At 57.2% G+C, this 57,671-nt stretch carries 45 protein-coding genes; 19 read left to right on the forward strand and 26 right to left on the reverse strand.

Annotated features, from left to right (window positions below):
• The coding region (locus tag VBE63_RS07670; RefSeq protein WP_323682426.1) for a pyridoxal-dependent decarboxylase, exosortase A system-associated at positions 1–1,225 on the reverse strand (1,225 nt) is incomplete at its 3' end.
• 16 nt (positions 1,226–1,241) lie between these two features.
• On the reverse strand, positions 1,242–2,429 hold the full coding sequence (locus VBE63_RS07675) for a hypothetical protein (protein WP_323682427.1): 1,188 nt from the start codon (positions 2,427–2,429) through the stop codon (positions 1,242–1,244).
• A gap of 189 nt (positions 2,430–2,618) precedes the next feature.
• Here VBE63_RS07675 and VBE63_RS07680 point away from each other — a divergent pair, with 189 nt between their 5' ends.
• From VBE63_RS07680 to VBE63_RS07690, 3 genes are read left to right on the forward strand one after another with little or no spacing between them, the layout of a single operon-like run.
• Positions 2,619–3,614 carry a polysaccharide deacetylase gene (locus VBE63_RS07680; RefSeq protein ID WP_323682428.1) on the forward strand — a complete coding sequence of 332 codons (996 nt, stop codon included), beginning with the start codon at positions 2,619–2,621 and terminating at the stop codon, positions 3,612–3,614.
• A gap of 27 nt (positions 3,615–3,641) precedes the next feature.
• Positions 3,642–4,451: a PHP domain-containing protein gene (locus tag VBE63_RS07685; protein ID WP_323682429.1), complete on the forward strand. Its 810-nt coding sequence runs from the start codon at positions 3,642–3,644 to the stop codon at positions 4,449–4,451.
• Positions 4,452–4,457: 6 nt separating this feature from the next.
• On the forward strand, positions 4,458–5,732 hold the full coding sequence (locus VBE63_RS07690) for a hypothetical protein (RefSeq protein ID WP_323682430.1): 1,275 nt from the start codon (positions 4,458–4,460) through the stop codon (positions 5,730–5,732).
• A 9-nt stretch (positions 5,733–5,741) separates the two neighbouring features.
• Here VBE63_RS07690 and wecB read toward each other — a convergent pair whose 3' ends face one another.
• The 3 genes from wecB to VBE63_RS07705 form a co-directional block, all read right to left on the reverse strand.
• The gene (wecB, locus tag VBE63_RS07695) at positions 5,742–6,836 is read right to left on the reverse strand and encodes a non-hydrolyzing UDP-N-acetylglucosamine 2-epimerase (RefSeq protein ID WP_416274517.1); all 1,095 of its coding nucleotides are present in this window, start codon (positions 6,834–6,836) and stop codon (positions 5,742–5,744) included.
• An 84-nt stretch (positions 6,837–6,920) separates the two neighbouring features.
• The gene (locus VBE63_RS07700; RefSeq protein ID WP_323682432.1) at positions 6,921–7,316 is read right to left on the reverse strand and encodes a hypothetical protein; all 396 of its coding nucleotides are present in this window, start codon (positions 7,314–7,316) and stop codon (positions 6,921–6,923) included.
• 97 nt (positions 7,317–7,413) lie between these two features.
• Positions 7,414–9,009 carry an acyl-CoA ligase (AMP-forming), exosortase A system-associated gene (locus VBE63_RS07705; protein ID WP_323682433.1) on the reverse strand — a complete coding sequence of 532 codons (1,596 nt, stop codon included), beginning with the start codon at positions 9,007–9,009 and terminating at the stop codon, positions 7,414–7,416.
• Between the two features lie 56 nt (positions 9,010–9,065).
• On the opposite strand from VBE63_RS07705, the gene VBE63_RS07710 reads away from it, so the two are divergent.
• From VBE63_RS07710 to VBE63_RS07745, 9 genes are all read left to right on the forward strand, one after another.
• Complete coding sequence (locus VBE63_RS07710) at positions 9,066–9,833, forward strand: tetratricopeptide repeat protein (protein WP_323682434.1); 768 nt, start codon at positions 9,066–9,068, stop codon at positions 9,831–9,833.
• A gap of 38 nt (positions 9,834–9,871) precedes the next feature.
• Positions 9,872–11,317, forward strand: a complete 1,446-nt coding sequence (locus VBE63_RS07715) for a putative O-glycosylation ligase, exosortase A system-associated (RefSeq protein ID WP_323682435.1) — start codon at positions 9,872–9,874, stop codon at positions 11,315–11,317.
• A 122-nt stretch (positions 11,318–11,439) separates the two neighbouring features.
• A complete protein-coding gene (locus VBE63_RS07720; protein WP_323682436.1) occupies positions 11,440–13,143 on the forward strand; it encodes a hypothetical protein in 1,704 nt (567 codons plus the stop codon).
• A gap of 36 nt (positions 13,144–13,179) precedes the next feature.
• The gene (locus VBE63_RS07725; RefSeq protein WP_323682437.1) at positions 13,180–14,175 is read left to right on the forward strand and encodes a glycosyltransferase family 2 protein; all 996 of its coding nucleotides are present in this window, start codon (positions 13,180–13,182) and stop codon (positions 14,173–14,175) included.
• Positions 14,172–15,701 carry an asparagine synthase C-terminal domain-containing protein gene (locus VBE63_RS07730; protein ID WP_323682438.1) on the forward strand — a complete coding sequence of 510 codons (1,530 nt, stop codon included), beginning with the start codon at positions 14,172–14,174 and terminating at the stop codon, positions 15,699–15,701. The genes VBE63_RS07725 and VBE63_RS07730 overlap by 4 nt, the downstream gene beginning before the upstream one ends.
• A complete protein-coding gene (locus VBE63_RS07735) occupies positions 15,688–16,935 on the forward strand; it encodes a glycosyltransferase (protein ID WP_323682439.1) in 1,248 nt (415 codons plus the stop codon). The genes VBE63_RS07730 and VBE63_RS07735 overlap by 14 nt, the downstream gene beginning before the upstream one ends.
• A gap of 489 nt (positions 16,936–17,424) precedes the next feature.
• On the forward strand, positions 17,425–17,721 hold the full coding sequence (locus tag VBE63_RS31330) for a sulfotransferase family 2 domain-containing protein (RefSeq protein ID WP_416274518.1): 297 nt from the start codon (positions 17,425–17,427) through the stop codon (positions 17,719–17,721).
• Between the two features lie 400 nt (positions 17,722–18,121).
• Positions 18,122–19,111 (forward strand): glycosyltransferase family A protein, encoded by a 990-nt coding sequence (locus tag VBE63_RS07740; RefSeq protein WP_323682440.1) that lies wholly within the window; start codon positions 18,122–18,124, stop codon positions 19,109–19,111.
• Positions 19,112–19,135: 24 nt separating this feature from the next.
• Complete coding sequence (locus VBE63_RS07745) at positions 19,136–20,152, forward strand: glycosyltransferase (RefSeq protein ID WP_323682441.1); 1,017 nt, start codon at positions 19,136–19,138, stop codon at positions 20,150–20,152.
• A 94-nt stretch (positions 20,153–20,246) separates the two neighbouring features.
• Here the strand turns inward: VBE63_RS07745 and VBE63_RS07750 are convergent, their stop codons facing one another.
• Complete coding sequence (locus VBE63_RS07750) at positions 20,247–21,023, reverse strand: class I SAM-dependent methyltransferase (protein ID WP_323682442.1); 777 nt, start codon at positions 21,021–21,023, stop codon at positions 20,247–20,249.
• Positions 21,024–21,645: 622 nt separating this feature from the next.
• Between VBE63_RS07750 and VBE63_RS07755 the strand changes: the two genes are divergently transcribed.
• The 4 genes from VBE63_RS07755 to VBE63_RS07770 all read left to right on the forward strand — a co-directional run bounded on the left by VBE63_RS07755 (position 21,646) and on the right by VBE63_RS07770 (position 29,554).
• Positions 21,646–22,509 carry a hypothetical protein gene (locus VBE63_RS07755; RefSeq protein ID WP_323682443.1) on the forward strand — a complete coding sequence of 288 codons (864 nt, stop codon included), beginning with the start codon at positions 21,646–21,648 and terminating at the stop codon, positions 22,507–22,509.
• Positions 22,510–23,227: 718 nt separating this feature from the next.
• Positions 23,228–24,529 (forward strand): sugar-transfer associated ATP-grasp domain-containing protein, encoded by a 1,302-nt coding sequence (locus VBE63_RS07760; protein WP_323682444.1) that lies wholly within the window; start codon positions 23,228–23,230, stop codon positions 24,527–24,529.
• Positions 24,530–24,686: 157 nt separating this feature from the next.
• Positions 24,687–26,627: an aminoacyl-tRNA hydrolase gene (gene pth, locus VBE63_RS07765; protein ID WP_323682445.1), complete on the forward strand. Its 1,941-nt coding sequence runs from the start codon at positions 24,687–24,689 to the stop codon at positions 26,625–26,627.
• 743 nt (positions 26,628–27,370) lie between these two features.
• Entirely contained in the window at positions 27,371–29,554 is a 2,184-nt protein-coding gene (locus VBE63_RS07770) for a hypothetical protein (protein ID WP_323682446.1), read from the forward strand.
• Between the two features lie 218 nt (positions 29,555–29,772).
• Here the strand turns inward: VBE63_RS07770 and VBE63_RS07775 are convergent, their stop codons facing one another.
• Both VBE63_RS07775 and VBE63_RS07780 read right to left on the reverse strand, forming a co-directional pair.
• Positions 29,773–31,578, reverse strand: coding sequence for an ABC transporter ATP-binding protein (locus VBE63_RS07775; protein ID WP_323682447.1), 1,806 nt, complete (start codon positions 31,576–31,578; stop codon positions 29,773–29,775).
• Positions 31,579–31,589: 11 nt separating this feature from the next.
• Positions 31,590–32,594 carry a glycosyltransferase gene (locus tag VBE63_RS07780; protein WP_323682448.1) on the reverse strand — a complete coding sequence of 335 codons (1,005 nt, stop codon included), beginning with the start codon at positions 32,592–32,594 and terminating at the stop codon, positions 31,590–31,592.
• A 101-nt stretch (positions 32,595–32,695) separates the two neighbouring features.
• Here VBE63_RS07780 and VBE63_RS07785 point away from each other — a divergent pair, with 101 nt between their 5' ends.
• The gene (locus VBE63_RS07785) at positions 32,696–33,952 is read left to right on the forward strand and encodes a right-handed parallel beta-helix repeat-containing protein (protein WP_323682449.1); all 1,257 of its coding nucleotides are present in this window, start codon (positions 32,696–32,698) and stop codon (positions 33,950–33,952) included.
• 153 nt (positions 33,953–34,105) lie between these two features.
• Here the strand turns inward: VBE63_RS07785 and VBE63_RS07790 are convergent, their stop codons facing one another.
• The 8 genes from VBE63_RS07790 to VBE63_RS07825 form a co-directional block, all read right to left on the reverse strand.
• Positions 34,106–34,990, reverse strand: a complete 885-nt coding sequence (locus VBE63_RS07790; protein WP_323682450.1) for a DUF2887 domain-containing protein — start codon at positions 34,988–34,990, stop codon at positions 34,106–34,108.
• Between the two features lie 54 nt (positions 34,991–35,044).
• On the reverse strand, positions 35,045–35,275 hold the full coding sequence (locus VBE63_RS07795) for a transcriptional regulator, XRE family protein (RefSeq protein ID WP_323682451.1): 231 nt from the start codon (positions 35,273–35,275) through the stop codon (positions 35,045–35,047).
• 133 nt (positions 35,276–35,408) lie between these two features.
• The gene (locus VBE63_RS07800) at positions 35,409–35,672 is read right to left on the reverse strand and encodes a hypothetical protein (protein WP_323682452.1); all 264 of its coding nucleotides are present in this window, start codon (positions 35,670–35,672) and stop codon (positions 35,409–35,411) included.
• A gap of 276 nt (positions 35,673–35,948) precedes the next feature.
• Entirely contained in the window at positions 35,949–38,603 is a 2,655-nt protein-coding gene (locus VBE63_RS07805; RefSeq protein WP_323682453.1) for a VanZ family protein, read from the reverse strand.
• Between the two features lie 26 nt (positions 38,604–38,629).
• Entirely contained in the window at positions 38,630–39,856 is a 1,227-nt protein-coding gene (locus VBE63_RS07810; RefSeq protein ID WP_323682454.1) for a nucleotidyltransferase family protein, read from the reverse strand.
• Positions 39,857–39,923: 67 nt separating this feature from the next.
• Positions 39,924–40,919 (reverse strand): HprK-related kinase A, encoded by a 996-nt coding sequence (locus VBE63_RS07815; protein ID WP_323682455.1) that lies wholly within the window; start codon positions 40,917–40,919, stop codon positions 39,924–39,926.
• Positions 40,916–41,170: a hypothetical protein gene (locus VBE63_RS07820; protein WP_323682456.1), complete on the reverse strand. Its 255-nt coding sequence runs from the start codon at positions 41,168–41,170 to the stop codon at positions 40,916–40,918. The genes VBE63_RS07815 and VBE63_RS07820 overlap by 4 nt, the downstream gene beginning before the upstream one ends.
• Before the next feature lie 50 nt (positions 41,171–41,220).
• Positions 41,221–41,673 carry a hypothetical protein gene (locus VBE63_RS07825; protein WP_323682457.1) on the reverse strand — a complete coding sequence of 151 codons (453 nt, stop codon included), beginning with the start codon at positions 41,671–41,673 and terminating at the stop codon, positions 41,221–41,223.
• 236 nt (positions 41,674–41,909) lie between these two features.
• Here VBE63_RS07825 and VBE63_RS07830 point away from each other — a divergent pair, with 236 nt between their 5' ends.
• Positions 41,910–42,719, forward strand: coding sequence for a serine protease (locus VBE63_RS07830; RefSeq protein WP_323682458.1), 810 nt, complete (start codon positions 41,910–41,912; stop codon positions 42,717–42,719).
• Between the two features lie 184 nt (positions 42,720–42,903).
• A complete protein-coding gene (locus VBE63_RS07835; RefSeq protein WP_323682459.1) occupies positions 42,904–43,506 on the forward strand; it encodes a PilZ domain-containing protein in 603 nt (200 codons plus the stop codon).
• Between the two features lie 67 nt (positions 43,507–43,573).
• Here VBE63_RS07835 and prsR read toward each other — a convergent pair whose 3' ends face one another.
• From prsR to VBE63_RS07885, 10 genes are all read right to left on the reverse strand, one after another.
• On the reverse strand, positions 43,574–44,950 hold the full coding sequence (prsR, locus tag VBE63_RS07840) for a PEP-CTERM-box response regulator transcription factor (protein WP_323682460.1): 1,377 nt from the start codon (positions 44,948–44,950) through the stop codon (positions 43,574–43,576).
• Positions 44,907–47,045: an XrtA/PEP-CTERM system histidine kinase PrsK gene (gene prsK, locus VBE63_RS07845; protein ID WP_323682461.1), complete on the reverse strand. Its 2,139-nt coding sequence runs from the start codon at positions 47,043–47,045 to the stop codon at positions 44,907–44,909. The genes prsR and prsK overlap by 44 nt, the downstream gene beginning before the upstream one ends.
• A gap of 21 nt (positions 47,046–47,066) precedes the next feature.
• A complete protein-coding gene (locus VBE63_RS07850) occupies positions 47,067–48,458 on the reverse strand; it encodes a TIGR03013 family XrtA/PEP-CTERM system glycosyltransferase (RefSeq protein WP_323682462.1) in 1,392 nt (463 codons plus the stop codon).
• 102 nt (positions 48,459–48,560) lie between these two features.
• Entirely contained in the window at positions 48,561–49,991 is a 1,431-nt protein-coding gene (lpdA, locus tag VBE63_RS07855) for a dihydrolipoyl dehydrogenase (protein ID WP_323682463.1), read from the reverse strand.
• 33 nt (positions 49,992–50,024) lie between these two features.
• Positions 50,025–50,246: a hypothetical protein gene (locus VBE63_RS07860; RefSeq protein ID WP_323682464.1), complete on the reverse strand. Its 222-nt coding sequence runs from the start codon at positions 50,244–50,246 to the stop codon at positions 50,025–50,027.
• A 27-nt stretch (positions 50,247–50,273) separates the two neighbouring features.
• Positions 50,274–50,744, reverse strand: coding sequence for a DUF29 domain-containing protein (locus VBE63_RS07865; protein ID WP_323682465.1), 471 nt, complete (start codon positions 50,742–50,744; stop codon positions 50,274–50,276).
• Between the two features lie 85 nt (positions 50,745–50,829).
• The gene (aceF, locus tag VBE63_RS07870; protein WP_323682466.1) at positions 50,830–52,533 is read right to left on the reverse strand and encodes a dihydrolipoyllysine-residue acetyltransferase; all 1,704 of its coding nucleotides are present in this window, start codon (positions 52,531–52,533) and stop codon (positions 50,830–50,832) included.
• 93 nt (positions 52,534–52,626) lie between these two features.
• Entirely contained in the window at positions 52,627–53,571 is a 945-nt protein-coding gene (locus VBE63_RS07875; protein ID WP_323682467.1) for a DUF368 domain-containing protein, read from the reverse strand.
• On the reverse strand, positions 53,568–56,294 hold the full coding sequence (gene aceE / locus VBE63_RS07880; RefSeq protein WP_323682468.1) for a pyruvate dehydrogenase (acetyl-transferring), homodimeric type: 2,727 nt from the start codon (positions 56,292–56,294) through the stop codon (positions 53,568–53,570). Before aceE ends, VBE63_RS07875 begins: the two co-directional genes overlap by 4 nt.
• A gap of 344 nt (positions 56,295–56,638) precedes the next feature.
• A complete protein-coding gene (locus VBE63_RS07885; RefSeq protein WP_323682469.1) occupies positions 56,639–57,385 on the reverse strand; it encodes a hypothetical protein in 747 nt (248 codons plus the stop codon).
• Between the last annotated feature and the right edge of the window lie 286 nt (positions 57,386–57,671).

Raw genomic sequence — 57,671 nt, forward strand, 5'->3', positions numbered from 1 at the left:
TCTCAACCGCTTCTGGATGCCCAAGGAACCGCGTCGGGCTGGCGGTATAGCCATAGGCTCCGGACTGGAAGACGACGATCAGATCGCCGATCTCGGCGCGGGCTAGCTCCATTTGCTGCGCCAGCACATCCAGTGGCGTGCAGAGCGGGCCAACCACATTGACCAACTCGCGCTCAGTGCCCTGGACCCGGTTGCCGACCACCACCGGGTAGTTCTTGCGAATCACCTGCCCGAAATTGCCCGAGGCAGCCAAATGGTGATGTAGACCACCATCGGTGATCAAGAAGATCTGCCCACGGGATTCCTTGCGATCCAGCACTTCGGCGACATAGACGCCGGCCTCGCCGACCAGATAGCGGCCTAGCTCGAGGATGATCTCGGTGTCCGGAAGATGCTCGCGTACCTCGGGCAGGCGTTGCGCCAGGTGCTCGCCGATCGAGGCCAGATCCAGCGGCTGTTCGCCGGGGAAGTAGGGGATACCGAAACCGCCGCCGATGTTCAGCATCTCCAGGGGTGATGGCGCCTGCTCGGCCAGCCGCAGCGCGAGATCAAACGTCTGTTGTTGCGCCTCGATTAGCGTTTCCGGGCGCAGGTTCTGCGACCCGGAAAAGATATGCAGGCCGCGGAAATGCAGCCCCAGCTCGCCGATGTGCGCCAGCATCGCCGGCACCCGCTCGGCATCGACGCCGAACGCCTTGGGGCCGCCGCTCATCTTCATGCCCGAGCTTTTCAGCTCGAAATCCGGATTCACGCGCACGGCGACATGAGCGGTGCGACCGCTGCGCTCGGCAATCGCTGCCACCCGCGCCAGCTCGGTCTCGGATTCGAGGTTGATGGTGATGCCCGCCGCGACCGCCGCCTCCAGCTCCCAAGGCGCCTTGCCGGGGCCGGCGAAGCTGATCTCGGTGGCGGGCATGCCGGCATCCAGCGCCACCCGTAGCTCGCCCGCTGAGGCCACATCTAGGCCATCGACCAGACCGGCCATGTGCTGCACCAAAGCTGGCATCGGGTTGGCCTTGATCGCGTAATGGATCGACAGCTCGGCCGGCAGGGCCGCGCGCAGTTGTTGCACGCGCGCCGTCAGTTGGGCGCGATCATAGGCATAAAACGGGGTCTGGCCAACGCGCGCGGCGAGTTCGGTCAGCGCCAGGCCGCCGATCTGCAGGCAGTCGTCGACCACCGGAAACTGGACCATCGGGGCATGGCTGGGGCGGCTGCTGGTCATAAGACGTTCTGTTCCCTCACTTTCGATAGACGATGTTCGATAGACGGTGAATGACGCGTTGCAGACTGCGCTGAATGAGCCTCAGCGTACCAAACAAAGACGGCACTGGATCATGGCGATTCCAATAGGCGAATCGAGGTCGCCAAGGGTCCGTGGCGGTCTCGCCGCGCCCAAAGCGCAGGCGCAGATAACTGCCGGGGCCGCGCTCGGTGTCGAACCAGATCATCCCCTGCGTTTGCGTCGGTTGACCAACCGGCAGCCTGCTTTGTGCCTGATGCTCAATCAGCGGCAAATTGACCCCGTTCGCCACGCAGCAGTCGAGCCAGTAATCGGTACGGCCAAGGGTGGGCTCGATGATCCAGGGCTGACCATCGGCATCGAGCTTCGCCTCCAGCGACACCGGCCCTGAGAGTTCCAGCGGCGCGAAGAAGCGCTCAGCGAGCGCGAGCATGGCCGCATGCGGAAAGGATTCCGCGACGATGGTCTGCCCGAGAGCCGCCGGCTTCGAGGCCAGCTTACGGCCGCCGAAGCTGGCCAGGATGCGTCCCCGATCCAGATAAAACGCATAGAACAGGATGCGGCGATCTTCGCCAGGCACCCAATGCTGCAGCAGAAAAGGCAGCGCCTGCGAACGCTCGCGCGCAAGCTGCTCCAGCGCCTGGTGGTCATCAAGCAGGCGCACCTTGAACCCCGACAGCGGCCGTGCAGGTTTGACGATCAAAGGAAAATCTAGCCCTTCGGCGCTGAGGGCGGGCAGGGCATCAAGATCTGGCAAAATCCAGGTCTTTGGATAGGGCAGGTCATGGCGCTGACAATGCGCCTCGAGTGCGCTCTTATCCAGCAGCCTCAGCACCGTCTCGCGGCAATCCGACCAGCTCAATCGGTACAGGGCTTGCAGCCGCTCCCAATGGCTCGCGAGCACCCGCACCATATTGTCGTTGCTGGGATAGAGCACAGGGACAGGCTCGGGCGGTAAGCTTTGCCGCAGTGCGATCAGCCCATCGATCAGCCCAGTCCCGTTGATGTCAGCCGTCCAATGGACCTCCGCCATCCGGGTGTGGGCGCCAGGTAAGGCGCGGTTGGCCTCCAGTGCCAGCACGCGCACCCCGCCTTCGTGCAAGGCGCGCACCAACGCAAGGCCATGCACACAGAGCCCAATGACGATCGCTGGCGCGCTTGCATGAGCGGTTATGGAGGAGGTCAACGCGCGGTTCACGCCACCACCTCGCGGCGATCCATGCCAGCTTCTCCGATCCGCTCAGGGGCATGAGTCACGAAGAATGTGGAGTGTTTCATATTGATGGTGACACTGGATTCGTCTAGCTTGAGGACCCGAGTCGTTCGCTCGAGTCGTTCGCATCGTCACTTTACACCAACCGCCGAGAAGTCCGAGATGTCCACCCGCGTTCATATCACGGTCGATACCGAGTTCAGCATTGCGGGTGCCTTTCAAGACCCGCACCGCCATCAACCCGTCGGCCCGCCCGCGGTGTACTGTCCGCTAGAAGGAAAGTCCGGCGGCCTAGGTTACCTGCTCGAGACCCTCGCGCGATTTCGCCTGCCGGCGACCTTCTTCGTCGAGACACTCAACACCTGCTATTTCGGGGATGAGCCGATGGGCGGCATTGCTCGCGAGATTGCCGCCGCCGGCCACTCGGTGCAACTACACCTACACCCCTGCTGGACTTATTTCGAGCGGTCCAACTGGGCCGACAGTCTGCAATCCGATCCGCCCAACGATGACATCACCCGTCGTTCCGTCTATGAGATCGAGCGCCTGATCCAGCTCGGACAGGCCACCTTCAAGCGCTGGGGCTTAGACACCCCGGAGGTACTGCGCACCGGCGGCTTGCGGGTCAACACCAAAGTCTATGAGGCCATGGGGCGCCGCGGCATCAGCACCGCCTCCAATATTGGCCTCGCAGTCTACCGCCCCGCAGAGCCGGCGCTGCAACGCTTGAGTGGCTGTCACCAGATTCAGGGTATCCGCGAGCTTCCAGTCACCACCTTCGCCGACTTACAATGGCGACAGAAAAAGCATCTCAAGACGCTCACGATCACCGGCACCTCATGGCCCGAGATGCGCACACTCCTGAAACAGGCGCGCGCGCGCGGATTGTCTGATGTGGTGGTGTTGACGCATGCCTTCGAATACATCAAGCATCGCGATATTACCTACCAAAGCCTCTATCCTGACCGCATCAATCGAGGGCGACTAGAAAAACTCTGCGCATTCCTGGCGGAGGAGCCGGGCTTCGAGGTCGCAACACTGAGCGACACAAGCGACTGTGAGACCGCTGAGCAAGACCTCCTGCTCAGCGTTCAACCCTGGCAGGCGGCCGGGAGAATGCTGGTCAATCGCCTCAATCACGCCATCATGCGGCTCTAAACCAGCCGTCGAGAGGAGACGTTGAAGATGCCTTCCAGCGACAGTCCGATGCCTCGTCTACAAGGGACGGTGCACTGCCACAGCCAGCACTCATTCGATGCTCAGCTATCCTATGCCGAGCTGAAGGCTTTTTTCAGTGCGCGCGGGCTCAGTTTCGTCTGTATCACCGAGCATATCGAGTATCTCAATCAGGACAACGTCGATGCGATCCTCGCCGATTGCGAGGCGAATTCCGATGAGCAGTTCCTGTTCATCCCCGGCATCGAGATGGACTACTTCAAGATCTACTTCCTCGGCGTTTCACCCACCAACGTCGACTTCAGCGACCATCGCAGCATCTTCGACAGCCTCTACCCTAATGCCGAGCTGTGCATTTTTTCCCACCCCATCAAGGCCCGCTACCAGTATCCCCAGTGGCTGATTGAGCGCTGCGATGGCGTCGAGATCCTCAATACCAAGCACGACGGGCGCCACTACTTTCGCCCTCAGAGCGAGCGACTGCTCCACCAGGTGCGAAAGCAACGCCCGGCCGCGGTTGGTGTCGCCGGCATGGATTTCCACTCACCCAAGCAATACTCGGCGACCCACCTGGTGCTCAGCCAGGGCATCCCCCTGACCAGAGCCTCAGTCATCGATGCCATTCGGCAAGGGCAGTTCGAGATCCAGATGCAGGGCAAGACGCTCACTGATTACTCCCAGATCAAGCGCAACCTGCTGCGAGCAAAGATCCATGCCATGGATCTTGCCCACAAGATCAACAAAGGCCTCGCCGATTCCGGCATTCAGGTGCCTCGTCCGCTCAAACGACTCTTCCGCAAAAGCATGGAAGGGGCCTAGAACGAGATGGCACGCACCGCCGCGCCCAAAGAAAGCCTCCCCGGGGTCATCGTCCTCGGCATTGATTCCCAGATCGGGCTCAGCATCCTTCGCGATCTTGGCCGCGCTGGTGTACCGCTATTTGGCATCGGGCGCTCCACGAGCGCGGTCGGTCTGCATTCCCGCTATCTGAGCAAGGGATATGTGCATCAGAACCGCGATGAGGCCTTGGTGGCACTGCTTAACCGCATCGCGGAGGAGCAGGGCGCACGCTTTGTGATCACCGTCTCCGAGGGCGACATCCTCTTTCTCAATCAGCAACGGGCCGCCCTGTCAGCACTGAAATTGTTGATTCCGTCGCTGGAGAACATCAAGACGGTGATCGATAAGGCAGCGGTCTATGCGCTGGCCGAACCCTTAGGCATCGCGATCCCCCGTCAGTTTGCCGTTGCAGCCGATGGCAGGATGCCAGTGACGCCTGCCGCGCCCGATTTTCCCGTGGTGCTCAAATGGGCTGATCCGGCAGAGGTTCAGCCAGCGCTCAGGGCTCATAAGCTGCCTTTCAAGAAGGCCGAATACTGCCATGATCAAGCCGAACTCGAGGCCGCGCTGACCCGCTATCGCCCGATCGGCCAATACCCGATGGTGCAGGCCTACTGCCCTGGGCATGGCCTAGGCCAGATGATCTATCTAGAACAGGGCCAGCCGCTGCTGTGCTTCCAGCATCAACGTCTGCATGAATGGCCCCCCGAAGGTGGTTACTCCACACTCTGTAAAAGCCTCCCGCCCGACCAGCACCAAGCCTTGATGGACAAGTCAGTGCAACTGTTGCGCGCCATTGGCTGGGAAGGGTCTGCAATGGTGGAGTACCGGTTCGATCCCAACACACAGCAGGCCGCGCTCATGGAGGTCAACGGACGCTTTTGGGGCAGTCTGCCACTCGCTTACCATGCCGAGGCACGGTTCCCCTGGCTGCTCTATCAGCGCATGGGGCTCGGGCAAACCGTGGCGCCATCCATTAGCGCGTATCGGCCTGGGGTGCGCTGCAAGTTCTTGCTACCTGATCTCAAGCGGCTGCTTCGCATCCTCTTTCAGCAAGGCCAGATTCAAGACAAGACGCTTCGCTTTAACCGTGTGCGAGAACTGTTCGCGTTCATCGCCTTTTTCTTCAATCCGCGCCATCGTTACTATGTGATGTCGCTCGTTGATCCAGGCCCATGGGTTGCCGATGCTGGGGTCTTGATCCGGCGCGGTTTGCGGATCTCGACCTCGAAAAAACGAAAAACGAAAAAACGGCGTTAAGGGGCTGATTCAGGACATCAACAGGCTTTCCAACGCGGTGACGATGCGCTCGCCCGTGTGCCCGTCCCAGCGCTCCGGTACGGTTCCAGTCTGCCAGTCACCGGCGAACAAGCGCTCCAATGCCGGCGCAAGCTTTGCGGGATCAGTGCCAATCAACGCATTGGTCCCCTGGCTCACCGTCTCTGGCCGCTCGGTGCTATCGCGCAGCGTCATGCAGGGGACGCCAAGCACCGTGGTCTCTTCGGTGATGCCGCCGGAATCGGTGATCACGGCCTTGGCGTGTCGGACCAGATAGTTGAATTCAAGATAAGGCTGTGGCTCCACGAGATGCAAGCTTGTCGGCAGATCAGCAAGCTCGGCGAGGCTCTTGGCGGTGCGCGGATGCACCGGGAACAAGACCGGCAGCCCGCGCGTGCCGGTCTCGATCGCGGCCAGTAGGGCGCGGAGCTTAGGCGCGTGATCCACATTGGCTGGGCGATGCAGTGTCATCACAAAGTAGCCGCCGGGTTTCAGGCTGAGATCATCCCAAAACGCGGGCGGCCTGAGCCGGTCTAGATTCGCCAGCAGCGTGTCAATCATGGTGTTGCCGACGAAGTGGATGCGCGCGTCCTCGACCCCTGCCTTGCGCAGGTTCGCGTTGGCGTACTCACTGGTGGTGAAGAACCAGTTGCTGATTGCGTCGGTGACCATGCGGTTGATCTCCTCCGGCATACTCCAGTCGCCGGAGCGGATGCCACCCTCGACATGGGCCACCGGGATACAGAGTTTCTGCGCGCTGATGGCGCAGGCCATGGTTGAGGTGACATCGCCGACCACGAGGCAGAGGCTGGACCGAGCCTCCAGCAGCAAGGCCTCGTAGCGGGTCATGATCGCCGCCGTCTGCTCGGCCTGGGTGCCGGAGCCCACCTCCAGGTTGACATCCGGCTGCGGAATGCCAAGCTGCTCAAAAAAGGCCCCTGAGAGTTTTGGGTCATAATGCTGACCAGTATGCACCAGCCGGTAACGCAAGGGTCCACCCGCAGCCTCGCGCTCCTGCAGGGCGCGGATGATGGGCGCGATCTTCATGAAGTTGGGGCGCGCGCCGGCGATGATGTCGATGAGGATTGGATCCATGGATGTCTATGGCTTTTTTGGCAAGAGGATTGGTGACCACGAACATTTGCATCGGGGCTTGCTGGTCCAGCGAATCTAGAGAAACCGCAACGCGGCAATGACCAAGCCCACGCCGGTGGCGATGAACCCGAGCAGCCAGAAAAATTGCTGGTCGTGGCGCTTGAGCATCTCATCAAAGCGTTTGTCGACTTGCTCGAAGCGCTTGTCGATCTGTTCGAAGCGCTTGTCGACCTGTTCGAAGCGCTTTTCGACCTGTTCGAAGCGCTTGTCGACCTGTTCGAAGCGTCTATCAACCTGTTCAAAACCTTGGCGCATCAACTCGCGCTGGTGCTTGAGTTCCTCCTCCACCCGCACCATGCGCTCGCGCAACTCGATCTCGTAGACTACCGCTGGCTTGCCGAGGCTCTGCTCGGTGAGCCACTCGCCGAGGTGGGTTTTAATGAAAGCGATGTCTTCTTCGGCTAGGGCCATGGGTGTTGCGCTCTCGGTTGATCGATAGCATTGGGCCTTATTCAGGGCTTCGCGGTCAGGCCTGGGGCATCGGGTCGAAGATGCTGACGGCCGGAAATTAGCTCAATGGCGCTTCCTGAAACAGGCCGGCGAATTCGCCAGCCAGGCTCTTGCGGTCGATCTTACCGTTGGCATTGCGCGGCAGCGCTTGCGCGCGCACCTCAATATGCGCCGGCAGCATATAGGCTGGCAGCCGGGGTCGCAGCTCAGCCAACAGCGCCTCAACCGTCAGCGTCGGTTCCTTGCCCAGCGCCACCAGCACGATGCCATGCCCAAGCGTCGGATGGGCGACACCGAGCGCGGCGGCTTCAGCGACCAGGCCGGTGGCATAGACCACTTCCTCGACTTCGTTGGGGCTGACGCGATAGCCCGAGGTCTTGATCATCTCATCCCGGCGGCCGATGAAATAGAGATAGCCCTCGGCATCCCTTCGCACCGTATCACCGGACCAGACCGCGAGCTCCGGCAGCGGCAGCCCGGCGGGCTGTCCCGGCGCGGGGCGAAAACGCTCGGCGGTGCGCTCGGCATCGTTCCAGTAGCCAAGCGAAACCAGGGCACCGCGATGCACCAGCTCGCCCGGCTCGTCTGGGGCGCAAGGGCTGCCATCCTCACGCACGACCAGGATCTCGGCATTTGGGATGGCCTTGCCCATCGAATCCGGGCGGCGGTCGATCTCGGCCGGCGGCAGGTAGGTGGAGCGGAACGCCTCGGTCAGCCCGTACATCAGGAAGAACTGGGCATCCGGCAGTTGTGCGCGCAGCGCATCCAGCGTCTTGCGGGGCATGGCACCGCCGGAGTTGGTCAGGTAACGCAGACTTTGGCGCGCCTCGTCGGGCCACTCCAATTGCGCCAACTGAATCCACAGCGGCGGCACCGCAGCCAGGCCGGTGATACTCTCACGCGCGACCGCCTTGATCACATCGCGCGGCAGCAAATAATTCAGCAACACCACCGAGGCGCCGCTGAGGAAGGCCGTTGTCAACTGACTCAGGCCATAATCAAAGCTCAGCGGCAGCACCGAGAGCAGCCGATCCTCAGGGCGATTCTCCAGATAGGTGGCGACACTCTCGGCGCCCGCGACCAGGTTGCGATGCGACAGCACCACGCCCTTGGGTCGGCCAGTACTGCCCGAGGTATAGAGGATCGCGGCCATGTCGGTGTCGATGGTCCGGTGCGGCGCTAGCCCCGCCGTTGGGTCGGTGGCGTCCAGCAGCGCCTGCCAGCTCAGGATGCGCACATGGCCGATGTGCTGCTCGTCCGTGACTTCGCCCAGCACCAGAACGCTGTGCAGGTCTGGGCAATCGGGCAGGGCGTCGGCTAGACTCGCGAGGCGGTCGGGCGAGGTCACCAGGATACGCACATTGCAGTCGCGCAGGATGTAGGCGACTTGGTCGGCCTTGAGCAGCGGGTTCACCGGCACGAAGACGCCGCCGGCGCGCGCAATGCCGAAGAGGGCGTGGACGGTTTCCAGGCGTTTGTCGAGGTAGACTGCGGCGCGTTCGCGGGCGGCGAGTCCAGCGCTGAGTAGGAAAGTGCTGGCCTGCTGCACCGACTCGGCCAGGCTGGCATAGGGCTGGGACGCCTTCGCGTCGCTCAGGGCCAGAGCGTCAGGTGACTGATCAGCGTGGACAAACAAGGCATCGTGGAGCAGCATGGGAATCCTGATGTTACTGTATTCAATGCAGGCAGCATGCGCAGATGATACCTCAGTTGGCTCAGAGCGCCATCCTAGCCGTTATCAAGCATCACCTGATAGATATGATAGAGAGGAGCGAAAAAGTGCGGGCTTTAAACTGCTTGACGATTCTAGTGCTGTTTGGGCTTTTCCAGAATAAGACAAAAGCGTATTGTCAGCCTATTGTACCCTCTGCTTTTTCCCTGTTTCTGATCCCTTCTCTTCTGTTGTTCAGTGTTACCGTCAATGCCGTTGTCTGTCCTGAGTACACAGGCCGTGGGAAAGACTACACAAATCCAAATGATCGAGCTCACATTACTGGTGTAGAGAAAGTCCATTTCACCGAAGACGTACGATTGCTGCGCAAAGGGAGCACTGGCTATTTAATCCAAGATATTGAGTTTATGCTGAATTTGTCGCCGAATCACCACCAAGCGCTAGACTCTCTCACACGACTCGCGTTGCGAGAAGGGACAACGCTTCCTCGCCTTGCCAGTATCAATCTTGAGTGCCGCTTTCTTTGGGCGGAACAGATACAGCCCAGGGACGCAATGGTTCCTGTTATTCAAGGTGCCTACTATTATCGTGCTGGAAAGCCTGATGAAGCGAAAAAATATCTAGAGAAAGCTGCAAAACTCGCCCCGGAAAATCCAGAGGTCAATTATAACTTGGGTCTAGCTTTGTACAAAATGGAAGACTACGAAAACGCTCGAATTTATGCCAGAAAGGCTTACAAAGGCGGATATCCCTTACCAGGTCTGCGTAACATGCTCAAGCGCGCGGGTTATCCGTTATCGGAATGATTTGGCGGGAATAATAATGGTTAGATGGCGGTATCAGGATGCGTGATCTTCTCCTCCTTGTGATTGTTATAGGGCTCGTCCCGATCATCCTTATGCGGCCATGGATTGGCATTTTAGCTTGGTTCTGGTCGGGGTTGATGACGCCGCATTTCTTGACATGGGGGTTCATGCGAACATTCCCGATTGCGGTAGTCTTTGGAGGCGCAACGCTAGTCGGGCTATTTATAACGAAGGATCGTCGCGCTATGCCTGTCACGCGAGAAATGACCATGATGTGGATACTCGTAGCCTATACCGCGATGACCAGTTACTTTGCCGTTAACCCTTCTGCTTGGGGCTTTTGGCAGCATCTGCAGAAGATTCTTATTATTACATTTATCACCCCAATTTTGGTTTATGGTCCGCGACGTATCGTTTTGTTGCTTTTGGTCATTACGTTTTCAATAGGATATTATGGGTTTAAAGGCGGTATATTTTCAATTAGAACAGGTGGTGCCCACATGGTTCTTGGGCCCAACGGTTCATATTTAGAAGGAAATACTTACCTCGGTATTGCGATGATCATGGTTTTGCCGTTGATTTTGGTGAGTGCGCGCATGTTCTATCATCGCTGGTTCGATTTCGGCTCAAGAACGATTCAGCGCTTTTCCAAGCAGGTCGGCTTAATCATGTATGCAGCGTTTTGGCTGACTGCGCTTGCAATTCTTGTGACCTACTCCCGCGGGGCATTGTTAGGGCTTTTGGCAATTGCGCCGTTCATCTTTCTTCGAATGAAGAAAAAATGGTTAGTAGTGGCGATCGCCATCTTTGCTGTGACAGTGGTTGGAGTCTCAGCCCCTGATCGTCTTATGGCGCGCTGGCAGACGATCGAAAACCATGAAGAAGATACCTCGGCTATGCAACGCATTCAGGCCTGGGGTGTTAGCTGGAATATGGCAATAGAGAGACCGATCCGTGGAATGGGCTTTAGGTTCGCGGGCTTAGGATATGACTGGTGGATTGGTTATGCGAATTTTGAAGGTACATGGCGCCATGTCTTGTCGCCGCATAGCATCTATTTTAGCCTTTTAGGCCAACACGGTTTTGGAGGGCTAGCGGTCTTTTTGCTCCTTGTTGGATTCACATTCTTGACTCTGAACCGAATACGTCGCACGGCAGAGCGAGAGACCGGAGAACGCTGGCTATCTGAATATGCCTGGGCGATGCAGGTAGGTCTGATGGGATATATGATCGCCGGTACGTTCTTGGATGTTGCCTACTTCAGTCTGCTTTATGCCTTTGTTGCGCTCGCCATCATCATGCGCCGAGAACTGGAGGAGGCGCCGCGAGCCAACGAGGAGACCAAGGCGAGTCAGGATTCAGTGGCACCGCGCAACACAAAGCGTCCGCGAACACCAGCAGGGCCAAGGTTTCCAGACTTTGTACCCAAGCCCGGGGATCTGCTGAACCAGCCCAGCCCCAGTCGCCAGTTCAAAGATCGATGAGCGATCCAGGACCACACAGCGTCATGCAATGCCGTTCTCCAGCGCCTGATATGTCCCCGAATGGCGGTCCCGATTACACATCAAGACTGCTAAGTTCACGTTTAGCGAAGCTCGGTCAAGGCTTGGCCGCCCAGATTCGCCCCGATGTTGGCCTCTGGGATCCCGAGTCAGAGCAGCCAACGCCGTCCGATCATTACGGCCAACTCGCCAGCGCACTGGCATTATCACTGCTCGATGCGGCTGAGCAGGGGCGCACAGCCGAGCAGGTCTGGCTGGCAGTACCGGCGAAACAGCGCGGCCATGCCCCCTTCAACCGCTTTCTGCTCCTGCTACTCAATCAGCGCGACGGCGGTCAGCGCCCGTTGCATCACTGTCCACTTCAGCACCGCTATCCCTCCAATAACTGGACTCTACTCGCGCAACTCTGTCGGCTGCTCGAAGCCCAGGCGCCAGCACAACAGCGCGGCGCGGATGTCCGCTTGCGCCGAATGCTGACGGGATGGATGACCGAACGCGGAGGCCTCATCGATTATCCCGCAACGCCAGCCCGCTCAAGAAGCGGCGGTTCAGGCCGCATCGCCACGCCGATGGCCTATCACCACAAGGCGCTGTTCGTGGCGTGCGTGGCGGCCTGGCAGACTGGCGATCAACGCTGGGCGCAGATCCTGACCAGACTGCTCGATTGGACTCTGCTGAGCTGGGATGGCGCGGGCAGCGTCGGCGGCTTTGGCCGCAGCAACCACGCCCTGTTTGGCGACGCCTGTCTGCTGGCCGCGCTGCTGCTCATCGGTGCCGGGGAACCTGAGCATCGCGAGCGCGCCCATGCTCGGATGCTCACCGGTGTGCTGCTGCGCTGGCAGCAGCAGGAGCGCGCCGATGGACTGCTCTGGCTCACCCCTGCCGATGCGGCGGCGCACAGCCGCACCGGCTGGGATGAATACATGCATCTCTCGGTCTACAACGCCTGGACGGCGGCTATCCTGGCTTGGGCGCGCCATCTCAGCGCGACCGCCGAGCGTCCCGCCGTCCTTCGGGATCTCAGTCTGCCAACAGGCCCGCAAGGGCTGGGCGCCGATACCAGCGCCGGCCTGCTCCGCGTCGAGTCGAATGCCGGCCGCTGTGCGCTTCTCTCCACGCGCGGGCAGCCGCCCCAGGCCTTCCGGCAACAAGAAGTCGACTTCCGTTACAGCGGTGGGCTGTTGTTCCATCTTCGGGCAGGAGAGCGCTATCTGGTGCCGACGCCGATTCGCTTGACGGTCAACGCGCTGATGCAACAACCGGCCCTGGCCGGCTGGGTGCCAGTGTTCGAATGTCGTGACGAGCTTTATGGGCTGACCGACTTCGACGCGATCGAAGTGCAATGGTCACAGACCACGCTGTCGATCACCGCCGTGGCGCAGCCTCTGGCCCTCACTCGCCAACCTGCGCGCGGACCGTTCGGGCGGGGACTCGCGGCATTGGACTGGCGACTGCTCAGCGGGCGTCTCGGGCGGCGACAGGCGCTGCAACGGCCGGCCCTGGAAGGGGTCAGCGGCCAGCTTCGTCTGCAACTGGATCTGGATCACTTGACGTTGTCTCATCACCTCACCTTGGACAACCGGGCCGAGGCGATTCGCTATCTCAATCCGGCAGGCCACGCCCTGATCGCTGAGACCCTGCCCGAGCATTGGCAGGTCACCGGACCCGAGCAGGCTGCCGTGGACAGGACGCGGATGAGATCAGCGCCGCTACCTGCTACATTAGCAGCAGGGCAGGGCTATTGCCTGCCATCGGCGACCCTGCCTGAGGGGCGATCCACCTATGGGATCGAACTGGGCTGGTCTTAAGAACGCGGACAAACAGCAACGCGGGCAAATAGAACGATGAGCACGCAGGCGCACAAGGTCGCCGTCCTGATCCCTTATTATCAGCGGCGCGCAGGAATCCTTAGCAACACGGTCCGCTCGGTGCTTGCCCAGCAGGGCTTCGATGACTATCAGATCATCGTGGTTGACGATGGCGCGCCGGTGCCGGCGAGAGACGAGTTGAAAGACCTCAAGGGCGATCAGGAACGGATTCGCATCATCGAGCAGCCGAATGCCGGCCCCGGTGCTGCCCGCAATACGGCCCTGGCGAATTTGCCGGCGGAAACCGATTATGTTGCCTTTCTGGACTCGGATGATGAGCTACAACCGTCGTACCTCGCCGATGCCGTTCATGCCCTGGATCTAGGCTACGACCTGTTCTTCGGCAACAGCCAGCGTGCTGACATCGACGGCTCCCGCTTCGACTGGCGTTCCGGTCCGGGAGCAACCCTGGAGACCGCTGACCACCGTTTGATCGACTCAGAACGCGAACTGTACGCCTTCCAAGGCGATTTCTTCGATTTCGTCGTCTATCGCAGCAACATCATCGGCCCTTCGACCATGATGTATCGTCAGGCGATCGCGCCGGATATTCGCTACAACGAGCAGGTCTACAACGGCCAAGATCGCATCTTCAAGCTCAAGCTCTGTCAGCAGGTCGGACCTGTGGCCTTTTCTACGAAGCGCTATGCCCAGGAAGGGAAGGGTATCAATATTTTCGATAGCGCGGGGTGGGGGTCGGAGCGTTCGTTATCCTTCACAGTCAGCTATATCGAGATGTGCAAGGTCGTTTTGAAAGAGGTTCCTTTGAACGAACGCCAACGTGCGCATGTGAAAGATCATCTAGCGCGTACGCGCTACACCTTTACCGCAAATCTGTTGCATCAGGCGCGACAACGCGCCGGGATCGATTGGAAGGTCGTGGCGAAAACAGTCCGGTATGATCCCGGCACCCTAATGAGCTTTATTCCGAATGTCACAAAAATTGTCTTACATAAGGCCAAGTTAGCATGACGCCTTATGATCTAAATATGCTTGGGCAAGAACAGCGTCCCTTTTTTTTCGCACGGTTCCTCGGTGACCATGTCGAGGTTGAAGGCGTCAGCGATTGCCTGATCGGCGAGAAGATTTCGAGCACTGATCCAGACCGGCCAGATGGCCTGTTCGTCGAATGGCATTGGGACGGTCGCCGTTTGATCGTCCACAATGATTTTTACGGCTTTTCGCCGCTGTTTTATGCCAGCTATGACAACACTATCCGGATCTCGCCAAGTCTTGAAGAAGTTGTGAAGGGCGATGTGCCGAGAGACCTGGACAATGCTGCGCTTGCGGTCATCTTGCGCATGGGCCATCCGGTTGGAGATGACACGCCGTTCCAAGCGGTGCGGGCATTGCCGCCGGGAAGCACCCTGATGTGGGAGCAGGGGCAACTGCAAATCGATTCACCTGAGTTGCCAATACGGCGGGGTCCTTACGCTCAAATCTCGTTCGATGAAGCAGCGGATCAATTCGCTCATCTTTTCGACCAGGCGATTCGCAAGCGTATACCGAGAGACGACAATCTCGTCTTTCCTCTCAGTGGGGGCCGAGATTCCAGGCACATCCTGTTTGCACTTGAGGCCAATGGGATTAAACCGCAATCCTGCGTCACGCTGGAGTATCGACCGCCCGCTACCAATGAAGACGCGCGCATAGCCGCGCTGGTCGCCGATGCCATGAACATCGAGCACCAAGTGATCGAAAAAGCCCCGTCTTGGTTTCAAGCTGTTCTCAAAGAGGCGCACCTGAGTAATTTTTGCGGCGGATCGCATAGTTGGATATTACCATTAGCCGCGTATCTCAAGGGCCGCACTAATACACTTTATGACGGATTGGCCGGGAGCGTGATCTCAGGCGGATTCATGGCCAACGAGCGTAAACTCAAGCTCTACCAAGAGAACCGATTCGAAGAATTGGCGCATATCGTGCTTACCGAAGGCGGGAGTGAAGGTTTCAACAAGACTTTCCTGAGATCATCCTTTTATGATAAAGCCTCAATAGAGATTGCGGTGGAGCGCGTCGTAAAAGAGCTATGGCGCCACAGCGAAGCAACAAATCCAATGCTCTCGTTCATTTTTTGGAATCGTACACGCCGTGGCGTGAGTCAAATCCCACTGGCAATCATGGCGCACATCCCATCTGTGCATTGCCCTTATCTGGATCGCGATGTTTACGATTTTCTGACCAGCGTCGAGCCATCTTACTTTCTTAGTAATAAGCTGCATGATGAAGCGATTCATCGTTCTTATCCAAGCTACGCGCATCTACCTTATGAAGATTCATCTAAAAAAGCCGACTATCAAAAAGCAGATTATCTTTATTTCAAGAAATCAGTCGAGGAATTATGGGGCCATTTAATAAAGCATAGCTTTAAATCTTCAAAAATGCTGCGAAAAGAGTATCTTTACCCAAGGGTTATGTATGATCTGCTCAAGCGCGAAAATCATATGCCTTGGTATTTAATTAAATCAGTTTTTTGTATAGAGCTTGAAAAAGTTTGAAAGCTCAGTAAAAAAATATAAATTTGACATTACAATGAACCTCTGTGTTCTCACTCATTTGTTTCCAGCTCGATCTGAGACGTTTGTTCGCGAACATGTGCTGGGTATGGCTCGCCGAGGGCATCAGGTCACAGTGATCGCTCGGAGTATGGATGCTGATATCCAGCAACAAGAACTGCAAAAGCTTGATGAATTCAAGATCACGCGTATCTATATTGAACAATCACAATCAATCACAGATGAGCTAGTTAGAGCGTTACGCGCCTTGCTAGAATCACCTAACCGTTTTCGTTTATTACTGAAAACCAACCCGTGGTCACGTCGCAGCCTTTTGCTTGCGCTGGACATCGCTAAAAAAGTTGATGCTCTTAAACCTGACTTGATTCACGTTCATTTCGGTACCCTAGCTGCACGTCTTGAGAGAATTAGACCCTTTGTCCGTTTTTTACCCCCGATGCTAGTCACCTGGCACGGCTATGACGCCAATGCCATGCCGAGATCTCTCGGAGAAGATGTATATCATGACCTGTTTGCAACTGAAGCTATTCATACAGTGGGTTCTCAATTTATGCGGCGCCGACTGTTGGCTTTGGGAGCAAGGGAAGATCAGATATCGATCAATCCTATGGGAATAGATCTTACAAGGTTTGCTTATCGTGAACGGCCCGCTAACAGTCAAGATCAGCCTCTCAAGGTTTTATCAGTAGGACGTTTAGATGAAATGAAAGGACATCGTTATCTGATTGAAGCATTTGCGCATTTAAAGCAGCGCGGCGTATTGAGTCGCCTGCGAATTATTGGAGAAGGCCCGCTAAGATCGATGTTGGAAAAGCAGATCGACGATTTTGGTCTGATGAATAGCGTTAAGTTGCTGGGATCAGCGTCAAGTAATCAGGTGATCGAGGAAATGTATCACGCGGATTTGTTTACACTGAGTGGTGTTGAAGCAAAAACCGGAAAAGTTGAAACTCAAGGCGTAGTATTTGCCGAAGCTCAAGCGACAGGTTTACCTGTTGTTGCTTGTGATGTTGGTGGCGTTTCAGATAGCTTGATTAATGGGAAAACGGGTATATTATGTGCGCCGAAGAATGTGATAGCGCTAGCAGATGCGATAGAATACTTTGCGCGCAATCGCTTTCAGATCAATGCTTTTGGAAAACGAGGACGTTTTTTTGTGGAGGATCGTTTTTCACTAGAAACTATGATAACTAAGTTTGAGCAACTCTATCGATAATTATGCTTTGGGTAGTTTGATCAAGATAAACCGTAAGGCCTTGATCCAGCCCTTTTAAGGTGACGAAATTCACCTGACTGCAAGCCCCTGATTCTTCGTCAAGGTGCTTGCGACGGATCGCGTGGTTCGGTGACCGGCAGATTCACATGGAATCGTAAGTCGCTGATTTTAAATGTTGCTTTTATGCACCTTAAAAGGGCTGGGCCTTGATCATAACTTCGTCCACCCTTGGCATGCGGGCCACGTCACGAAGCCTAAGCGACAGTATTTTATAGGCTAACTGGTAGCTTTTCTGACATAGCTGCTGGGTATTGGGTGGAGTTATGATCAATGCTAACCGTAAACTTAATTTGGTATTTAATTGATGTCCATAGGATTTGACAATCGCAGTAAGCGTGCTTGCTTGTATTATCGAGCAATGACCCTCTTAGGGTGTCGGCCACGTAATGTTGGAGAAAGTCACTATGTTTTTGAGGCTGGAGATAAAAAATCGCATACTGTTATATCAGGAAAAATGCTAGTACCGCGTTTAAGCGATTGATTCTTGATTTATCACCTCATCGGAGCGCTATAGATCAATCAAAAAGCAGGATTCAATTTATGGGCCTTTATCATCGAGAAAGTCGAATCGATGCTCTTGAGTCCTGTGACTATCGGATCTTTGTTTACCGTGATGTGCTCGAAAGGATAGCAAGTCTTTTTGCCAACAAGTTTAAAGTCAGAAGTGGAGCCGAAGATATCATGAAAGACATCTCGAGACGATTTATAAATCGCCAGAAGATGTAACATTTACAAATTTTGTAATAGATTATCTTGGTCCTGCGCAGAATGTGAATGATCTTGGTCCCCATGTTTGGGAGCAGATTTATCATCTCAGGCCCGTGCGCTATACGCATGCGATTGCATTAAGCGTTTAGAGAGCGAGATGATTAAAATCTAGGTCTTGAGGTTGCGCATGAGTATTTTGGAAAAAAAACCAATTCAGCAATTATAAACGCACGCACAACTGAAGAAGTGAAAGATGTCGCAAATTTGAAACCATCAAAACTTAATAATCATTGGCAGCGAACAGGGCTACTCCCAAAATATGAGCATCTACTCCGTTCCGATCTTTCTGAAAAGATTTCTATAATTAACAGTTGAGATCTTAAGATGATTGAAAATATAAAGCAATCCGAGAAAAATAATGATTAAAAAAGAAGCATCAATAGCGCATCCGCCGAACAAATTTGCACCGCTTGTGAGTGTTATTATTCCAGCATTCAATCGTGCTGATGTTATCTGTGATGCACTTGAAAGTGTTGCGGAGCAGACATACCGGCCTATTGAGATTGTCGTCGTTGATGATGGATCGACTGATAAAACAGCCGAAATCGTAAAAAAATGGTTTATGGAAAAAGGAAGCGTTCAAGATTTACAAGGCATCTGCCTTATTCAAGAGAATAGCGGCGCTCCTGCAGCAAGAAATAAAGGATTTTATCAATCGCAAGGAGAATATCTTTTATTTTTTGATTCTGATGATCTGCTGAAACCTAACAAGATCCAAGCCGCCATTGATGCTTATCAGTCCAATCCAAATCTTGACCTGGTTTACTCTGGCTGGATAGTCGATAACGGCCGCTCCACTCAAGTAGACTTAGGACCAAATCTCGAAGACGTACCTTATGTAGCGGAAGTTGTTCTGCGTTACCTTCATACCTCAGCAGCAGTCTACAAACGTTCGTTGTTACTGCAAGTCGGCGTTTGGGACGAAAGCCTTACACGTTCCCAAGACCGAGAGCTTGCAAGCCGCGTAGCTACGAAGGTTCATCAGGCAAAACGCGTAGCTGATTTTGATGTGATTTATCGGCTTTGCTATTCAACTAACAGCATCACAGAGAAAAAAGGGCGAGAGCAGGCACTCGCTGGTTGGCGAGTAAACATGATTCAACGGCAACGTGTACGTGCACAGCCATCTCCACTCAATTCCGAAGCATTACGGTTTTTGGCCCGCCGCAATATCACCGAAGCGCGTCGCGCTTGGGATAGCGGTGATGGTTGTCTGGTCCTTCGGATTTTGTTTAGTCAGCCGGAAATATGGCATCCACTGCTTGGACGCCCTCGTGCAGCGATGCGTTTGTTTTTAGGGGTTCTATTAAGTCGCTGCAATACCGCAGGTAAGGCAAGGCCAGCATAAAAATTTGGACTGAGGAGATAAGAGATGGCGTCGCCTGAAATCAGTGTCTTGATGTCGGTTTATAATGATCGTCCATTTCTATCTGAGGCGGTTCAGAGTATTCTAAATCAGGATTTTGAAGATTTTGAATTCATTATTATCAACGATGGTTCTACTGATGGTAGTGCTGACGATCTTGTTTTATGGAGTCAAACGGATTCAAGGATTCGCCTCTTTCATCAAGAAAATCTTGGACTGCCTGTAGCATTAAACAGAGGCATAAAAGAATCGAAAGGCGCTCTGATTGCAAGGATGGATGCCGACGATATAAGTCAACCGTCACGTTTCCGGCTTCAACGCAACTTCCTCAAGGCGCACCCAGATGTCGGCGTGCTAGGAACAGGCATCGTTCGGATTGATGATCAAGGACGAGAGTCCCAGGAGCGCTGGCTTTTACCTTCCTCTCCTGGCCTGACATTATGGCGGACCCTATTTGATTGTGCCCTCTCGCATCCAACGATCATGGTGTGGCGTAGTATTCTTGAGCAATCTGGAGGTTATGACGAGACTTTTCCTCGAGCTCAGGATTACGAACTTTGGATGCGCTTGGCGTTGGTGACAAAGATGCAAAACTTGCCGCAATCACTGGTGCAAAGAAGGATCACAGGTGCGGGCAAGAATTTGACACCTCCCGATGTCTCTGCTGCGCTAGTTCAACGTATGGCGACACTACATGCGGCTTTTCTCGACTACACACCAAAGACGAGTGATGTAGCATTTTGCCGTAGGATCTACGATAACCCAGCCGCCGGCGAATCAGCGTTGGCGTTGATTACACGACGCATCAGCTACCTCAATCGCCTCTATACAGGACTGCTATTACGCAATGCAAATGCCCGCGCTGAATCAGTTTACATCAAGGCTGACTTGCATCGAAAGATCATGCGGGTTGCCTATGATGCACAGCAATCACGGCCATTTTTTGGCCAATTCCTAAAGCTCTTTGTTCCCGGGTGGCCGCTGTTAGTGGTGAAACGCTTGCAGCGTTTTTGGCTAGAGTAAAACTAGCAAGCCAGTGGTTAGCAATGTTGAATATCGATATTATTGATCAGCATCCGAACTCGATTATAAAAAGATACCAAAAGGACTTATGCTTCTAAATATGGCCACGTTCCAAAATAACACAGCCTTTTTCGTGATTAAGATATGTTGATTTGAAAGACGGCTCTATATTTAACCACTGCTTAACAATTTCCGTCTCTGCTTCGCGTGCTGCATCATCAAGTATTACTATGACTTTTTCTGCCATCTTCGGCAAGAGACGCTCAAACGCCGGCAGCCTTGCAAGTGGCGCTATATTATGGGGAGGCCCATCAACTACAAGCATCTCGATCGACTCCAAATCTTCCGGCATTACAGAATCGTCATACCACAGTTCACCGCTCTCATATTTTTTGAGTTTTGAGTGCAAAACGGACGCCCAGTTTTCGACATTGTGCTTTTCAAGCATCTGGATCGTTTTCTGCACATATTTATCTTCATGCTCAAGACTGTAAAGGTGGCCAGCTCCGTTAATCTGCAGGCACCGCGCTATCACCAAGGTAGATACACCTGAGCTGCATTCGACTACGGTAGTTGGTTTATGACTTAAAACGGTGTCAGCGATTGTCAGGAGGAGATCAGGCGAACCTGCCCAGCCCCGCATTAGTGGCAGTGGCCATGATAAATCTAGCATTTTTTCCAGTCCGCTGAGAGACTGCAACTGCGTGAATATCGCAGCGCTTTCTCGGCGAGCTTTGCTAGCGTCATTTAGTATTTTGTAACTCGCTATGTGAATTTTTTTTATTTTATAGAACACCCATACCAGAATCACCAAAATAGAAATAAGCAAAAAAATATTGAGCAGCTGAGTCCAAAGTGCATACGTAGGCATAATTTCCCCCAAGGTTCTTGTTGAGCCTTATTGAAGTTGCGGCTGGTCTTTTGGCGCCGGCCTTCAGCTTTCTAACACGCTGCTAGATATGGTCGCCGAATCCGTCCAAACTTGTTAGCATTAAAGTGTTTTTTTTCCGCATGGCTTATGCGATATGGGTTTGGTTTGTGTGGGGGCAGCCCTTTTAAGGTGCATAAAAACAACATTCAAGATCAGTTATTTACGAACGTCGCCGTGTGCAGCAACGAGTTGGAGTGGGTGCTCAGCCCCAGGATAAGTGTTTGTGTAATCAAACAGTTGCGACAGGGGCGAGAACGGCACCTTAAAAGGGCTGGTTTGTGTGGGGCAGTGCAGCATCATAGCTTTAGCATAGCGCAGTTTGGGTAGCCTGAATAGTTACAAAGTAAGTTGAATATTCTAAGACGCTGTATAGGAAACCGCTCAAGCGAATCTATTTATTATAGGAAAAATTTTCGGCGGGAATTGCTGGAAAAGTGCCAAGACCGAGCTTAAAAGGGCTGGTCAAAACGTAGCAACCCACCGTAATCAACGGCTCGAAGACACCGAGCAGGCAAGACCATTTTTTCATAGCTGCATCTTCTAGTTACGAAGAGTTAGACCAATGAACCCAGCAACACAAAATTACTATTTGAAGTATACTTGGAAACGAATGGACACAAACCAACCCGGTCTTGGCCACATGTCGGTTATTTTAAAATGCCTGATCTATGAGGCCAAAACTATGGGACGTATTCCAATACTTCCTCCTCTTTATTTTAATCCTATTCACAATAGAGGTGTAGCAGGGAAAACTAATTGGAATTTGTATTTTACAATTCTTGCTGAGTGCGCTGATGAAAGCGACCTAAACCTAAGAGAGTCGGAGGTTGCTATTGTGGAGGGCGGGCAATACATCCCCCAAACCCTCATCGAAGACAACCCAAGGTGCATCTGCAAAGCTTTTGGCGGCCCTTCCATTTTCGGGCAATGGTTACCGGAAAGTTGGCGGTCTGAAGCCAAAGGATTTTTGGGGTTTTCAAACGAATCTCGCGTCATCGGACAAAACATCGTGAAAACCAAAGGGTGCTTTCGGTTCGGCATGCATATTCGAAGAAATGATGTCGCAGACTCGCGAACGTCACCAAAGGCCGTTATGCAATTTTTGCGACAGAATAAAATCCCTAAAGAGGCATCAATATTTGTCTGTTCTGATGAGCGAGATTTAGCCTATTGGAAAAATATCCAGAATTGCTATCCTAACGTGCTTCCCGAGTGCCAGATCCCCGAACTTGAAGAGATCTGGGAGAAGCGAAATGACAACTATTTAATATATCGCACAGCCCAGTATATACGGCAGAACCTTGTTGATAATGATTTGGGGCAATTACGTTTCCTCGATGCTCACAAGACAAAGCAAGCCTCCTGGCCGCGGAGAACTATTCAGTCCTTTAAGAAAGGATTTGGAAAACTTATATTCTTAGAATAACTGTCTTAAGTCAGTATCTACTTTGGGTCGTTTTTTAACCGAAATCGCGACTTTCAGTCGTAATTCATACTATGGATTTACAGTCCATAGTGATTAATTATATATCACTCAACCTTGGCCATCTTTCCACGCCCCTATGCCTTTTATATAAAGGACTTGTGGTGTGATAAAAAATTAGCGAGGGTCTACTTTGGAGGATTCAGGCTTCCCGACCCCCTCTAAAATTTCTCCTTCACGGTTATTCAGGCAGTTAGCGCCCTGGCAGGCCATCAAAATGGCCAAAGTTGAGATATCAGGTAGTTAATTCATGTACAGCGCCTAAGGAAAGTCTTCAATATGGAGAATTGTTAAGTGTTCTCTTTAGTTGCCATCTGCAATAATGGTGTTAAAATGAAAGCGGCTTCTCGTATGGCGAATTAAAATAGATTACTGAGGGACTTCAATAAAGTTTTTAATTGGCGATGGCCTTTTGATCTTACCCTCTGATAGCTTAAATAATACATGCATGTTCCGATTATAGTGTCCCATTCAGAAATCATACACCCATCCTGAAATCCTGGAGAGCCGCAATCTGTCGAAATTCATGCTATTTACTTTGAATTTTTAGGGTCGCCAACTGACTGTTTTCAAAGTGTAGTAAAAAAATGAGGTTGATATTTTTAAATACGCATGTAGAAACAGACTATAAAGCATAACGCTTATTTTCGGAAACATTAAAATGAAAATGAAATATTTCAAATCGAAAAGCTTTCCCTATTGGTATCGTCCGAAACCCTCATTTGTTGCTCGGTGGTTTTTATGCCGTCCTAACTCAGGTCTCATAGAACTGCGTAGATGGCTATTTTGGGCATGGTGGGCAAAACCACGAACGCTAAATGAACGAGCATTACTCGTTTTAAACTTTATTTTGTCGCCTGTAACTAGCATCAAGGCATGTGTGTTGGCATTAAGGCTTTATGGTGAAGAAGTACAGTCAACTTATGGAGTAGGCAAGATACGCCAACTAATTGATCTTGTTAAGCTTGTGATAGGCACAGATCTCAGTCCTGTTACCTACTATCAATACCATCTTTTTCAGGTTGACCGCCGAGCAAAGCGCTATCAGTATACGGATCAATCAGGCAAATTACTTCAGGTGCTAGTACAACGCCTCCCCCAGCAGGCTGATAATGTGATCTTTACAGACAAAATTGCTTTTGAGGGGTGGTGTTCATCAAACGGTTTGAGTGTTGTTAAAAGCTATGCTGTTATTTTGAACGATGACAGCAAAAAGGCTTGTTTTTCAGAGATTGATCTTCCTCATGTAGACTTGATTGTAAAGCCAAATCAGGGGCGAGCTGGGAATGATATAACACTTTGGCGATTTTGTTCAAGCAGCCATCACCCTCTCTGGGAAAACAAGTGTTTTGATCACAAATTGAATACTAAAGAGTTACTAGGTTATGTTCGCAATTCTGCTGTAGAGAAAAATGAAAGGTATCTTTTGCAACCGAGACTTATAAACCATCCAGCCGTGCGTTCCATGGGTAATGGCTGTTTAAGTACTGTGCGAATAATGACTGTGCGGAACGGGCAAAGACGTCCAGCTCTTCTGCTAGCTGCGGCATTGCGTATACCTTTTGGTGATGTCGATGTTGATAATTTTGATAAAGGTGGACTCGCTAGCGGTGTTGACTTAATGACTGGCACATGTAGCGAAGCGATACAGAAAACCGGGGTTTATCCTCTCCCTTTCTTTGAGAGGAACCCCACCACCCAGGCTATGATAAAGGGAGTTAATTTGCCTTTTTGGAAAGAAACGGTTCAACTGTGTATAGCAGCTCACGAGCATCTAGAATCACTAGTCCCAATCATAGGCTGGGACGTCGCTATTTTAACGGAGGGGCCTCTCCTCATCGAAGCCAACCATCTTCCTGGAGAACATTTGGTACAAATGGCGTCTGGTATTCCTTTGGGTATGACTTGCTACCCTAATGTAATCTGCAATGCTCTTTGTGAAGCGTTTGGCATTAAATCGTGAGTAAGCATGTAAAAAAGACGGTTTTTAGCTTATGGTAAGCACAATAGGCTGAAGCTAATGAAAAAGAATGATGGTGGGTTAAAATAGTATTCTTGTAAAAGCGCCTTTATCAAGTCTTTTTCGTTAATAATTTCATGAGTTGCCGACGGAGATCTCTATGAGCTTGCTAACTCGATTGAAGCTTGCGTTCGCTTGGCGCTGGAAAGAATGGAACAAGCGATATGCATTGATTCGTGCGTACCGCAAACGTGCAAGCCTCATTGATACGGTATTCGTTGGTATCACTGGTTCAGTCGGCAAGACAACGACGAAAGATCTTGCGGTTTCGGTGTTAAGTAGAAAGGCTAGCACACGGGGTAACCGTTTAAGCTTGAACTACCTGGATGATATATCCCGTGAAATTATCTCCATCAATCACGGCATCAAGTTTGCGGTATTTGAAATTGCCACAAGTGGGCCTGGCACCATCGATAAGAGGATCGACTTGGTGCGTCCATCCATCGCGGCGATGACGGTGGTAGGACGTGACCACATCAAGGCTTTCGGCACCATGGAAGCCATTGCTGAGGAAAAGGGCAAGCTGATCATGGCGCTGCCAGACGACGGCACCGCTGTGCTCAATATCGATGATCCTTTGGTTCGTGCTGTTGGCGAACGGGTCTCGGTGCGATGCATCTGGTTTGGCGCTTCGGCAGGAGCCGACTTGAGAGTCCTAGAGCAGCATTCTACCTATCCAGATCCACTGACATTGCGTATCAAGTTTCAGGGTCAGACGTACACCTGTGTGACGGGCGTCCATGGTATCCACCTTACGGTTCCTATCCTTTCAGCCATCGGCATTGGCCTTGCCGCAGGCCTGCCAATACAAGAATGCATGGCTGCGCTCAAGGATGCACCGACCACGCCCGGAAGAATGCAGCTCGTGTCTTGCAAGGATGGTATGACCTTTCTTCGTGATGATTACAAGGCTCCGCATTATTCGCTTCCGATGGTTTTCGACTACCTTCGAGAAGCTCGGGCCGAACGCAAGGTGGCAGTCATCGGAACACTGTCGGACTACTCTCTATCGGCTTCTAAGTTGTACCCGAAGGTGGCGCGACGCGCGATGGAGGTCGCGGATCTCGTCATTTTTGTGGGGCCGCATGCCTTGCGCGCTCTAAAAGCCCGCAGTAATGGTAATGAGGACAGACTAGCGGGATTCACTGAGATCGAGGACGCCCATCGATTTCTCGAGGCAGAATTGCGTCCTGGAGATCTTGTACTGCTGAAGGGTACCAACCGTGTCGATCATCTGATCCGTCTCTTGCTTGCCCACGAGCAACCTGTTACTTGCTGGATTCAGGATTGTGGATGGAACCGTTTTTGCGACAATTGTCCACGGCTCGACTCGCCGATTGCCCAACCCATAAACCGATCTACTCCGGTGGTTCCGGCACCGGAGCATCGTGAAGAAATGAAAGCCATGAACACTGTCATCGAAGCTCTACCTGAGGGGCTCGCAGACACTGCTCCCGATGCTTGGCTGGTGGTTGGGTTAGGAAACCACGGCGAGAAATATGCCGACACTCCGCACAACATCGGTTATGAAGCCCTGGATCTACTGGCACAGCAGTTTTCGGTCGATTGGATTTCGGATCGTGATGGCGCGATGAGTCGGGTGGTAGTCTTCGGTCACCAAGCCGTTCTGTTCAAGCCAGAGACCGCTATCAATCTAACAGGACCAGTCGTAGAGCGCGCTCGGCGGCGGTTAGGCCTTTCTCCCGAACGCATCATCGTCGTCCACGATGATGCCGACTTGGCGCTTCCCGATGTTCGTCTCAAGCGCAAGGGCAGTGACAGTGGGCATAAGGGGCTGCGTTCGTTATTCTCTGCGCTTGGTAACGACGGCTTCATGCCGAGGGTCAGAATCGGCATTCGGGCGCCGCAGGATCGCGAAGCTGCGACGAAGTCGCTGGTGCTTCAGGCTTTTGCTCTGGAAGACGCGGATGCAGTAAAAGAGGGGTTGCAGAGAGCGGCAGTGATGGTGAAGGAACTCATCAGCCCTGACGAGCATGCAAGCCCGCACCCTGCGGAGCCCAACGTTGGCAGGCAAGGATGAAGAAGGCATTTTTGCTCCTGATTAGTAAGCTTCTTCAGCCAGACGAGGGCGTTGCGATTGGCCTCGAAGCCCTGAAAGGCCAGATCGCGTTGCTCCCCGGCATGGTGTCGACAAGAGTCGGCGCAGTGTCTATATTGGGACCGTAGCAGCAGCATGCGTGCCAAAACGCGGCCTTATTGACGAACCCTCGGGCGGCAGTCATGTTTCAGCAGTTGGCGACATCTTCCCCGTTGGCTCTCTTGCTGACCGTACTACTTCTTTCAGCAGGCATTAATACACCCTCTCTCGCCGAGAGTTCAGCGGTATCGTTGGCGGAAGCCCAACGGAAAGCGGGGCCGGCAACGCCCGGCCAACCCGAAGAGTCCTCAACTTTGTCCTCGTCTTATGGCAAGTCACTCGCATCCAGAGCGCGCGAAGTCGCGGGAGCGGAAGCCCAAGCCACATTCTCTGAATCCCAATTGCCGTCAGGCGCACCGGTGACCCGGGCCTCCGAACTTACGGGAGCGATGATCCGTGCAATCCGCCGGGGGGATAGCCTGGATAACATCACGCCAGAAGTTTCTCGCGTCGAGCGAGTCACTCAGCCATTACCAGCACCGGCAGCACGGCCACCTGATCCGCCGGTGCCGGCCACGCGTGACAACCACACCATCCCGGCCAGCACAGAAGACGCCGAAGTGTGGACACCCACACCCCCTTCGCCCGGACCAGCAGATGGCCTGTTACTGGTAGAGGCAAGGACCATGCAGCCGGGGGAGTGGCGTAACCTGCGCGACAAGACCACATGGCCAGGCAAGAATCAGGGAGCATCTTTCTTTGATTTCCAACGGATAGGCGGCACGGCAAAGGACGGAACAGGGGGTGCTGACGGCTTTGGCTGGACTCAGCGGCTTGTCTACCACGAGGGCGCCCTGATGGTGCTCGCGATGCGAGACCTCGCCCCCGTTGCCCTGTTTGGTATGGACCCGAACGGCACCTGGTGGCGCAGAGACACATGGAAGAAGCTCGACGGCGAGTGGACCAAGGTCAACCAGATTGTAGGCTGGGTCGGCAGTGGCTGGTCCGGTGCGTCGGGTGGCCGGCGTCCCTTCAACCGGCTTACCCAAGACTCGACGCACCTGTACTTCTCGCGCACCCATGGCACGGGCAGCAAAGAGGAGCACGGCCGCACCTATCGGACTCCGCTCGATAACCCCGGCGTATTTGAGGATTCCGGGCACCACGGTTTCGGGCAAGACGACATCGACACGGTGGGCAATCACGCCATCATCTGGGTCGAGGCTTGGGGCCGATTCTATGGCTACACGCCTGGCGGCTACATCTGGACGCGCAAGCCAGGAGACGCAGACTGGACCTTGTTGGGTCGGACACCCTACGACGGCGACAGCCGAGCGTCGGGGTACGCCGGCGAGATTGCCTACAACGCGGTTAAAGATGAATTGGTATTTATCGGCGGTCAGTCCTTTGGGTCGCCTCCGGGCACTGGCACGAAGTGGGCGCGGATCACGGAGCCCACCGGTGAGCTTGAGGCTTTGCCAGACCTGCCAAACATCGACGGGCACCAGCTTTACTACACCTCGGCGCAAAATAAGATTCTTGTGGACCCGCGCGATGGCGCCTACCTGCTCCAGGTGGGCCGAGAAAAAATCTACCGCACGGAGGACCGCGAGAACTGGGCGATTTATACCGACCTGTATGCAGACGCAGATAAGCCTTTTTGGCGCTATGATGCCTTCGCGCCCGCCGCGCGGATCCCCGGCACGGATGTGTTTGTGTTCGTCTCGCATGGCAAGGGCGTGGTGCTTCACCGGCTGAAGGCGCTAAAGGACATGCCCGAGCCGGAAACTGAGCCCGAACCAACGCCTGAGCCAGGCCCCGCTCATGCGCCTGAGCCGACGCCTGACCCCGCGCCTGTGCCTGCGCCTGCGCCAGAACCCGGCGATAGCGTGCTGCAGTCGCAGGCAGAGCAACTGCCCAGCGGCGGCTACTGGTCGCCGCTGGGGCCAGAGACGTTCGGCGGCGTTTGGACCCATAACAGCTACAAGAACAACAGCAACGACTTCTGGAACCCCGTGGCGGTATGGAATCCCGTGCAGCAGCGCATGTATGGGGTGCTGGACCGCACTGCAGGCCCGCACACGCAAGAGAGCGTGGTGATTCTGTACTACGATGCCCCTACGGATTCTTGGGGGAACGTGGAGGTGCCCGATCTTGGCGGCGAGTTCGGATCACCTCATGTGTATGGCCGCTGGGCGTTCGACATCAGGCGGCAGAAACTGTATCGCAGGACAACTGCTGGAGATGTGTGGGTGCTGGATCTCGCGACTCACGAATGGACGAATACAGGCCCCCGCAACAGCACGTGGCGTGACGGCATCGCCATGCATGAGGGGACCGGGGAACTGATTCACATGGATGGCGATGGATTTGTGTATGGGTGGAACCCCGACACGGACCAAGTGAGGACAATAGGACGGAACCCGCACGCCACCGACCGGCACTCCCACGGGCACTACAACCCCGTGCGCAACGAGGTGTGCATCGCCTTTGGTAATGGCGGCGACATGCTTACGCTGGTCTCTGCTGATAATGTCCTGGGGGTTACGGTCCCGGAGGAGGTGCGAGGCCGCGCTGGGTCTGCCACCACGTTCAGCTTTTACGATCCACTTACCGGTCATTACCTCATCTACGCGACGGGTTCGGACGGCCCGCGCGAACTGTGGGAGTACGACCCCGACACCGACCGCTGGGCAATGGCGCTGGATGTGGGCCGAAGTGACTTTGCGTGGCCTCGGTACCACGGACACCTTATTGCTCCAGTGCCAGAACTCGAGGTGATTATCTGGCTGCACCGCTCCGACCACGGCAATAATCGGCACCGGGGTATTTACAAGCACGAAAGCGTGCTCGAACCGGGAGGCTCATGACACCGGGAGGGCATGACGCCAGGGCATCGCCCCGAGCTTAGCGATTGGCTGTCCGAGTGGCACAATTACCGAGGTTTTTCACCTTTTTGTGCACCACAGACGCCGCATTCAAGAGACGCTCACCCCACTGGAGTTGCCAGCCAAGGATGAAGAAGGCATTTTTGCTTGGCCGTGGATATTATCTTTTGATTGTCCAACGAGTTGGCACGGTCACTTACCTAATCTAATCCAGACGCTAATTTTTGGAGATGCGAGCCATCGCGATTAATTAGCTCGTCCCACTGACCCTGCTCGGCTAGTTCGCCGTTGACCAGCAGATAGATACAGTCGCAGGGCTTAACAGTGCTCAAGCGGTGTGCAACGAGTAAAATAGTCTTGGTGCCACTCAAATTATGAATCGCCTCCATCACGGCTCGTTCAGTCGCGTTATCCAAAGCGCTCGTTGCCTCATCGAAGAAGATCACAGCAGGGTCTCGATATAACGCTCTGGCAATGCCAATCCGCTGCCGTTGTCCACCTGAGAGACGGACCCCGCGCTCGCCAATGATCGTTTCATAGCCTTGTGGAAGCTGACTGGTCACGAAGTCGTGCAGGTTGGCGAGACGGGCGGCTTTCTCAACTGCGACTTGATCGATCTGGGATTCTGGCAGGCCGAGCGCTATGTTCGAAGAAACGCTTTGATCAGCTAAAAAAATATGCTGCGGTACATATCCAATTGCTGCTTGCCAGTTCCGTGTGTTCCCTTCAGTCAAAGGCTGATCGTCAATGTAGATCTCACCTTTATCGGCTGGCAAAAGCCCGAGCAGTAAATCAACTAAGGTGCTTTTGCCGGCACCGGAGGGGCCAACAAATCCGACGGTGGTGTTTGCTTCGATGGTTAGATTCAGTTGTTGCAGTGCGGGTTCTTCGCTGCCTGGATAGTGGTAAGTAATGTTCTTAAGCGCGATCACGGTGGAGGGGATCAGTGGCTTAATCTTTTGCGAGCGTTGTGGTAATGCGATGGAGTCAGATTGAGCGCCAAGGTCGGCAAGGATATTGTCGACTGCTGCCGAACTAAAACGCATTTGTGCAATGCTACTAAAAATCTTCTGGAAAGCGGGAATCAGCTGACGCCCAGCAAGTCCATAGGCCCCAATTAAAGGCAAGGCAGTCTCAATGCCACCATGTCCAGCCATGGAATAGAGTGCAACCAGTAATATCCCCCCAAAGGCGATTGCCTCAATCGCATACTGAGGAAGATTTTGAAGGAGAGTTGAATTGGCTTGATGTTTTGCGAAGCGCTTAGATGGGTTGCGGTAACGCTCTAAGTAATCGAACTCGCGACCAAGCAGACGAATTTCCTTGGCTCCGGCAAATGCTTCAGCAGCCGCTGTGAAACGTTCACGGTTAGCTTGAACTCGGTCTTTGCCGATTTTATTCAACCAGGTTCTGGCAAGTAAGTAGATTAATCCATAAATGCTTCCTAGTGTGATCGCAACGATCATCGCCATGATTGGGTATATGATAATTAGCAGTGTGACAATCGCACTAGCTAGCAGGATTTGGCTGACTAAGCGCATGGCAGGCATCAATCCGCCATTGATAGCCTGGGCCGTCTCTTGCAGTACATTTTTTGCGAGATCACCAGAATTGCGATTCAGAAAGAAGGCATAGGGTCTTCGCAGGTAGTCTGCCATCAGCCGGCGGGAGAGTTCGTACTGTTGCATATGTGAAAAACGGATGATCGCCCATTGCGTTAGTGCTTGCAATGCGGTCCCAAGGACAAAGACTACAAATGCTAATATCCCGAGAAAATAGAGAAAATTATCCTTAGAGTCGAAATCGAGAAATTCAAACGCTTTACTTAGCCAAATATTCGTGTCGATAACTTCTGGATTTGACAAGACTGCAAGAAATGGCATGACCGACGCAATGCCTGCGGTCTGCATAAAAGCGGTTACAATCATCAAAAAAAGAAGCAGGAACACTTTCCCACGATCACGCGGATCAAGCAGTTCCTTTAGCTTTGATAAGGTATTAAACATAATTCAATAAACTATTGGCGTTGACGGTTCCAGCGTTGTTGGATGCGCTGCGGCAACAGGCTTTTTACTCCTGCAAGCGCAAGGTAAGGCCAAGCCTTCAGGTATAACGGGCGTTTCGCGATGACTTGAGCAAAGGCTCTGAGTGCTATCCTGGCTTGACCGCTCCAGAAATGATGATAACCAAAGGTGAAGCTGGTCTCAGCGACACGTCGCCTGACGGCTTTGGCAGGGGTGATGTCGCCAGTAGGTCCTATCAGTCCAAAGCGCTCGACTGCTTTGTTGACGACCAGGCCTTCATAGTTGACTGTTGGCCAGCGGTGAACGCAGCCATGACCATGCAGGCGGTAGAGTGCAAAAACGCGGTCGAGTTGATGCATCTGCGTAAGTCGTGATGCCCTGATCCAATAGTCGTAGTCCTGACCGCGCTTCAGCGAGGTGTCGAATAGACCCACGCGCTCGATCAGGCTGCGGCGAGCCATGACAGTGATGGTGTGCAGCAGTGAGGAAAACAGCAGGCGGTTGTAGAGCCAGCCAGAGCGATCAGGGACGATACCGGGTACGCTGTCTGGTGTTGGTGTGCTGGACGCCGGCAACAGGTCACTTGCGGATGGGAAAGCGCCGTCCGGGTCGGGCTTCCAGACTTGCCAGCGCGAGAACACCATGTCGATCTCTGGGTGTCTCTGCAGATGCGCGACCTGTGCGCTGAGTTTTCCAGGGAGCCACAGATCGTCGGAGTCAAGGAACGCGATGTAGTCGCCCTGGGCGGCCTGCAGGCCCTGGTTGCGGGCGACGGCGGAGCCTTGATTGGCCTGGGTGATGAGCCTGAGCTGATCGCCGTAGCTGCGAATCCGCTCGACCGTGGTATCGGTGGAGCCGTCGTCGATGACGATGAGTTCTTTGTTCGGATAGTCTTGCGCCAGAACGCTGTCGATGGCTTCACCGATGTAGGCTGCGGTGTTGAAGGAGGGCATGATCACGGAGACCAAGCCGGCGCGGCCTTGTGCGGTATCTGACATCGCTGTGGGGATTTCGGGTGGTCCGCTTGATGAAGGCATGTTCGGGACAATCCTTCTGGTACTGGTGCGCGATGATGGTACAACAATCGAGACGCTTACGCTTGATGCTCCTGCCTCTGCTGTGGATGCTCTGCGGCATCACGCAGCCTGCCTTCGGCGACCGGCTGATTGAGGCTGGTCCGAACGATTACCGAGAGTCTTTGCGACAACTGGGTCCTGGCGATCACCTGCGGTTGGCCTCTGGAATCTATCAACGGGGGCTTCTGCTGCGCGGAACCGCAGGCGCTCCAGGTCGGCCCGTGATCATCGAGGGGCCAGCCGAGGGTCCGCCAGCGTTGTTCGAGGGCCGCGATCGCGGTATCACGGTGAGTCTGATCGATGTCGCGCATGTGATCATCCGCAATCTCTATCTAGACGGACGCGGCGCGCGTGGTCATGCCATTGTGGCCGAAGGGCGCGGGCGTTTCGCGCATGATGTGACCCTGGAAAACCTGACCATCACTGGCTTCGACGCAGCGCAAGCCTTCAATGGTATCTCGACCAAGACGCCGGCTTGGAACTGGGTGATCCGCGATAACCAGATTCAAGGCGTGGGAACCGGGATGTACCTGGGAAACTCTGATGGCACGGCTCCCTTCATCAACGGGCTGATCGAAGGCAACCGCATCGAGGATACGCTGGGCTACAACCTGCAGATCAAGCATCAGGCACCGCGTCCGGTACTCGACGGCATGCCCCAAGGCCCGTCGGTGACGGTGATCCGCGATAATGTGTTCAGCAAGCTGACCGGCGGCGGCGAGGGCGAGCGGGCGCGGCCCAATGTGCTGGTGGGGCACTTCCCGCTGGAGGGCGCGGGCGCCGAGGACCATTATCTGATCGAACGCAATCTGTTCTTCCAGAACCCGACCGAGCGTTTGTTCCAGGGCGAGGGGCGTTTGGCGCTGTCCGATAACCTGTTCGTGAACTGGTTCGGCGCGGGTGTGATCTTCATGGCGCATAACGATGTGCCCCGGGTGGTGGATGTGATCCACAATACCATCCTGACGGAGGGGCCAGCGCTGACCGTGACCGGCATGCCCGAGGGGCTGTCTCCCCAAGTGGCGGGCAATGTGCTGCTGAGCGCGAGTCCACAGCTGGAATGGGACGATGACCTGAACGTTGTCGGCGAGCTGGCGGAGGCGGAGGCGATGTTCGTTGCGCCGCTCGCCGGGCTGGATGCGCTGGATCTGAGCCCGCGCGAAGGTCGGTTGCAGATGCCCGATACATTCGATATCGAGTCCCGCTGGCCCCGCAGTGGACCATTGCGCTCGGACCAAGCAGACTCGATAGAGGCGCGGTTCGGGGCGTTCGCGCACTGAGTCTGTTGAGACGCTTACGCTTGATCGTCCTCACGATGAGTCTGATCGATGTGGCGCATTTGACGATTTACAATTCGGGTGCCGGCCTGGAACAAGGCGTAAGCCGCAGGATGGACCTGGGCACTCCTGATGGCACTGCTTGCCGACTCCTGCTCAGTGTTCGGCGAGCCAGGCGTTGAGGTCGGTCAGTTCGGTGAAGTCCAACAGGGCCTCGCCCAAGGCTTCGAGCTGCTCGATCGGTAAGGCGCTGATGCGTGCTTGCTGGGCCTCCGGAATCTCGCCAATGCGGCGGTGCAACAGTCGCAGGATAAGGCGTTCTTCGCGCTGGCGGCCTTTCGCCTCGCCTTTCGCCTCGCCTTTCGCCTCACCTTTCGCCACGAGTTCTTTGTACGCGCGGGTTTCTTCTAACGGGGTCAGTTCGCCTAGCATGTTGAGGATCTCCGGAAGGCCAAGGGTCTTGAAGCGAGCCATCAGCCAGGATTGAAAGACATCGAGACAGTATTGTCGAGCTTGCGGTGGAATGGCCGCTGTTTTTAGCTGACTGTAGACGGCCGGGGCGCGGGCTTGCAAGTGCGCGAGATCGCTTTCCAAATAGGGCAGGAAGACGCCGAGCAGCGGATGCTCAGGGTCTTCTTGGGTGAGGCGGCGCAGGATGTCGGGCAGGTAGGCGCAGCGCACGGGGGCGTCGGCATCGCGGGCCATGAGGCTGTGCCAAGGCTCGGTGGCGGGGTCGATCTTGGCGTCGGCAAACAGGACGAAACCGCGCACGGCGCGGGTAGGATGGCGCTCGCCGACAAGGCCGATCTCTTGGACGAGACGGTGGTAGATGAGCGGATCGGATTGGGCCTGGAATTCGATGATCCAGATGCCTTCGTCTTCGTGCTGTGGCATCAGCACCCCGTCGGTGCGCCGTTGCAGGCCTTTAACGTCCAGTGCCTCGAAGAGATACGGCCCGCAGATCTGGATGCCGTCGGTGAGGCGGTACAGGAACTCCGGGTCGGCGCCGAGCAAGGTGTAGATTTGGGTGTCGGTTCTCATTTTGTGTTGGTGCGCGAAGTTGGTACAACAATCGAGACGCTTACGCTTTCAGCGTCAAGCCAGCGGCTCATGGGAAATTTCGTAGGCTTCAATAAGATCCCCGATCACAGCGACCAACGAATAGAGTGGATGCGTTGCGTCGTCACGCACAATGTCGAGCAGGTTGTTGAGCAGGGTGATAGCTTGCTCATAGTCGACTTCGGAATCAATATGGTGAACCGGAGCCAAGGTTTGGAGCGATTGCCAGGCTGGTACTAACTGCTGAACATCAATCGCTGAATTCATGGTGCTCTCCAATCATTTCTGTCATATTCTGCATGAGTCATCACTTTCGCCACCAACCTGCTTCTGAATGAGGTTGAGGACGCTATCCAGCGTAATATCACTGCTCTCGACGATGCCTTCTCGCTTGTGCCGATCAAGTAAACTCAAAATTTCCATTTTTTTCGTCGATTTTTTCTTTTAAATCATCAGAGACTTTTTGAAACGCTTTCCACTCCATGTAATCATCCCAAGCCTCGAAATCTTCTTGATCGCTCACCTTGAGTAACGCTGAAAAGTTTTCCAAAGATGTTTGATATTTGCATTCAAACAGACGTAGTTTTTCTTGTGCCTTATGCAGAGAGGCTAGATAGTCGAGTAACAAGAGCTGACCAATGTCCTGTTTGTCAACGGTGATCATGGGGGTTCTCCATTTGGTCGTCCAACCAGTCTTCGGTGAACCAGGCGTTGATATCGGCCAGTATTTTTGGGCCTGTGGCGGCCGGGCCACGGACATCGCTGATGATCCGCTCAACGAAGGCATGCTTGAGATAAGCCTTGTCGTGCTGATGCGCGAAAATGTTACAACAATCGAGATGCTTATGCTGCCGGAGGGGCCGTCCCCTCGGGACCGTTGCGCTTGGAGCAAGCAGGCCCGATAGAGGCGCGCTTCGGGGCGTTCGCGCGCTGAGTCCGTTCAGGCGTTGCCGGTAATATCTTCCATGAATAGGCGCACCGTGCGCCGCATGGTGCGCGATACGCTGATGTCGGCCTGGGCCGCGAGCGCTCTGATGCATTGTGCCTGGTCCTCGCGGAGATCGACCGTTTGTTCAACCAGACGCTGGCCAGGGTCGTCCGTCTGGTAGAGGGTAGGACGACTCAGACGCTCCACTAGCGTTGCTTCGCTGTACTCATTGAGCAGGACGTCGACCACGCGCCGAATCGCGCTCTGGAAATCGAGTTCGAGCTGCTTGGCGACCTGGTCGAGGAAATCGAGCTGTTGCAGGGTTAATCTGGCTGTGAATGTCGTCTCAGCATGGGCTTGTGACTGAGCACGCACTGGCGACTGAGCGTGTGTTGGCGTTGGTTTCTCCGAACCCACCACAGGCCCGAACAGCGGGGTCGCCAATCTCAAGCCGAGCGCGAAGACCATGACAGCGGCGGTCTGCACGACGACCCAGCGCGCGAGCAGGGCCTGCTCGCTCAAAAGGTCACTGCGATCCGGCCCGAGCAGGAACTGGATACCGGAGAAGGTCAATCCGTACTTTTGTACCTGATCCGCGAGCGCTTGGTTGAGCAGCCACCAAGCGATCGGCACGACCATGAGGCTCGCGAGCAGGGCGATGAACGCGGTGCGTCGCGAGCGCGCTTGCGCGACCAGGACCGCGTTGACCGCAACAACGGCGATCAATGCATAGAGGTAATCGTCGCCGTTAATACCGAGCAGGCCCTGCCGTGCAATGAGTTCGTTCAGGTTATCGGTTGAAGACCAATCAAAGGCGATGGCTTTGCAGAGCAGCAGCCAGGGCAAGGCGTTGAGCGCAAGCCAGGCCACGCGCGCCGCGATCGCACGGCTTGGGTCTTGTCGCTCCATGTGTTGCAGCCAGGCCGCTTGCGCGAGGGCGAGCATGATGAACAAGGGGCCGAAGAGCGCCGCAAAGCGCACCGGACGTTCGACGATGGCGACCAAGTCCGGGCCGAGGGCGAGAAACAGCACTCGGGCCTGCTCGCCCCAAATGTCCCGGTTGGTGACGAACCAGTGCAGGTTGGTCGAGCCGGCGATATCCAGGATGCTCTCCTGGGTGACGCTGAGACTGAGCAGCAGCAGGCTGACCATGGCGGCGGCGAAGGCGCTGAGCGGAATGCGCAGGATCGGCCGGCGCGCGCGGTGGATCTGGCGCGCCATCCAGGCCGCTCCGGCGCCAATCCAAAGCAGCGCGAGCACGAAGACCCAGGCGGCGAGTGGATGGGAATCGCCATGCAGCAGCTCGCGCAGGTTGTAGGGAACGCCGGGAAGGCGCACCACCACCCACATAGGGATCGCGCCAAGCGCCGCGATCGCTGCGAACTGGATCAACACCCGATGCCAGGGTCTGGCCTCGTTGGGCGTCGATGGCGCTGGGGCGTTGGCGTCGACGGGCCGGCTGCTGAGGGCAGGCGGCTCATCGCGAGACCGGGGGGAAAGACCGTGCTGCCCATCGACAGGCTGCGCTGTGTCGGTCAGGCGCATGAGGGTGGCGGCGACCAGGATGACCCAAATCGGCTCGGTGATCGAGGGTGTCCGGCCGATGAGGAAGACCTGCGCGATTTCGAGCAACGTCACCCAGAGCGCAAGCAGCAGGCTGGCGGCGGGCAGGGAGCCGCCGCGCTGCTGTACCAGCCAGAGGATCGCTGTATAGAAGAACAGGTTGGTGACCAACGCGCGGGAATTGATCAGCATCGAGCCTTCGAGCACCTCGGCGAACGGAATCCACCCCATGGCATTGGTGCTGTGCGTGAGTCGGAAGGGCTCGAGCCCGTTGGCGGTCAGCACCAGGACGAGCCCGACGAGCAGGAGGAGGGCGCGCTGTGGCGGGTCGACTCGGAGCAGCAGCCCCGAGGCCACAACGCCGATACCAAAACCGATCAGGGTTGAGAGGTCGAGTTCGACGACGACGATGAACGGCTTGGCCGCCAGCACCAGCAGCGCCGCCAGCAGCAGCCAGGGGAGGCTGTTGCGCTCGCCCAGGATGCGCGCCAGTGCATGGCCGAGCACGCTGATGCCGATGGCGGCTGTCAGGCTGTCTAAGAGCGAGAAGCGCGGTTCGAGGAGCAGTGGCTTGAGGCTGTCCTTGATCAGTTGCGGGTCGATGCTGGGCACCAGCGGCACCAGTTCGGCGGCGCCCCACAGCGCGGCGACGAGCAGCGTTGCCATCGGCAGCGGCTGATCGGCGATGCGCCCGAGCCAGCGCGTGGTGAAGGCGGCAGAGGCAAGCGCAAAGCCGATGCCGAGGCCGACGGCGTTCCAGACGACATCGATCAGCGCCGCGTCGCGTGCGGGGATGTAGATCTGCAGCGCCTGCAGCACGAAGGCGAACAGAACGCACCAGAACAGGATGCCGACGAGGCGTGGCGTTCGACGTGTTTGCGGAGCGACGCCGATGGCCGCGAAAAAGCCGAGCGGGACGAATAAGGCAATATTGCCAACCAGGTCGCCGAGCGAGTCCTGTCCGCCCCAGGCTGTGAAGAAGCGCGCCCAAGTCTGTGCGTTTCCGGCTTCGAGCGAGATCGACAGCGGATACAGCGAGCCGTAGGCAATGAGCGCGAGGACGATTGCTATGATGCCGCGATGCGATGTCTGGTTGGTCCGCATCCCCGGATGCCTCTGTGCCTCTGCTGTTAGTCTGCGCTTTGCCTGGTGCTGGGCGTGAGCGCGACCCGACTTTTGTGGACTAGGTGCCGGGCCAGCAAGGCCAGCGGCATGCGCCGCAGATGGTAGCGGACTTTGCCAGCTTGGGTGGCAAGGCGTTGGGCTAGGGTTGGCGGGGTCTCGGGTAGGCGCGGCAGGAAGATGCGGGTGAGGGTCCAATCCAGCGCAGCGCGGGCGATGCAGGGTGGTGGCGCGAGTGTCCGATTGTGATTGCCTTGCGCCTTGTGAGTGCCTTGCACCTTGTTAGTGCTTTGCACCAAATCCTCTGGCATCGGCGTTTGCAGCCAACGGCGGCAGTAGTGCAGCGCATACCAAAGCAGGTGCGAGGCTTGATGGTGATGCGCGCGCTCGATCAGCGCCTGCCAGTCGTGGTCGGTGCGCAGATGCGTGCGCAGTAGGGCGTCGATATCGACCAGGCCGCGTAATTCGCCCTCGAGCTCGGAATCCTGGAACAGGTGGATGACGGCGTGGATGATCTGATCCGCCGGGCTGAGGGCGAGAAACCGCGAGCCGGGGATCGGTCGCAGGTCGGCGAACAGCAGGGCCGCGTCGGCGCGGGTGCGGCTGGTGACCGGTGTGATGGTGTGATGCAGGTCGACCTCGAGCGGGTGGCCGGGATAGCGCAGTGGTGGGAGCTCGTGGCTCCATGCGCGGTAATAGTGCTCGTCGTAGTCGGAGTGGGTGGTCATCTGCCAGCCTGCGGTCTTCAGTGCGGCCTCGGCGCGATCGAGGTTGGCGCGGGTCACGAGCAGATCGACATCGTTGGGCGCGCGGCCTCGGGTGAGGGGCAAGTCCTGCAGCAGATAGGCGGCGCCCTTGAGCAGGGTGACCGGCAGCTCGGCAGGCAGCGCGCGTTCCAGGTCGCGCAGTTCCATTCGCACCAGGTGCGCGCGGTAGGCGCTGTAATTGATGGCGGCTTGCAGGTGACCACGGACGCGTTCCGGGATCGCGCGCCAGTGTTCTGCGCCCGCTTGCTCAGCTTGCTTCGATCGCCCCGAGTGCGCTGCTTGCAGCCGATGTGCGAGCATCCCGAGCACCCGCGCCTGGCGCGCCAGGCGGAGGGTACTGTCCCAGTCGGCGAGCTGCATGCGATGCGCGTGTGTGGGGTCGCTCAGCAGCGGCAGCAGGTGTTGCCCTGCTGGCAGCGGCAGTCGGGTGTCGGGCCTGCGGCGGGTGATGTGAGCGTTAGCCGGCATGGCTGGGCGTCAGTGGGCGCTGACCGGCATGCATGAACCTGCCTGGGCGCTGGTTGGGATGTTGGCGTCAGTCGACATCGGCAGCTGTTTCAGCATCGACGGCTGCCTCTGCACGGGCAGCTGTCTCAGCGTCGGCTGCATCAAGCAGCGTATCGATGTGGCTGATGGCCGCGTCGAGATCACTGTACCGCACCTGATAGGCCGGACAAGCGGCGATGACATCGGCGACGGCCTCGAAGCCGATCGCACCGAGCAGATGATAATTGAAGCTGTTGAAGGCGAGATGGGCGAAGGCGTCCTTACCCGGCAGGCGGTGACTGGCGAGCGCGGCGTCGGCTTTGAAGCTGGGGAAGATCACCAGTGCCGGGCGTGCCGGTTGGTGAATCGCATCGGCGCTGGCGTCGTTGGGGGCGAGATGGGCGACATCGCCCTTGCGGGTGCCGGTGAACAGCGGGCCGATCACCGCTGCATCCGAAAAGGCGCGAATGACCTCGACGGATTGGTTCTTGAGCGCGACCGGTTTGAGCATCGCGATGAGATCGCCAGTCTCTGGTCGCAAGACGCCGAATTCATCGGAAAGCAGGCGAAAGCCGCGCAGCATCATGGCGGCGGCGAGGGTGCTTTTGCCGGAGCCGGGAGGCGCGGCCATGATGATGGCGCGCTCACCTTTTGCAAGGACGCCGGCATGCAGCAGGATGTATTGATTGGCCCGCTGGCCGAAGCACCAATTCACGCCCCATTCGAACAGCGGCAATGCATTCGTGAGTGGAAAGGGGTCGAACGGCTGAATGCCGTCGATGCGAAATTGCGATTGCGGGCGAATGAAGGCACGCGGGCCGCGTGGCCGGATGACTTCGACATGATAGTCGGCACACTCGGTCTGCGCCGAGTGCGGCAGCCGAAAGGCGCCGTAAGTGCACTGCACGGTTCGCGCGAACACATCGAGCGGGCTGCGCACGCGCACCAAGGCCGCGCCATAGTCGATATGGAATTGTCCGGCGCGGCAGCGTTGGCGGATCTGGCGCGGATCGCAGTCGCGCAGCCGCAGGCTCGGCGCGCTCATGCGCGAATCACGCCGAGCGTCTTCAGCATGGCGAGGAGTTGAATGCTGTCTGGGCTGTCTGGATCGAAGTCGAGCGCATCGCGCAACAGATCCCTGGCGTCGGTCATCGTCACTGCGTTCCCGCCGCTCTGTTCGATCAGGGTTTCGTAAATGAGGGCGGCTGAGGCGGTAAGGATATGGGTTTTCCAGGTGGCTTCGTCGAATAGGATGCCGCCGTCATCCATTGGATGATAACGCAGATTTAAGCGCACAGTGGCGACCGATTCTGATGCCAGGTTGCCGGTATCTTTAGGTGCTTGGGTTACAAGAAATCGCTAAAGCTTTTTGTTGAGCTCAGGTTGATCGAATTCCAGCAGGATCCTGCGACAAGAGTTTCTTGATCATATTTGATATAGTATTGCTCGCCATCGTTGAATTCATTTGGGTTGCCAGTGGGAGTGAAAACCTGGTCGCCAACTTTTAATCTTCCGGTTTCTTGAGAGAAGGTTGTACAATTTCCTTCATTGTCACAGCTTTCAACGTCCTCCATTTCTTTTGTGACGCCTGTAATAATATTTCCTTCATTGCCAAGGCAAGATGTCGAAGTTGCTGCAAGCGCACTGCCACTTGGCAATGTATAGATTACCGGGGCAACGGCAGCGGCCTTCAGCAACCGCCGGCGGGACGCCTGATGATCTGGGTTGGCGTTCCGAGATTGCGTTGGCTGTAACATCTGCTCTTGCTCAACGGGGGGGGTCTTGTCGTCTTGATTCATGAACACGGCTCCTAAGAAGGATGGCTTTAATATGAGCTGGGACAGTACTCAGATTAAAAGCAAAATTTACGCCATTTCTTGATTTGATCGAGAAATCATGAGGCTGGCCTTTCTGCTGGCTAGTGGCAAATGCTTAGTCCGGGACTGTGTTAAGTTTTCTGACACATGCTAGCCAGGCTCATCAGACACTGCCATAGTGTAGCCGAAAGTTAGGTTTTTCTGATGGAGTCGATAAGATGAGCATCACCCTGATCCAAGCTCCTAACGCGGGCTGGAGAAGCTGGATACTGCTAGGTCTTCTGGGTTTGACGTTGCTCTCAAGCCGCAGTTCCTGGGCCAACAACCTCCCCACCACCATCGAGCGCGTTAAGCCCTCGGTGGTCGGCATCGGCACCTACCAGGAAACGCGGCAGCCGCGGGCGCAGATTCGTGGCACCGGCTTTGCGGTGGCCGATGGGCGCCATGTGATCACTAACTTTCATGTGGTTCCCGATAAGCTTAACAGGGAGCGGAAGGAGTTCTTGGCGGCGTTCGTTCCGGCTGGAGGCTCACAGGCGCAGGCGCGTGGAGCAAAGCTGATCGCGCAGGATGAGGCGCATGATCTGGCGCTGCTGCGTATCGAGGGCGAGCCGCTGCCGGCGCTGCGGCTGGGCAGTGCTGGTTCGGTTCGCGAGGGCGAGGATATCGCCTTTACCGGTTTTCCGATCGGCGCCGCGCTGGGGCTGTTTCCGGCCACTCATCGGGGGACAGTGGCGGCGGTGGCGCCGGTGGTGATGCCGGCGCGCTCTGGCAAGCAGCTGAGTCCGGCGCTGATCAAGCGCATGCGTGAGCCGTACACCATCCTGCAACTGGATGCGACCGCTTATCCAGGCAACAGCGGCAGCCCTCTGTACGCGGTCGACAGCGCTCAGGTGCTGGGGGTGATCAATATGGTGTTCGTCAAGGAGGGGCGTGAGAGTGCGTTGGAGCGTCCGAGCGGCATCAGCTATGCGATCCCGATCCAGTTTGCGCGCGAGCTGCTGCAGCAGCAGAATCTGCGGCCTTGAGGATCTCGAGGGCCGTCAGTTTTTTTTACGAATTGGCTACGCCGCTGGAGGCGGTGAGCCGCGCAATCTCTGATCGTTTTTCCAAATCAACGTCTTAAAATGCGAATTGTTGTTTGGCGCGAAGATTGCTTAAGACAAGATTATCCGATTCTGCCCACCGGCAGCGCCTTGATACCGATTTGGAGTGCGCGATCCCATGCAAGACGCTAATTACAGTCAGCTGGCCGAAGAACTGGCCGAATTTTGGTTTTCCGCACTCGAGCCGGGGAACTGGGAACAACGCTACAACGTGCTTGGCAAGATCCATGAGCAGTTGCGCTCGGATTTGGCCACTCATGCGGAGTACGAAGGGATTTCGCCGTTGTTTGTGGAGAAGGTAATCGAGCGTTTGGGCGCTCCTGCGCTCGAGGCCGAGGCTCAAGCCAGGATCTATGCGTTGTCGGCCAACGAGATGCACCGGGAGGCCAGCCGAACCTGGAGCCTGCGACATCTCTCCGATGAGCCCACGCACGCCTCGGATCGGCGCCGTTTTCCGCGCAAGATGGTCAATCTGCTTACGGATATCTGGGTGCAGGGCTTTAGCTTTCCTTGTCGTTTGGTGGATATCTCGCTGGGCGGTGCGCGGGTGGCCGTGCAGGAACCCGAAGCCTTGGCGCCCGCCCTGGGCACCGAGGTGCGAGTGATCGTTCCTGATAAGGGCATCCGGAATGCCATCGTCGTGTTTGTGAGTGAGAGCTTGGAAATGGGCTTGCGCTTTCTCGACCAGCCCCAGCTTCAAACTGCTTGAGTCTGTGAGGGCCGCTTAGGCTTGCCGCTCATGGGGGCATGGATCCATGGGGGGCATCCTGGCTGGCTCAAGGCGTTGACTGTCGAAAGCCATATTTGTCCAGCAGGTTGTACAGGGTTGGTCGAGTAATGCCGAGCAACTCTGCGGCTTGGGCGATGTTGTTGTTACAGCGGCTCATGGCTTTGATGATCGCCTCTTGCTCGGCGGCATCGCGGATTTCGCGCAATCCGACCGTCTCTTCAGCAGCATCTTCGGGCATACCAATCCCGAGATCATCCGCTTCGATCCGGTTGCCTTCGGCCATGATGACCGCACGCCGGATCAGATTCTCCATCTCGCGTACATTGCCAGGCCAGTCGTAAGCCTCGATAGCCCGGAGGGCGTCGGTGGAAAAGCTGAGGCGGTTGGTTTTGCGCTGATCTTGGCGGAAGCGGTCCAGCAGCGCGTGGGCGATCAGGCTACGGTCGCCTTGCCGCTCGCGCAAGGGTGGGATGTTGATGGCGATCTCGCTGATGCGATAGAACAGGTCTTCGCGAAAATCCCCGTCTTTGATCATCTGCTCGAGATCTTTGTTGGTCGCGCCGACGATGCGGATGTCGACCGGTATCTCCGCCCGTCCGCCGAGTCGCTCGACCACGCGCTCTTGCAGGAAGCGTAGCAGCTTGGCCTGCAGGCTCATCGGCAGATCGCCGGTTTCGTCGAGGAACAGGGTGCCGTTGTTGGCGTGCTCGATCTTGCCGATGGTCTGTCGGGTGGCGCCGGTGAAGGCGCCTTTCTCGTAGCCGAAGAGTTCGCTTTCGAGGAGGTTTTCCGGGATCGCGGCGCAGTTGATGGCGACGAATGGCCCCTTGCGGCGCGGACTGAGTTCATGTAGCGCCCTGGCGAGCACCTCTTTGCCGGTACCGCTTTCGCCCAGCAAGAGTACGGTGGCATCGGAAGGGGCGACACGCTCGATCATGCGGCAGAGCTTGAGCATGGCCGGATCAGCGGTGATCAGCCCATGCAGCGGCGATGCATTCTGGCGCGCGAGCTTGCGATTCTCAGCCTCGATCTGGAACAGGTGCGCGGCGCGGTCGACGATGAGGCGCAGGGTGTCGGCATCGACCGGTTTGATGTAGAAATCGTAAGCGCCGAGACTGATCGCCTGTAAGGCATGAGCGCGATCGTCGTTGCCGGTGACGACGATGATCTTGGTGTCCGGTGCCATGGCGAGGATCTCTTCTAGCAGGGCTAAGCCTTCGGTGGCGTTGGCTGGGTCCGGCGGTAGGCCGAGATCAAGCGTTACCAGCTGGGGCTTTTGACGTCGAACCTGGCTTATGGCGCTGGCGCGATCGGTTGCCTGCAGGATGTCATAGCCATCGAAACACCAGCGGAGTTGGCTTTGCAGGCCGCTGTCATCTTCAACGATGAGGAGTTTCAGCGGTTTTTTCTCGGTGGTGACCATGATTGCTTGCCTGCTGTGGAAGTGGTCGTCGTGGCAGTCGCAGGGTGAACTGGGTCCCGATGCCGGCCTGGCTGTCGACATCGATCTGCCCGCCCATGCGGATGATGCGGTCGCGTGCCTCATAGAGGCCGATGCCCATGCCGGCGTTGCCCTTGGTGGTCTGGAAAGGCCGAAACAGGCGCCGGCGCAGGAAGTCCTCGTCCATGCCTGATCCATTGTCCGCGACGATAATCTGAACCCAATCGTCATCGGCATCAAGTATCAGTCGCACCCAGCCGCTGTCGGCGGTCGCCTGCTGTGCGTTGCGTACGAGGTGCTGAACGCTGTTTTTCAGGCTCTCGTCGTCGACGGTGATCTCGATTGGTTGTCGGACCTCGAGACTGGGCACTGGGCGCTCATCCTGGCTTTCGGCGATCACCTCGCTGAGTAGGCTCGATAGTACAGTCGGCTGCGGCAGCGCGTTCTCGCCCTGTGTTTGGACCGTGCGCAGGTGCGCTTGGGTGCGTTCGAGTCGATCGCGGGCGTTGGCGACGGTTTTGAAGGCATCGCTGATAAAGGCCGGGTTATCACGGTGCCGCTCGGCATTGGAGCAGATCAGCGAGAGCTGGGCAGAGATGTTCTTGAGGTCATGCACCAGATAGGCCGCGAGGCGATGGAAGGCCTCGAACTGACGGGCTTCGAGCAGGGCGTCTTGGGTGCGCACTAGGGCGATATAGACGGCAAGCTGGCGGGCCGCGGTCTTGAGCAGATCGCGCTCCTCCCAATCGATGCGATGGGGTGCGCGTGGCTGGGCAAGGACGACGAAGCCGACCAGGTCGTCGCCCTTGAGCAGCGGCACCACGGCCCAGTGACGGGGATCTTGCAGAAGCCAGTCGGGCAAAATCAGGTTGCTGTAGAAACCGGGTTCCCGGCGGTATTCCTCGAGTTCGATGATCCAGTGGGTGCGGTCGAGGAAACGGATCAGCGGCCCGGTGGGGGATTCCGGCGGATAGGTTGGCGTGCCCAGGTTCAGTGCGCCTTGGATCTGATATCGACCATCGTCGTGGCGCACCCAAAGCAGACCACCGGAGCTTTCGATCAAATCGCTGATGGCACCGATGCAGCGCTCGTGGAAGGGCATGGGTTGGTCTTCGGCCGAGAGCATGCCGGTGAGGCGCAGCCATTCCTGACGATAGTCGTATTTGTAGCGGAAGAAATGCTTGGACAGAAAGAGTCGCAAGCGCGCGCGCACACTGCCGGAGAAGAGTACCAGCGAGAGCAGCAAGATGGCGCCGAACAAGAAGCCGATTTGCAATAGGGTGCCGAGATCGCCTTCAATCTGGCGCAGAAAATAGGCGGCAATGCCGATCGCCAGCAGATAGAGCCCGCTGCCCATCAGGGCGGTGGTATGGAAGAGCAGGCTGCGAGAGACGAAGGCTTCCCCTGGTTTTCGGGGTAGGCGGCGACTGAAGGCGAGGCCAAGGAGCGGCGTGACCATGGCGCTGACGACGCCACGCGCCTGCCAGGTCGGGCTGTCTAGGGTTTGGAACAGGACCAGGTCCGCATAGAGGAACAGGTCAAAGGCAAAGATGCCGCCGAGGCCAAGACAGAGGAATTTGATCTGCCAACGCCGTTGTGGCGGGGTGTTCCGATACAGTTGCTCGACCAACACCAGGCCCGCCACGGCCATCGATAAGATGGTCAGGCTGCGCCAGAGCTGGACGCCCTGAACCGAGGCTGGGAGCACGAAGACGAGGAGGGTGAGTAACAAAAATCCCGTCGTTGCAGCGATCCAAACGCGCAATGCCTGGGGGCTGGTCGAAGACCCTGAACGGTCTTTGGCCTCATCGCCGCCGTTGGCCGTGGCGAGGATCGAGAGTATCAGCGCGAACCAGCCCGCATTGCGGCCGACCTCGAAGAGGCCGCCGGTCATGGCCGCATTGCTATCGAACTGCCACGACAGGAACGCCAGGTACAGCGCCCAGGCGACCGTGAGGAGACTCGCCGTCAGCATCCAGGAACTGCTGGGGCGATGGCGCCAGCGCACGAGAACGAGGGTGGCGAGGAGGAGGTAGGCGAGTGCCGATCCGAGGTAGGTGATCGCGGTTAAAGGCATCGCCAGCGCTGCGCTCTCCGACTAGCGAGCGCCGCGGCCGAAGATGACGACCTTGACCGTCTCCAGGAGGATCAGGATGTCGAGAAACAGGGTGTGATTCTTGACGTAGTAGAGGTCGTACTGGAGCTTTTGTCGGGCGTCTTCGACCGAGGCGCCGTAGGGATAGCGGACCTGCGCCCAGCCGCTGATGCCGGGGCGGAGGCTGTGCCGCGCGAGAAAGTAGGGAATCTGTTGACTGAGTTGCTCAACGAAGAGCGGGCGCTCTGGGCGCGGCCCAATGAACGACATCTCGCCATAGAAGACGTTGATCATTTGCGGCAACTCGTCGATCCGTAGTTTGCGGATGATGCGCCCGACGCGGGTGATGCGCTGGTCGTTGCTTGCGGCCCATTGTGGTTTTCCATCGCGCTCGGCGTCTTGCGTCATGCTGCGGAACTTGCAGATCTCAAAAGGCTTGTTGCCGCGCCCGACACGGGTCTGCCAATAGAAGATGGGGCCGGGGCTATCGAGCCGGATGGCGATGGCGGTGATCAGCATGATCGGCCAGGTCAGTAACAGCAGCGTCAGGCTAAGCAGGAGATCAAAGGTGCGCTTGACCAGGTTGCCGAACCAACTCTGGCGGAAGCCGCTGCCGAAGACGAGCCAACTGGTATTCATCGAGCCGAGCTCGAGCCGCTGATGTTCGCGCTCGAAGAAGGTTGAGATGTCGGTGACGGTGATGCCCTGCAGCTTGCATTCCAGCAGTTGGCGGATCGGCAGAACGCCGCGACGGTTACGAATCGCGACGACGATCTCCTCGATGTGCAAGCTACGCGCAAGCATGAGCAGGCTCTGGTTAGGCTCGAGCTGGATCACCTTCGACTCTGGCACATCGATCGCTTCCATGTCTTCAATCGCGACGAACGAGACCACCTTATAGGGACGATGGGCTTCGGCGTTGCTGGTTTCTAATGCCATCGCTCGGCTGCCGGCTCCGAGCACCAGGATGCGATGTGCGAAGGCTTCTTTATCGGTGACTCTTCGGTACGCAAAGCGTTCAGCCGCTACCACGAAAAAGGCCAGCCCACTGCCAATGAGGATGGCTTTGGTGCTGGGTAAATGCTCTGTGAGCCAAGGACTTAGTAAGACGACGATGAGCAGCGCGAGCAGCAGGGAGGCGCCAAGGCGCAGCATATCGTCGATCCCACGGATGCCGAGCCGGGCGTGGACCTCGCGATCGTAGAGGCCCATGGTCTCCATGATGAGCACGATTAGACCGGTAAGCAGAAGATTCTGCACCAGTCGCGAGGCTTGCTGGCCGGGCTCGTTGGTGACGACCATTAACGCCAACTGAAGGCAGCAGAGGATCAGAATAATCTCTAACGCCGCTAAGAGAAGCGTCCGTCTCGAGATATGGTGCCCAAAGAGTTGCAAAGGCTTTCCTCGCGTGAAATGCCTGCGTTCGTGCTGGCGCTAAATTCTATATGATTGTCACCCATCCTGTACGGCAGTCAAGGCGAAGTCGTTGCTGGACCCTCAGCGCCGCTTCGGTGGCATCAGATCGGTGATGCTGCCATGCGCCATCTCGGCGGCGAGGCCGATGGTCTCGTTGAGGGTGGGATGCGGGTGAATGGTCATACCGATGTCTTCCATGTCGGCGCCCATCTCGAGCGCGAGCACAGTTTCGCCGATCAGTTCTCCGGCGTTGGGGCCGACGATGCCGGCGCCGAGGATGCGCTTGGTCTCGGGGTCGAAGAGGAGTTTGGTCAGCCCTTCGTCGCGGTGGATGCCGAGCGCGCGGCCGCTGGCGGCCCAGGGGAAGACGCCCTTTTCGACCTCGATGCCTTGCGCCTTGGCCTCGGTCTCGGTGAGGCCCATCCAGGCGACTTCGGGGTCGGTGTAGGCGACCGAGGGGATGGTCATGGGGTCGAAGAGCGCGGGCTCGCCGGCGATGACCTCGGCGGCGACCTTGCCCTCGTGGGTGGCCTTGTGGGCAAGCATCGGGCCGCCGACGACGTCGCCGATGGCGAAGATGGTCGGGATATTGGTGCGCATGTGCTGGTCGGTCTTGATGAAGCCGTGTTCGTCGACCTTGACGCCGGCGGCCTCGGCATTGATGAGCTTGCCGTTGGGGCGGCGGCCGATGGCGACCAGCACCTTGTCGTAGCTGGCCTCGCCGGGGTGCTTGCCCTCGAAGACCACTTCAATGCCTTTGGAGCTGGCTTGCATGGTCGCGACCTTGGTCTCGAGCCAGATGTTCTGATAGCGCTTCTTGACCACCTTTTGCAGCGCGCGCACCAGATCCTTGTCAGCGCCGGGCATGAGCTGGTCTTTCATCTCGACAACGTCGATCTTGGCGCCGAGCGCGGTATAGACGCTGGCCATCTCGAGGCCGATGATGCCCCCGCCGACCACCAGCATGCGCTCCGGGATGCCGTCGATCTCGAGTGCATCGGTGGAGTCCATCACGCGGGGGTCATCGTGTGGGAAGCCAGGGATGCGGATCGGGGTGGAGCCGACGGCGATGATGCACTGATCGAAGCTGACCGCGATCTTGCCGTCGCGGCTGTCGACGCTGATGCGGTTTGGGGTCTCGAAGCGCCCGGTGCCTTGCACCACCTCGACCTGGCGCTGCTTGGCCATGCCGGCGAGGCCGGTGGTGAGCTTCTTCACCACCTTGTTCTTGCCGGCGCGCATCTTGTCGAGATCGATCTCGGGCGGGGCGAAGGTGACGCCCATCGCCCCCATGGTCTTGGCCTCTTCGATGATCTGCGCGGTGTGCAGCAGGGCCTTGGAGGGGATGCAGCCGACGTTGAGGCAGACGCCGCCGAGGCTGGGGTAGCGTTCGATCAGCACCGTGCGCAGGCCGAGGTCGGCGGCGCGAAAGGCGGCGGTATAGCCCCCAGGTCCGCCACCGAGGACGACGACTTGGGCGCTGATGTCTTTATTCGGAGCGGTGTCGCTCATGAAGTCTCTCGTTCAGGTGTTTGTTGGTTGTGATCACTTCGGGTCGGCCCAGGCTTCGTCTTCCTCGGGTCGTAACCAATCCCTTCCGAGCGATTCTTCCGAAAGGAGCAGCGTTTCACTGCGTTCAGTCGGCGGCTCGTCAAGGATCGTGACCAGCGCCCGATGCTTACCCTCGAGCTTAATCGGCTCGGCAAGCTCGATGGCGCCATTTTCGTGGATCACGGCTTCGTTGGTACTCATCATGATGGGTTTCACCGATAGAGGCACCTGAAAGGGGCCACCCTAGTCGACATCAGGATAGAAGTCAGGATCGAGGATCTGTGCTTGAGTATAAGGGCAGGTGACCGGGAAGGTCTTGGCTGGCAGTTCTGACTCGCGTGCGGCAAGCTCGATGGCTTGCGGGTAGGCCTTGGTGATGGTCTCGCCGATTTTCCCCTTGAGCCCCGGATACTCTTCTAGCAGGTAGCGCAGCGCAAGCCGTTGCTCAATGAGTGTGTTGCGCCAGCTCTTGCCCTCGTATTCCGCCCAGCGTTCGGAGAGCTGCCGATACTGATACTGCCATTTCAGCAGATGGGCGATGAGGATTCGCAGGCGGCTCACGAGTTCATGCCGCTGACTCTTGCCCATGTCGTCCAGCTCCTCCACCAGGTGGTCCAGGTCGAGCTCGGAGAAGCGCCCCTGGCGGAGCAGCTCAGCGGTCTTAGCCACCCAGGCGGAATAGTCCAGATCGTACAAGGTGTTCAGTGCGTTCATCAGTTGCTATGCCCGAGCCAATCTGCAGCAATTGCGTCGGCATGCAGCGTAAAGCTTCCCGGCGAAGAGGCGTTCACCCCATCCATTACAACAGTAAGCGCCGGATATCACTCAGTAGCCCAGCCAGCAAGGTCGTGAAGCGCACGCCATCGGCGCCATCAACAACCCGATGGTCGTAGGACAGCGACAGTGGCAGCATCAGCCGCGGCTCGAAGCTGTTGCTGTGACCATTCCAGACCGGTTTCATCGCGGTGCGCGAGACGCCGAGGATGGCGACCTCCGGCGCGTTGACGATCGGCGTGAAGGCGGTACCGCCGATGCCGCCGAGGCTGGAGATGCTGAACACGCCGCCTTGCATGTCGCCGGGTAGCAGCTTGCCGTCGCGCGCCTTGGCGCTGAGCGCCATCAACTCGCGGGCGATCTCGAACAGGCCTTTCTTGTCGACATCGCGGATGACTGGCACTACCAAGCCATTCGGTGTGTCGACGGCGACGCCGATGTGGGTGTAGTGCTTGAGGACTAGGTTCTCGCCATCGGACGAGAGCGAGGCCTTGAGCGTTGGCATCTGCGCTAGCGCGCCGGCGACGGCCTTCATCAGGAAGGGCATGAAGGTGAGCTTGACGCCGGCCTGCTCGGCGGCCTGCTTCTGGCCCTTGCGGAAGGCCTCGAGCTCGGTGATGTCGGCCTCGTCGAACTGGGTGACATGCGGCACCGAGAGCCAGGCGCGGTGCAGATGGGTGCCGCTGAGCTTCTTGATGCGCGACAGCGGCTGGGTCTCGGTCTCGCCGAATTTGCTGAAATCGACCTCGGGTGCGGCCGGGAGCTGGAATGGCATGCCGCCGGGGGCAGCAGGAGGGCCTCCGGCTGAGAGCATCTTTTTGACGTAGGCCTGAACGTCGTCCTTGAGGATGCGCCCCTTGCGCCCGCTGCCCTTGACCTGTGCCAGATCGACGCCGAGCTCGCGCGCGAAGCGGCGCACGGCCGGGCTGGCGTGCGGGGTGCGTCCGCTGGCGATGGCCTGCATGTCCGCGGGGCGGGGCAGGATCGGGGCTTTGCGACGCTCGGCTTCACCAGGAGCGCGGCTTGCCGGTGTTGCGGCAGCGGTGTCCTGGGTGCGCTCAGGGTTGGCGGTCGCCGCGGGTTGAGCTGGCGGGCCTTCAGGCTCGGCAGTTGCTGCGGGCGCCTGCGCGGTCTCCGCCTCTTTGGCCGGGGGCGCATCGGTGGTGCTGGCCTGGGTGCTGGCCTGAGTCGCACCAGGCTTCAGCGTCAGCAGCCGATCCCCTTGATTGACCTTATCGCCCGCCTTGGTATGGACCGCTTCGACGGTCCCGGCAGCCGGCGAGGGGATCTCCATGGTCGCCTTCTCGCTTTCGAGCGTGACGATGGATTGGTCGACCTCGATCTGGTCGCCGACAGCGACCAGCACCTCGACCACCGGGATGTCAGCGAAATCGCCGATATCCGGTAGTCTTACCTCGATCGACTCGGCAGAGGCGGCTGCGGATGCGCTGGCAGCTGCCGCGGCTGCCGCACCTGCATCCGAGCCTGTACTGGTATCCACCCGCAGCAGCAGATGCCCTAGACCGACCCGTTCGCCTACCTTGACGTTGATCTCCGTGACCTGGCCAGCCAGCGGTGAGGGGATTTCCATGGTCGCCTTGTCGCTCTCCAGCGTCAGCAGCGACTGTTCCGGTTCGATGCGATCGCCGGGAGCGATGAGGATCTCGATAATCTCGACATCGGTGAAATCTCCGATATCGGGAAGCAGAACATCTTCTATCGTTGCCACGCCGTTGTCTGCTCCTAAATAATGATGCGGTGAATGAGGGTCATCGGGTATGCGCCCGCTCCCGTGATGCGGTTGGCGTTCATCCCTTAAATGCTAAATGCGAGAAGCAAGCACGTCTTTGTTGCCCTTGAGCAGTTTTGATAGGCCTTCGATCACGAAGATGAGCGCAAAGCCGAGGCTCGCTAGCACAATGACCCAGAGTAACTGAGGGTCGCCGATAAATTGCCCAGGCAGCACATTCACTTCGACGAGCGGTTTGACCTCACCATGGCGATCGAGATAGGTCTCGACAACTTGCTTCCAAGGCCAGACCTTATTGAGCGCGCCGATCATAAACCCAGTCAGTAGCGCGATGGTCAAATCAGGGTATCGGTGAAGCAGCCATGACAGCAGGTGAGAAAAGGAGAGGAGTCCCATTACTGCTCCCGTGCCGAACACCATGATAACGACAAGATTCAAATCACTGATGGCGCCCATGATAAAACCATACTGGCCCAGTAGGAGCAAAATAAAGCTACCCGAGATGCCGGGTAAAATCATTGCGCAAATCGCGATCGAGCCAGAGAGAAAGACAAACCACAGCGCATGCGTTGTTTCCGCGGGGGTGGCGAGTGTGATCCAGAAGGCGAAGACTGCACCAGCGATACCCATTGCCGCGTTGGCGATGCTCCAGGAGGACAACTGTCGTGCAACATAGATCGCTGAAGCCAAAATCAGCCCAAAGAAGAATGCCCAGAGTAAGACTGCGTGATGCTCAAGTAAAAATGTGAAGACTCGCGCAAGTGAAAAGATGCTGATGCCGATGCCAAGGAGCAGCGCGAGCAAAAAAGGACCATTGATGGCTTGCCAAAAGGCAAGCGGGCCTTCGCTAAAGAGTCGTCGCGCCGTGTTGGGGTTGATCGACTTCAGGCTATCGAGCAGTTCCTCATAAATGCCGGTAATGAACGCGATCGTGCCTCCAGAAATGCCGGGAACCACATCGGCGGCGCCCATCGCCAAGCCCTTGAGCGAGACCAGTGCGTAATCCTTGAGCGTCATTGGGTCACCGGGTTTGGCTTGTCGGGATCGATGCGATATTTCTCGATCGCCTCGCGCACGCGCGCGACGGGGATGCGCTCCTCATCGGCCAGCGCCTTGAGCGCGGCGACGACGATGTACCAGCGATTGACCTCGAAGAACTTGCGCAGTTGGCTGCGCATGTCGCTGCGGCCGAAACCATCGGTGCCGAGCACGCTGTAGCGACGCGGCAGATAGGGACGAATCTGATCGGCATAGGCGCGCATATAGTCGGTGGCGGCGACGATGGGTCCTTCGCTATCGGCGAGCTGTTCGGTCACATAGGCAGTGCGCGGCATCTCGTCTGGATGCAGCAGATTCCAACGTTCGCAATCGATGCCATCGCGGCGCAGCTCGTTGAAGCTGGTCACACTCCAGACATCGGCGATGACCTCAAAGTCTTTCGCCAAGAGTTGGGCAGCGGCCTGGACCTCGCGCAGGATGGTACCGCTGCCGAGCAGTTGCACGCGCACTGACCCGGCCTTGGCGCTCGCCTCGCGCTCTGTTGTATGAGCCGAATCGCCCGTCGTCGCTGTCTGCGTCTCATCCGTCTCTCTAGCCGATGGCAATCGGTAGATGCCTCGCCGAATGCTGTCCTCAACGCCTTCGGGCATCGCTGGCTGTGGGTAGTTCTCGTTCATCACTGTGATGTAGTAGAAGCAGTTCTGCTTCTCGGCATACATCCGGCGCAGGCCATCCTGCACGATCACCGCCAGCTCGTAGGCAAAGGCTGGGTCGTAGCTGACGCAGTTGGGGATGGTCGCCGCCGCCAGATGGCTGTGGCCGTCCTGATGCTGCAGACCCTCGCCAGCCAGGGTAGTACGCCCAGCAGTACCGCCGAGCAGGAAGCCGCGCGCCTGCATGTCACCAGCAGCCCAGATCAGGTCGCCGACACGCTGGAAGCCGAACATCGAGTAGTAGATGTAGAAGGGGATCATCGCCTGGCCATGGTTGGCATAGGCGGTGGCGGCGGCGATCCAGGACGACAGGGCGCCGGCCTCGTTGATGCCTTCCTGCAGGATCTGGCCGTTTTTCTCCTCGCGGTAGTACATCACTTGGTCGGAGTCGACCGGCTCGTAGAGCTGGCCGATGTGCGAGTAGATGCCGAGCTGGCGGAACATGCCCTCCATGCCGAAGGTGCGCGCCTCATCGGGGACGATCGGCACCACCAGCTTGCCGATGGCCTTGTCGCGGATGATCATGGTCATCAAGCGCACCATGGCCATGGTGGTCGACATCTCGCGCTCGCCGCTGGATTCAAGGAGTTGCTTGAAGACATCAAGCCCTGGCACCTCGAGCGCTGGCGCATCGTCGACACGCGCTGGTAGCGGGCCGCCGAGGGCCTCGCGACGCTCATGCAGATACTTCAGCTCCGGGCTGTCGGGCGCCGGCTTGTAGAAGGGCGCGGCGCCGATTTGCTCATCCGAGATCGGAATATTGAAGCGGTCGCGGAAGGCTTTGAGGTTGGCTTCACCCATCTTCTTCTGCGAATGGGTGATGTTCATGCCCTCGCCGGCAACGCCCATGCCATAGCCTTTGACGGTCTTGGCCAGGATCACCGTGGGCTGGCCCTGATGGCTCATGGCCGCGGCGTAGGCGTTGAAGACCTTGACTGGATCATGGCCGCCGCGGTTGAGGCGCCAGATGTCCTCGTCGGTCATGTTGGCAACCATGTCGGCGAGCTCGGGGTACTTGCCGAAGAAATGCTCGCGGGTGTAGGCGCCGCCCTTGGCCTTGTAGGCCTGATAGTCGCCGTCGACGCATTCTTCCATGCGCTTGAGCAGCCAGCCTTGATTGTCGCGCGCCAGCAGCGGGTCCCAATAGCTGCCCCAGATCACCTTGATGACGTTCCAGCCAGCGCCGCGGAACACCGCCTCCAACTCCTGGATGATCTTGCCGTTGCCGCGCACCGGGCCATCGAGGCGCTGCAGGTTGCAGTTGACGACGAAGACCAGGTTATCGAGCCGCTCGCGCGCCGCCAGCGAGATGGCACCGAGCGATTCGGGCTCATCCATCTCGCCGTCACCGAGGAAGGCCCAGACCTTGCGCCCTTCGGTGTTGAGCACGCCGCGATCGGTCAGGTAGCGCATGAAGCGCGCCTGATAGATGGCCATGATCGGCCCCAGGCCCATCGACACGGTCGGGAACTGCCAGAAACCCGGCATCAGCCAGGGATGCGGATAGGACGAGAGGCCGGGGCCGTCGACCTCCTGGCGGAAGTTGTAGAGCTGCTCTTCGCTGATGCGGCCTTCGAGGAAGGCGCGGGCGTAGATGCCGGGCGCTGAGTGGCCCTGCATGAACACCAGATCACCGCCGTGATCCTTGCTGCGGGCGCGGAAGAAATGGTTGAGGCCGACATCATAGAGGGTGGCGCTGGAGGCGAACGAGGAGATGTGTCCACCCAGCTCCGAGGAGAGGCGATTGGCCTGTACGACCATCGCCATCGCGTTCCAGCGGATGAAGGAGCGGATGCGCCGCTCCATAGCGCGATCGCCAGGGAAGCGCTCCTGCTTCTGCATCGGGATGGTATTGAGGTAGGCGGTGTTGGCGCTGAACGGCAGATAGGCGCCAGAACGGCGGGCCTTATCGATCAGGCGCTCAAGCAGGTAATGCGCGCGCTCGACCCCCTCGTTTTCAAGCACGGCGTCCAGGGACTCGAGCCACTCTTGGGTCTCCTGGGGGTCGATATCGGGCTTATTGGGCATGGCGTTTCCTGAGAGCGAGGGTGCAACGCGGCGGCGAGCGGTCGAAAGTGCTCAAAGCTACCGGAGCCTTAGTGAATTGGCAAATACTGATTATTTGGTTAGGGTCGATGGGGCCAGGTTGACAAAGCCTGTTCAAACAAAAAGCCCCCGGTTTGCGGGGGCTTATGATGGGCGGCGCACTGCGGAGAAGCAGCGGCGCTCCGTGGCTTCTGGCTGGCTCTGGCTTGAGCTTGGCCCATGTCCCTTGAGCCTTGAGCCTTGAGCCTTGAGCCTTGAGCCTTGAGCCTTGAGCCTTGAGCCTTGAGCCTTGAGCCGCGAGTTTGCGCCTTGCGCCGCTCCTCGTCTCAGCTTGATGGGTTGGATGCCCGCGTCGAATCAGCGGTTTGGTCGTTGGATTCAGTGCTGCTGTCGGCCTTTGTCTTGTCGCTGGTCGGGACGCAATCGCGCGCGGCATCACTGTAAGGTATCGGCTGCTGCAGCTGACGGGCGCAGCGCCAGTCTTGCCGCCGTTGCTCGGTGACGGAGCGACGTTGCTCGGTGACGGCCTGCATGGCGGCGCGGCGTTCCTCGGCCTGTTGCTTGAGTGCTGCGCGATAGGCGTCGATCTCAGCCTGGCGCTCTGTGGCACTGAGCGGCAGTTCTGGCATCGCCGGCAGTTCATCGTAGCCTGGCATGGCAGGACGCTCAGGCATTGAAGGACGCTTGCCGAACGCGGGCCTCTCGGGGATTTCAGGACGTTCACCGAACGCCGGCATCTTCGGCATGGGTGGGCGCTCGCCGAACGCAGGCCTCTCGGGGATTGCCGGACGTTCGCCAATAGCCGGCAGCTCGGGCAGGTTCAACTCGTTGACGAAGGCAGGCGCCTCCGGCATCGGTGGGCGACGGGTGTCGAGGGTCGACTCCATCGCTTGGCGCCGAGCTTCCATCCGCGCCATCGCTGCTTCGCGATGCTGTTTGGCCATCGCTTGGAGCTGTTGCGGTGAGGGGGGTGCGATGCCATAGGCATAAGGCGCACCGTAGGCGTGAAGGCCAGCGTAGGGGCCCCAGTAAGGCGCATGGTAGGGCGTTGCCCACCAGGCTGCAGCCGTCATGGAGGCTAGGCTCAGGGTGACAGCCGACGCGGAGAGGATCAAAGGTTTCATAGGCAGACCTTGCTAAGTGGAGGTATCCCAGAGGTGCGGGATGCAATCCCTCTGTAGACCATCCCGTCTTGTTATAAATGCTTGTTGTAACGAGTCATCCTGGACTGCTTGGCAAGGGGCAGGAGGCCGGTGACTTGCTCTTGGCGCGCGCTGAGCCAACGACCGAGGTGTGGGGCAGAGCGCAGATCTCATCGATGACGGGATGCGCGTTAGTTTATTAGAAAATTGTGAATCA

It is taken from the genome of Lamprobacter sp. (genome assembly GCF_034860625.1).
In the GTDB taxonomy this organism is placed as follows: Bacteria; Pseudomonadota; Gammaproteobacteria; order Chromatiales; family Chromatiaceae; genus Lamprobacter.

What these genes read in the sequence shown, in the direction of transcription:
- VBE63_RS07680 (WP_323682428.1), top strand. Translation starts at nt 2,619, where the DNA reads ATGTCCACCCGCGTTCATATCACGGTCGATACCGAGTTCAGCATTGCG.
- VBE63_RS07685 (WP_323682429.1), top strand. Translation starts at nt 3,642, where the DNA reads ATGCCTTCCAGCGACAGTCCGATGCCTCGTCTACAAGGGACGGTGCAC.
- VBE63_RS07690 (WP_323682430.1), top strand. Translation starts at nt 4,458, where the DNA reads ATGGCACGCACCGCCGCGCCCAAAGAAAGCCTCCCCGGGGTCATCGTC.
- VBE63_RS07700 (WP_323682432.1), bottom strand. Translation starts at nt 7,316, where the DNA reads ATGGCCCTAGCCGAAGAAGACATCGCTTTCATTAAAACCCACCTCGGC.
- VBE63_RS07705 (WP_323682433.1), bottom strand. Translation starts at nt 9,009, where the DNA reads ATGCTGCTCCACGATGCCTTGTTTGTCCACGCTGATCAGTCACCTGAC.
- VBE63_RS07715 (WP_323682435.1), top strand. Translation starts at nt 9,872, where the DNA reads ATGCGTGATCTTCTCCTCCTTGTGATTGTTATAGGGCTCGTCCCGATC.
- VBE63_RS07725 (WP_323682437.1), top strand. Translation starts at nt 13,180, where the DNA reads ATGAGCACGCAGGCGCACAAGGTCGCCGTCCTGATCCCTTATTATCAG.
- VBE63_RS07730 (WP_323682438.1), top strand. Translation starts at nt 14,172, where the DNA reads ATGACGCCTTATGATCTAAATATGCTTGGGCAAGAACAGCGTCCCTTT.
- VBE63_RS07740 (WP_323682440.1), top strand. Translation starts at nt 18,122, where the DNA reads ATGATTAAAAAAGAAGCATCAATAGCGCATCCGCCGAACAAATTTGCA.
- VBE63_RS07745 (WP_323682441.1), top strand. Translation starts at nt 19,136, where the DNA reads ATGGCGTCGCCTGAAATCAGTGTCTTGATGTCGGTTTATAATGATCGT.
- VBE63_RS07750 (WP_323682442.1), bottom strand. Translation starts at nt 21,023, where the DNA reads ATGCCTACGTATGCACTTTGGACTCAGCTGCTCAATATTTTTTTGCTT.
- VBE63_RS07755 (WP_323682443.1), top strand. Translation starts at nt 21,646, where the DNA reads ATGAACCCAGCAACACAAAATTACTATTTGAAGTATACTTGGAAACGA.
- VBE63_RS07760 (WP_323682444.1), top strand. Translation starts at nt 23,228, where the DNA reads ATGAAAATGAAATATTTCAAATCGAAAAGCTTTCCCTATTGGTATCGT.
- pth (WP_323682445.1), top strand. Translation starts at nt 24,687, where the DNA reads ATGAGCTTGCTAACTCGATTGAAGCTTGCGTTCGCTTGGCGCTGGAAA.
- VBE63_RS07770 (WP_323682446.1), top strand. Translation starts at nt 27,371, where the DNA reads ATGCAGCCGGGGGAGTGGCGTAACCTGCGCGACAAGACCACATGGCCA.
- VBE63_RS07775 (WP_323682447.1), bottom strand. Translation starts at nt 31,578, where the DNA reads ATGTTTAATACCTTATCAAAGCTAAAGGAACTGCTTGATCCGCGTGAT.
- VBE63_RS07780 (WP_323682448.1), bottom strand. Translation starts at nt 32,594, where the DNA reads ATGTCAGATACCGCACAAGGCCGCGCCGGCTTGGTCTCCGTGATCATG.
- VBE63_RS07790 (WP_323682450.1), bottom strand. Translation starts at nt 34,990, where the DNA reads ATGAGAACCGACACCCAAATCTACACCTTGCTCGGCGCCGACCCGGAG.
- VBE63_RS07795 (WP_323682451.1), bottom strand. Translation starts at nt 35,275, where the DNA reads ATGAATTCAGCGATTGATGTTCAGCAGTTAGTACCAGCCTGGCAATCG.
- VBE63_RS07800 (WP_323682452.1), bottom strand. Translation starts at nt 35,672, where the DNA reads ATGATCACCGTTGACAAACAGGACATTGGTCAGCTCTTGTTACTCGAC.
- VBE63_RS07805 (WP_323682453.1), bottom strand. Translation starts at nt 38,603, where the DNA reads ATGCGGACCAACCAGACATCGCATCGCGGCATCATAGCAATCGTCCTC.
- VBE63_RS07810 (WP_323682454.1), bottom strand. Translation starts at nt 39,856, where the DNA reads ATGCCGGCTAACGCTCACATCACCCGCCGCAGGCCCGACACCCGACTG.
- VBE63_RS07815 (WP_323682455.1), bottom strand. Translation starts at nt 40,919, where the DNA reads ATGAGCGCGCCGAGCCTGCGGCTGCGCGACTGCGATCCGCGCCAGATC.
- VBE63_RS07825 (WP_323682457.1), bottom strand. Translation starts at nt 41,673, where the DNA reads ATGAATCAAGACGACAAGACCCCCCCCGTTGAGCAAGAGCAGATGTTA.
- VBE63_RS07830 (WP_323682458.1), top strand. Translation starts at nt 41,910, where the DNA reads ATGAGCATCACCCTGATCCAAGCTCCTAACGCGGGCTGGAGAAGCTGG.
- prsR (WP_323682460.1), bottom strand. Translation starts at nt 44,950, where the DNA reads ATGGTCACCACCGAGAAAAAACCGCTGAAACTCCTCATCGTTGAAGAT.
- prsK (WP_323682461.1), bottom strand. Translation starts at nt 47,045, where the DNA reads ATGCCTTTAACCGCGATCACCTACCTCGGATCGGCACTCGCCTACCTC.
- lpdA (WP_323682463.1), bottom strand. Translation starts at nt 49,991, where the DNA reads ATGAGCGACACCGCTCCGAATAAAGACATCAGCGCCCAAGTCGTCGTC.
- VBE63_RS07865 (WP_323682465.1), bottom strand. Translation starts at nt 50,744, where the DNA reads ATGAACGCACTGAACACCTTGTACGATCTGGACTATTCCGCCTGGGTG.
- VBE63_RS07875 (WP_323682467.1), bottom strand. Translation starts at nt 53,571, where the DNA reads ATGACGCTCAAGGATTACGCACTGGTCTCGCTCAAGGGCTTGGCGATG.
- aceE (WP_323682468.1), bottom strand. Translation starts at nt 56,294, where the DNA reads ATGCCCAATAAGCCCGATATCGACCCCCAGGAGACCCAAGAGTGGCTC.
- VBE63_RS07885 (WP_323682469.1), bottom strand. Translation starts at nt 57,385, where the DNA reads ATGACGGCTGCAGCCTGGTGGGCAACGCCCTACCATGCGCCTTACTGG.